The 57671-nt window shown below is 34.2% G+C and carries 48 protein-coding genes and 1 tRNA gene (2 of these 49 only partly in view); 29 read left to right on the forward strand and 20 right to left on the reverse strand.

Going from position 1 to position 57671, the window contains the following annotated elements:
• Both J7E44_RS20400 and J7E44_RS20405 read left to right on the forward strand, forming a co-directional pair.
• On the forward strand, positions 1–952 hold the 3' end of the coding sequence (locus tag J7E44_RS20400; protein WP_214833042.1) for an efflux RND transporter permease subunit. Its footprint begins 2225 nt before the window's first position; 952 of the gene's 3177 nt are visible here — the last part of the coding sequence; its start codon lies beyond the left edge, outside the window; its stop codon occupies positions 950–952.
• A 21-nt stretch (positions 953–973) separates the two neighbouring features.
• A complete protein-coding gene (locus tag J7E44_RS20405; RefSeq protein WP_214833043.1) occupies positions 974–2386 on the forward strand; it encodes an efflux transporter outer membrane subunit in 1413 nt (470 codons plus the stop codon).
• Positions 2387–2436: 50 nt separating this feature from the next.
• Here the strand turns inward: J7E44_RS20405 and miaA are convergent, their stop codons facing one another.
• Complete coding sequence (miaA, locus tag J7E44_RS20410; RefSeq protein ID WP_214833045.1) at positions 2437–3345, reverse strand: tRNA (adenosine(37)-N6)-dimethylallyltransferase MiaA; 909 nt, start codon at positions 3343–3345, stop codon at positions 2437–2439.
• 112 nt (positions 3346–3457) lie between these two features.
• Between miaA and J7E44_RS20415 the strand changes: the two genes are divergently transcribed.
• From J7E44_RS20415 to nadA, 3 genes are all read left to right on the forward strand, one after another.
• Complete coding sequence (locus J7E44_RS20415; protein ID WP_214833048.1) at positions 3458–4315, forward strand: YicC family protein; 858 nt, start codon at positions 3458–3460, stop codon at positions 4313–4315.
• 94 nt (positions 4316–4409) lie between these two features.
• Entirely contained in the window at positions 4410–4976 is a 567-nt protein-coding gene (gene gmk / locus J7E44_RS20420) for a guanylate kinase (RefSeq protein ID WP_214833050.1), read from the forward strand.
• A gap of 49 nt (positions 4977–5025) precedes the next feature.
• The gene (gene nadA, locus J7E44_RS20425) at positions 5026–6045 is read left to right on the forward strand and encodes a quinolinate synthase NadA (protein WP_214833052.1); all 1020 of its coding nucleotides are present in this window, start codon (positions 5026–5028) and stop codon (positions 6043–6045) included.
• Between the two features lie 40 nt (positions 6046–6085).
• Here nadA and J7E44_RS20430 read toward each other — a convergent pair whose 3' ends face one another.
• The 8 genes from J7E44_RS20430 to J7E44_RS24155 form a co-directional block, all read right to left on the reverse strand.
• Positions 6086–6265, reverse strand: coding sequence for a hypothetical protein (locus J7E44_RS20430; RefSeq protein WP_214833055.1), 180 nt, complete (start codon positions 6263–6265; stop codon positions 6086–6088).
• Between the two features lie 22 nt (positions 6266–6287).
• Positions 6288–6461 carry a hypothetical protein gene (locus J7E44_RS20435; RefSeq protein WP_214833057.1) on the reverse strand — a complete coding sequence of 58 codons (174 nt, stop codon included), beginning with the start codon at positions 6459–6461 and terminating at the stop codon, positions 6288–6290.
• Between the two features lie 34 nt (positions 6462–6495).
• The gene (locus J7E44_RS20440; RefSeq protein ID WP_214833059.1) at positions 6496–6681 is read right to left on the reverse strand and encodes a bacteriocin-like protein; all 186 of its coding nucleotides are present in this window, start codon (positions 6679–6681) and stop codon (positions 6496–6498) included.
• A gap of 97 nt (positions 6682–6778) precedes the next feature.
• Positions 6779–6964, reverse strand: coding sequence for a bacteriocin-like protein (locus J7E44_RS20445; protein ID WP_214833061.1), 186 nt, complete (start codon positions 6962–6964; stop codon positions 6779–6781).
• A gap of 64 nt (positions 6965–7028) precedes the next feature.
• On the reverse strand, positions 7029–7223 hold the full coding sequence (locus tag J7E44_RS20450) for a bacteriocin-like protein (RefSeq protein WP_214833062.1): 195 nt from the start codon (positions 7221–7223) through the stop codon (positions 7029–7031).
• 128 nt (positions 7224–7351) lie between these two features.
• Positions 7352–7546: a bacteriocin-like protein gene (locus J7E44_RS20455; protein WP_214833064.1), complete on the reverse strand. Its 195-nt coding sequence runs from the start codon at positions 7544–7546 to the stop codon at positions 7352–7354.
• Positions 7547–7587: 41 nt separating this feature from the next.
• Positions 7588–7755, reverse strand: coding sequence for a bacteriocin-like protein (locus J7E44_RS24435; RefSeq protein ID WP_261511065.1), 168 nt, complete (start codon positions 7753–7755; stop codon positions 7588–7590).
• 370 nt (positions 7756–8125) lie between these two features.
• Positions 8126–8254 carry a hypothetical protein gene (locus J7E44_RS24155; RefSeq protein ID WP_261511064.1) on the reverse strand — a complete coding sequence of 43 codons (129 nt, stop codon included), beginning with the start codon at positions 8252–8254 and terminating at the stop codon, positions 8126–8128.
• Positions 8255–8946: 692 nt separating this feature from the next.
• Between J7E44_RS24155 and thrA the strand changes: the two genes are divergently transcribed.
• From thrA to J7E44_RS20490, 7 genes are all read left to right on the forward strand, one after another.
• Positions 8947–11397 (forward strand): bifunctional aspartate kinase/homoserine dehydrogenase I, encoded by a 2451-nt coding sequence (thrA, locus tag J7E44_RS20460; protein WP_214833066.1) that lies wholly within the window; start codon positions 8947–8949, stop codon positions 11395–11397.
• Positions 11398–11407: 10 nt separating this feature from the next.
• Positions 11408–12337, forward strand: a complete 930-nt coding sequence (locus J7E44_RS20465) for a homoserine kinase (RefSeq protein WP_214833068.1) — start codon at positions 11408–11410, stop codon at positions 12335–12337.
• 15 nt (positions 12338–12352) lie between these two features.
• On the forward strand, positions 12353–13657 hold the full coding sequence (gene thrC / locus J7E44_RS20470; protein WP_214833070.1) for a threonine synthase: 1305 nt from the start codon (positions 12353–12355) through the stop codon (positions 13655–13657).
• 5 nt (positions 13658–13662) lie between these two features.
• Entirely contained in the window at positions 13663–14031 is a 369-nt protein-coding gene (gene folB, locus J7E44_RS20475) for a dihydroneopterin aldolase (protein ID WP_214833072.1), read from the forward strand.
• A gap of 25 nt (positions 14032–14056) precedes the next feature.
• Positions 14057–15427, forward strand: a complete 1371-nt coding sequence (locus J7E44_RS20480; RefSeq protein ID WP_251040633.1) for a DUF4403 family protein — start codon at positions 14057–14059, stop codon at positions 15425–15427.
• Between the two features lie 27 nt (positions 15428–15454).
• A complete protein-coding gene (locus J7E44_RS20485) occupies positions 15455–15970 on the forward strand; it encodes an RDD family protein (RefSeq protein ID WP_214833074.1) in 516 nt (171 codons plus the stop codon).
• A 50-nt stretch (positions 15971–16020) separates the two neighbouring features.
• A tRNA-Cys gene (locus J7E44_RS20490) sits at positions 16021–16091 on the forward strand.
• A gap of 760 nt (positions 16092–16851) precedes the next feature.
• Here J7E44_RS20490 and J7E44_RS20495 read toward each other — a convergent pair.
• Positions 16852–18291: a LuxR C-terminal-related transcriptional regulator gene (locus J7E44_RS20495; RefSeq protein ID WP_214833076.1), complete on the reverse strand. Its 1440-nt coding sequence runs from the start codon at positions 18289–18291 to the stop codon at positions 16852–16854.
• Between the two features lie 269 nt (positions 18292–18560).
• Between J7E44_RS20495 and J7E44_RS20500 the strand changes: the two genes are divergently transcribed.
• On the forward strand, positions 18561–21587 hold the full coding sequence (locus J7E44_RS20500; protein ID WP_214833078.1) for a reprolysin-like metallopeptidase: 3027 nt from the start codon (positions 18561–18563) through the stop codon (positions 21585–21587).
• An 89-nt stretch (positions 21588–21676) separates the two neighbouring features.
• Complete coding sequence (locus J7E44_RS20505) at positions 21677–22918, forward strand: PKD domain-containing protein (protein WP_214833080.1); 1242 nt, start codon at positions 21677–21679, stop codon at positions 22916–22918.
• A gap of 211 nt (positions 22919–23129) precedes the next feature.
• Here the strand turns inward: J7E44_RS20505 and J7E44_RS20510 are convergent, their stop codons facing one another.
• Complete coding sequence (locus J7E44_RS20510; protein WP_214833082.1) at positions 23130–26900, reverse strand: fibronectin type III domain-containing protein; 3771 nt, start codon at positions 26898–26900, stop codon at positions 23130–23132.
• A 1263-nt stretch (positions 26901–28163) separates the two neighbouring features.
• Here J7E44_RS20510 and J7E44_RS20515 point away from each other — a divergent pair.
• The 8 genes from J7E44_RS20515 (at position 28164) to J7E44_RS20550 (ending at position 37584) form a co-directional block, all read left to right on the forward strand.
• Positions 28164–28715: a YMGG-like glycine zipper-containing protein gene (locus J7E44_RS20515; protein WP_214833084.1), complete on the forward strand. Its 552-nt coding sequence runs from the start codon at positions 28164–28166 to the stop codon at positions 28713–28715.
• Positions 28716–28767: 52 nt separating this feature from the next.
• Complete coding sequence (locus J7E44_RS20520; RefSeq protein WP_214833086.1) at positions 28768–30399, forward strand: LIC_10190 family membrane protein; 1632 nt, start codon at positions 28768–28770, stop codon at positions 30397–30399.
• Positions 30400–30590: 191 nt separating this feature from the next.
• On the forward strand, positions 30591–31661 hold the full coding sequence (gene aroC, locus J7E44_RS20525; RefSeq protein ID WP_214833088.1) for a chorismate synthase: 1071 nt from the start codon (positions 30591–30593) through the stop codon (positions 31659–31661).
• Positions 31662–31679: 18 nt separating this feature from the next.
• Entirely contained in the window at positions 31680–32243 is a 564-nt protein-coding gene (locus J7E44_RS20530) for a thioredoxin family protein (protein ID WP_214833090.1), read from the forward strand.
• Positions 32240–32779 (forward strand): TlpA family protein disulfide reductase, encoded by a 540-nt coding sequence (locus J7E44_RS20535; RefSeq protein WP_214833092.1) that lies wholly within the window; start codon positions 32240–32242, stop codon positions 32777–32779. The genes J7E44_RS20530 and J7E44_RS20535 overlap by 4 nt, the downstream gene beginning before the upstream one ends.
• An 83-nt stretch (positions 32780–32862) precedes the next feature.
• Positions 32863–33210, forward strand: a complete 348-nt coding sequence (locus J7E44_RS20540; RefSeq protein ID WP_214833094.1) for a YkvA family protein — start codon at positions 32863–32865, stop codon at positions 33208–33210.
• Positions 33211–33334: 124 nt separating this feature from the next.
• Positions 33335–34702, forward strand: coding sequence for an orotidine-5'-phosphate decarboxylase (pyrF, locus tag J7E44_RS20545; RefSeq protein WP_214833096.1), 1368 nt, complete (start codon positions 33335–33337; stop codon positions 34700–34702).
• Between the two features lie 56 nt (positions 34703–34758).
• On the forward strand, positions 34759–37584 hold the full coding sequence (locus J7E44_RS20550) for an aminopeptidase (protein ID WP_251040634.1): 2826 nt from the start codon (positions 34759–34761) through the stop codon (positions 37582–37584).
• A 79-nt stretch (positions 37585–37663) separates the two neighbouring features.
• Here the strand turns inward: J7E44_RS20550 and J7E44_RS20555 are convergent, their stop codons facing one another.
• Both J7E44_RS20555 and J7E44_RS20560 read right to left on the reverse strand, forming a co-directional pair.
• Positions 37664–38434: a T9SS type A sorting domain-containing protein gene (locus tag J7E44_RS20555; protein ID WP_214833098.1), complete on the reverse strand. Its 771-nt coding sequence runs from the start codon at positions 38432–38434 to the stop codon at positions 37664–37666.
• A 204-nt stretch (positions 38435–38638) separates the two neighbouring features.
• Positions 38639–39481 (reverse strand): T9SS type A sorting domain-containing protein, encoded by an 843-nt coding sequence (locus J7E44_RS20560; protein ID WP_214833100.1) that lies wholly within the window; start codon positions 39479–39481, stop codon positions 38639–38641.
• 178 nt (positions 39482–39659) lie between these two features.
• Between J7E44_RS20560 and J7E44_RS20565 the strand changes: the two genes are divergently transcribed.
• Both J7E44_RS20565 and dusB read left to right on the forward strand, forming a co-directional pair.
• Positions 39660–42863: a DUF8818 domain-containing protein gene (locus J7E44_RS20565; RefSeq protein ID WP_214833102.1), complete on the forward strand. Its 3204-nt coding sequence runs from the start codon at positions 39660–39662 to the stop codon at positions 42861–42863.
• A gap of 98 nt (positions 42864–42961) precedes the next feature.
• A complete protein-coding gene (gene dusB / locus J7E44_RS20570) occupies positions 42962–43957 on the forward strand; it encodes a tRNA dihydrouridine synthase DusB (RefSeq protein ID WP_214833104.1) in 996 nt (331 codons plus the stop codon).
• Between the two features lie 56 nt (positions 43958–44013).
• Here the strand turns inward: dusB and deoC are convergent, their stop codons facing one another.
• The 5 genes from deoC to J7E44_RS20595 form a co-directional block, all read right to left on the reverse strand.
• Entirely contained in the window at positions 44014–44757 is a 744-nt protein-coding gene (gene deoC / locus J7E44_RS20575; RefSeq protein WP_214833106.1) for a deoxyribose-phosphate aldolase, read from the reverse strand.
• A gap of 6 nt (positions 44758–44763) precedes the next feature.
• On the reverse strand, positions 44764–45234 hold the full coding sequence (locus J7E44_RS20580; protein ID WP_214833108.1) for an Lrp/AsnC ligand binding domain-containing protein: 471 nt from the start codon (positions 45232–45234) through the stop codon (positions 44764–44766).
• Positions 45235–45266: 32 nt separating this feature from the next.
• Positions 45267–46202 (reverse strand): endonuclease/exonuclease/phosphatase family protein, encoded by a 936-nt coding sequence (locus tag J7E44_RS20585; protein WP_214833110.1) that lies wholly within the window; start codon positions 46200–46202, stop codon positions 45267–45269.
• A gap of 336 nt (positions 46203–46538) precedes the next feature.
• The gene (gene trmD / locus J7E44_RS20590) at positions 46539–47210 is read right to left on the reverse strand and encodes a tRNA (guanosine(37)-N1)-methyltransferase TrmD (protein ID WP_214833112.1); all 672 of its coding nucleotides are present in this window, start codon (positions 47208–47210) and stop codon (positions 46539–46541) included.
• Positions 47207–48466: an NAD(P)/FAD-dependent oxidoreductase gene (locus J7E44_RS20595; RefSeq protein ID WP_214833114.1), complete on the reverse strand. Its 1260-nt coding sequence runs from the start codon at positions 48464–48466 to the stop codon at positions 47207–47209. Before J7E44_RS20595 ends, trmD begins: the two co-directional genes overlap by 4 nt.
• A gap of 65 nt (positions 48467–48531) precedes the next feature.
• On the opposite strand from J7E44_RS20595, the gene J7E44_RS20600 reads away from it, so the two are divergent.
• The gene (locus J7E44_RS20600; protein ID WP_214833116.1) at positions 48532–49395 is read left to right on the forward strand and encodes a glycoside hydrolase family 25 protein; all 864 of its coding nucleotides are present in this window, start codon (positions 48532–48534) and stop codon (positions 49393–49395) included.
• Here J7E44_RS20600 and J7E44_RS20605 read toward each other — a convergent pair whose 3' ends face one another.
• Positions 49396–51042, reverse strand: coding sequence for an alpha/beta fold hydrolase (locus tag J7E44_RS20605; RefSeq protein ID WP_214833118.1), 1647 nt, complete (start codon positions 51040–51042; stop codon positions 49396–49398). It lies immediately after the preceding gene.
• 166 nt (positions 51043–51208) lie between these two features.
• Between J7E44_RS20605 and J7E44_RS20610 the strand changes: the two genes are divergently transcribed.
• The 3 genes from J7E44_RS20610 (at position 51209) to J7E44_RS20620 (ending at position 54904) form a co-directional block, all read left to right on the forward strand.
• A complete protein-coding gene (locus tag J7E44_RS20610; RefSeq protein ID WP_214833120.1) occupies positions 51209–52090 on the forward strand; it encodes a helix-turn-helix domain-containing protein in 882 nt (293 codons plus the stop codon).
• Between the two features lie 75 nt (positions 52091–52165).
• A complete protein-coding gene (locus J7E44_RS20615; protein ID WP_214833122.1) occupies positions 52166–52921 on the forward strand; it encodes a ferredoxin reductase domain-containing protein in 756 nt (251 codons plus the stop codon).
• A gap of 81 nt (positions 52922–53002) precedes the next feature.
• Positions 53003–54904 carry an ABC-F family ATP-binding cassette domain-containing protein gene (locus J7E44_RS20620; protein ID WP_214833124.1) on the forward strand — a complete coding sequence of 634 codons (1902 nt, stop codon included), beginning with the start codon at positions 53003–53005 and terminating at the stop codon, positions 54902–54904.
• A gap of 56 nt (positions 54905–54960) precedes the next feature.
• Here the strand turns inward: J7E44_RS20620 and J7E44_RS20625 are convergent, their stop codons facing one another.
• Positions 54961–56019 (reverse strand): Gfo/Idh/MocA family oxidoreductase, encoded by a 1059-nt coding sequence (locus J7E44_RS20625; protein ID WP_214833126.1) that lies wholly within the window; start codon positions 56017–56019, stop codon positions 54961–54963.
• Positions 56020–56204: 185 nt separating this feature from the next.
• On the opposite strand from J7E44_RS20625, the gene J7E44_RS20630 reads away from it, so the two are divergent.
• On the forward strand, positions 56205–57671 hold the 5' portion of the coding sequence (locus J7E44_RS20630; protein WP_214833127.1) for a TonB-dependent siderophore receptor. 765 nt of this gene lie beyond the right edge of the window; the window shows 1467 of its 2232 coding nt (coding positions 1–1467); its start codon is at positions 56205–56207; the stop codon falls past the right edge of the window.

Raw genomic sequence — 57671 nt, forward strand, 5'->3', positions numbered from 1 at the left:
ATCTGTTACTGATCTTATGCAGACGATGCAGATCTATTTTGGTAGTAGCTTCGTTTCAGATTTCAACAGATTTGGTAAATATTACAGAGTAATGGCTCAGGCTGATATTCCTTACCGTACAGACATCAATTCTCTTGAAGGAATTTATGTTAAAAACAAACAGGGAGAGATGGTTCCAACCAAAACGCTGGTGACTTTAAAAAGAACTTTCGGACCTGAAACAGTAACAAGAAATAACTTATTCAACGCCGTAACGATCAATGGAACTCCTAAACCTGGATACAGTACGGGAGATGCAATTAAGGCTGTTGAAGAGGTGGCAAAACAATCACTTCCACGCGGATATGGTTATGAATGGACTGGTATTACCCGTGAGGAAATTAAAACAGGTGGACAGACTGCTTTCATCTTTATGCTAAGTATTTTGTTCGTGTATTTCTTATTGGCAGCCCAGTATGAAAGTTACATTCTGCCTTTTGCTATTATTCTTACTGTTCCAACAGGGATATTTGGAGTATTTGCTTTCACAGGATTAGCTGGCATTGATAATAACATTTATGTACAGGTTGGATTGATCATGCTTGTCGGATTGCTGGCGAAAAATGCGATTTTGATTGTAGAGTTTGCCGTTCAAAGAAGAAAAGCAGGCAAAACATTGATAGAATCTGCTCTTCAGGCTTCAAGATTACGTTTGAGACCAATTTTGATGACCTCATTTGCTTTTATCATCGGTATGCTTCCTTTGGTTTGGACACAGGGAGCTTCAGCAAAAGGTAACCATTCTATCGGGATCAGTACTGTAGGTGGAATGTTGACAGGAGTTGTATTCGGGATCTTCATTATCCCTGTAATGTATGTGATTTTCCAATATCTGCATGAAAAAATGCCAAGCAGAAAAAAACGCAGACTTCAAAAACAAAATCATGAACAGGCTTTAACAACCGGTCACTAAAGTCTATTTAAAAGAAAAACAATGAAAATAATAAAGAATATTTTTCTAATTTTTATATTGGTTGTAACTGCGGTTTCGTGTAAGACAAAAGTCGCCTACACGGAACCGGACTTACAGCTTCCGGAAGAATTCCGCTTTACAGCTACAGCCGATACGGCTAGCGTTGCGAATTTGGAATGGAAAGAATTTTTCAAAGATCCCGCTTTGCAGGGATTGATTGAAAAAGGAATCGCTCATAACCTTGATCTGCAGATTGCTTTAAAACAAGTTGCTTCTTCACAGGAAAGATTACTTCAAGCGAAATATCTTCAATATCCGGACATCGGTTTTGGTGTTACAGGACAGATTTCAAGACCTTCGAAAAATAGTATGAATGGACAAAGCCTTAATCTATTTATAGGAAAAAATCATGTAGAAGATTATAATGCAGCATTCAATCTTTCATGGGAGGCAGATATCTGGGGTAAGATAAAAAATCAACAGGAAGTTTCAAGAATGCAGTATCTGCAAACTTATGAAGCAACCAAAGCTATTCAGACCCAGGTTGTTGCCGCTATTGCTCAAGGATATTACAATTTATTAATGCTGGATAAGCAATTAACAATTGCGCAGTCTAATTTGGAACTAAGCTCCAATACATTATCTATTACTGAAAAAATGTGGGAAAGTGGAGATACTACTTCATTAGGAGTTCAGCAGGCAACTGCACAAAAGCAGTCTACAGAACTTTTAATTTCCCAGTTACAGCAGAATATTGCTATTCAGGAAAATGCATTGAGTATTCTGGTTGGTGAGGCTCCGAATAAAGTAAGCAGAGGTATTGAAATGTCCGACACTTCTTTGTCTCAGGATCTGTCTACAGGACTTCCGGCAAAAATGGTAAGCCGTCGTCCTGATGTTCGTCAGCAGGAGTTGGTTTTACTAGAATCAAATTCACTAGTAGGAATTGCTCAGGCAAATATGTATCCTTCATTAAAAATTACAGCTAATGGAGGAGTAAACTCTTTTAAATTTGATAACTGGTTTCAGATCCCGGCATCTTTATTCGGATCTGTTTTAGGTGGAATTACTCAGCCTATCTTCCAAAAGAGACAGTTGAAGACCGATTTGGCAGTTGCTAAAATTCAAAGAGAGAAAAATGTATTGGCGTTTCGTCAATCTGTTTTAAATGCAATGGGAGAAGTTTCTGACGCATTGGTTTCTAATGAAAATTTAAAAGTTCAGGAGCAAAAAGCAACAGAACAGGTAACTACATTGAAAGATGGAATTAAGAGCGCTCAAATGTTATATAAAGGAGGCTTGGCAAACTACCTTGAAGTGATCACGGCGCAAGCCAACTCTCTTCAGGCAGAATTGAATCTGGCATCCGTAAAAAGACAGAGATTAAGCAGTATTGTTGATCTATACAGAGCTTTAGGTGGCGGTTGGAAGTAGTAGTAAATTTAATTTATATTGTTGAATGCGGCCTTAGCGGGTCGCATTTTTTATTGTTGTTGAGAAAGCCACTCAATTAAATCATCAAAATCTTGTGGTGTGTATCCTAATGGTAAATAATGAATGTCATCCGCTTTACGATACCAGGTCAATTGTCTTTTTGCATATCTGCGACTGTTCTTTTTGATTTCCCCAACAGCAAAGTCCAGATCCCAGATTCCTTCGAAATATTTAAACAATTCCGCATAGCCAACTGTATTCAAAGCTGTAAGTCCTTTAAATTCTTCAAGACCTCTTGCCTCTTCCAACAAACCTTTTTCCATCATAATATCCACTCTCCTGTTGATTCTATCATACAACTCTTCTCTTGGAGCTTCAATTCCAACCCTGATTACATTAAAATCTCTGGAATCCTGAGAAACCGCAATTAAGTCTGAATATTTTTTATTGGTTTGCCAAATGATATCGATTGCCCTCAAAAGTCTTCTATGATTATGAAAATCTACCACTGCATAGTATTCAGGATCTAGTTCTTTCAAGATATCCTGTAATTTCTCAACTCCTTCTGAATCCAGAATCTCTTGTAGTTTCTTTTGATTTTCAATATTAGCCTCAGGGAGATCGTTCAATCCTTCAATGACTGCTTTTTCATACATCATACTTCCACCCACAAGGATAACGGTATCATATTTTTTAAAAAGTTCGTTAAGTTTTTGTAAAGCATCTTCCTCATACTGCCCAATAGAATAATATTCTTTAACAGAAAGATTTCCAATAAAGTGGTGGGGTGCTTCAGCCAGTTCTTCTACAGACGGTGAAGCAGTGCCTATTTTCATCTCTTTAAAAAACTGACGCGAATCACAGGAAACAATTTCCGTATTGAAATGTTTGGCCAGATCAATTGCCAATCTTGTTTTTCCAATTCCTGTGGGTCCTACTATAGAAATCAAATTTTTCATCGGTAGGCTAATTATCTTTTTTAATGGTCATATGAAATCTAAATCTTGATCAGTGAATATGTTTTTCACAGTGCTAATTTAAATGTTTATCTTTGTAAGACAATAAAAAACTATGATTTTATCAATGACTGGCTTCGGTAGAGCTGAAGATGTTTTTGAAGGTAAAAAAATATGCGTAGATATTAAATCACTGAACAGCAAGAGCTTTGATTTAAATATTAAAATACCGTTACGCTATAAAGAAAAAGAATTCGAAATCAGAAAAATTCTTAACGACAGAATTATTCGTGGAAAAGTGGATTGCTACATTTCAGTGGAGAATCTTGAGGAAAGCAATGATGTAAAAATCAATAGAAACCTCATCGATTCATACATGAGTGAACTCCGTAATATAGCCTCTGACGGACCTGACTTTGAATATCTAAAAATGGCAGTAAGGCTTCCTGATGCTATTACATCAAGACCTGATGAACTTACAGATGGAGAATGGGAAAACCTGGCAAGAATCGTAAACAATTCTGTTGATAGATTCGAAGAATTCAGAAAAACTGAAGGCAAGACCCTGCATTTGGAACTGGAGAAAAATATTCAGAATATCGATAAATATTTATCTGAAGTTATTCCTTATGAAGAGGTAAGAATTAATAGTGTAAAAGAGCGTTATCAAAAATCTTTAAAAGAATTTGAAAATGTAGATGAAACCCGTTTCTATCAGGAAATGGCATATTTTACGGAAAAATTAGATATTTCTGAAGAGAAAGTCAGACTTTCCCAGCATTTGAAATACTATAAAGAAGTAATGGATAATGAAGATTTTAATGGAAAGAAATTAGGTTTTATTTCTCAGGAGATCGGAAGAGAAATCAATACATTAGGTTCAAAAGCCAATCATGCTGAAATTCAGAAATTAGTAGTAATGATGAAGGATGACCTGGAAAAAATTAAAGAACAAACGTTAAATGTATTATAGATAGTTACGTGGTCCGAGATGCAGGGTAATATCTGAATTTCAATCAGAAGATAAAACCCAAAATCCGGAATCCGAAACTTGAAACCCATCAACCATGGAAAAAGTTATCATATTTTCAGCGCCATCCGGGAGCGGAAAAACAACATTAGTAAAACATTCTTTAGATATATTTCCGGAACTTAAATTCTCGATCTCCTGTACTACGAGACAGCCGAGGGGAACTGAAGTACATGCTGTGGATTATCATTTTTTAACTCCGGATGAATTCAGACAAAAGATCACTGAGGGTGCTTTTGTAGAATATGAAGAAGTATATACCGATAAATATTACGGTACTTTAAAATCTGAGGTAGAGAAAATCTGGAATCAAGGCAAAGTAGTTATTTTTGATGTTGATGTGAAGGGAGGAATTTCTTTAAAAAAATATTTTGGTAAAAAAGCCTTATCTATCTTCATTGAACCCCCTTCTATTGAAGAATTGGAACGAAGATTGATTTCAAGAAATACAGATGATGCAGAAACCATTAAAACCCGTGTAGAAAAGGCAGAAGAAGAAATGACCTATGCCAGCGAATTTGATAAAATCGTGATCAATACGGATTTGGGTGAAGCAAAAATAGAAATAGAAAGTTTAATAAAAAATTTTATCAGTAGTCATTAAAAAGCAGTTAAAAATTTCTACTTTTAAAAACAAAAACATTGAGGTTGATATGAGTACCGAAACATTAGAAAGAGCTAAATCTGCTATTCCTGTTAGGGGATTTTTAGATATAAAAGATATAGCGATTCCTCAAGGAGAAGAATTAGTAAAAGCTATTCTTAAACTTAAAGAAGAAAAAAATGCGGTTATTTTAGCGCATTATTACCAACCTGGAGAAATTCAGGATATTGCTGATTTCCTTGGAGATTCTTTACAGTTGGCAAGACAGGCAAAAGATACGAACGCTGATATGATCGTTTTCTGTGGTGTTCACTTTATGGCAGAAGCGGCAAAAATCTTAAACCCTACCAAAAAAGTAGTTCTTCCAGATACAATGGCAGGATGTTCTTTAGCTGATGGCTGTAGCGGTGAAGGATTGAGAAAAATGCGAGAGCAGCATCCAAATGCTTTAATTGCAACATACATCAACTGTAATGCTGAAACTAAAGCTGAAAGTGATATTATTGTAACAAGTTCCAATGCTGAAACGGTAATTGAAGCTTTACCGAAAGACAGACCTATCATTTTTGCACCTGATAAAAACTTGGGAAGATACCTTTCTAAAAAAACAGGTCGTGATATGATCCTTTGGGATGGAAGTTGCATCGTTCATGAAGCTTTCTCAATGGAAAGAATTGCTCAGCAATTGGCAGACAATCCGGATGCAAAACTGATTGCACACCCTGAGAGTGAAGAAGCTGTTTTAAAGCTTGCTCATTTTATAGGTTCAACTTCTGCATTGTTAAACTATGTAGAAAAAGACGAGTGTCAGAAATTCATTATTGCAACTGAAGAAGGTATTCTTCATGAAATGAGAAAACGTGCTCCACATAAAGAATTGATTCCAGCTTTGGTTTTTGATGAAAGCTGTAACTGTTCTGAGTGTTTCTATATGAAACGTAATACAATGGAAAAATTGTATTTGTGTATGAAATATGAACTTCCAGAAATCCTTATCGATGAAGAACTTCGTTTGAGAGCTTTAAAGCCAATCGAAGCGATGCTGGATCTTTCAAAAAGTATAAAATAAATTCAAAGCACTGTTTTCACAGTGCTTTTTTTATGTATTGTTATTCGAAACAATAGGCTGCCACGTCTACACACGCTCTGCAACTTCCTGATAGATTAAAATAATCGTCACAGGAATTAGTATACTCCGGCCCTGGCCCATACGTATTATTTACAGGGCAGCCAGAACAGTTCGAGGCACCTTTAATGTTTTTCAGTTTTAATCTGGATAGTTTTTTCATAATAAATTAAGTTTATTTTAAACTAACAGTCGAAAGCTACATCAACACAATTTTTGCAATTCTCCGATAAAGCATGATACTGCTCACAAGTATTAGAATACTCTGGACCGTTACCATAATTATTATTCACCGGACATCCAACACAGTTCATTGCTCCTTTGATATTTTTCAATTTTGATCTTGATAGTTTTTTCATCGTATTAAATTTGTTCTATAGTTTAGCATAAAAATTAATCAGGAGCACATTCGAAACTCAATAAAACTTTAGGCTTACAACATGCAGGTAAGGCATCATAATCAGCACATGATCTTGGATAACCTGGTCCATATGGCCCTGGAGGACAAACATAGTTACAAGTTCCACCTCCATTGAATGATTTCAAATTTTCTCTGCTTAGCTTTTTAGAATTTTTCATAGTATTTATATTTATTTAGTTTCTGATGAGGTCCAATATTTTTATTTTTGAACAAGAAATGACAAAAAAGCACCGTCTCAACAGTGCTTTGATTTCTTTATTGAGGAAAGCAATCCATACTTACCTTTACATAGGTCTCACAGCATTTTGGCAATGCATTAAAGTCAGCACAGGATCTTGGAAAACCCGGTCCGTAAGGTCCTACAGGACAATTCTCATTACATGCCGTTCCTCCGTTGATCGATTTTAAATTTTCTCTGTCTAATTTTTTTAAATTTTTCATATTAGTTTGAATTTGAAACATGAATAAAAGATTAAATTAAAAAAATAAGCTTTAGAAATTCTGTCTAATTAACGGTCTGATCAAAACATTCTGAGCTTACCAATACCTTAGATTTGCAACATTGCGGCAATGCATGAAAAGCTTCACAAGATGATGGAAAACCCGGACCGTAAGGTCCCGGAGGACAATTTCCTATACAAACAGCTCCTCCATTAATTGATTTTAAATTTCCTCTGTTTAATTTCTTTAAATTTTTCATATAATTCAATTTTGTTTGAATTATAAATATAAATAAATATATTAGATTACAATGAAAATTAAGATAATTATTACAGATGTGAAAAGAGCACAATAAAGGCTGTTCAAATGAACAGCCTTTATTATATCCTAAGATATTACCGGTCCAACACACGCTGGACTGAGAAATGCTTCATTCTTACAACATTGTGATAATGATTGATATGCCGCACATGAATGAGCTGCACCTGATCCTGGTGGGCCATACGTATTTCCTGCCGGACAGCCTCCCGGACAGCCTGAACCATTAATTGTTTTTAACTGTGTTCTTGATAATTTTTTCATGATAAAGACATTTTGTTAAATAGTTTTTTTTATGTTAAAAATTATACCATAGGAGCATAACAGGTTCCTCCCGGAGTTCGCCAGCACCCCCATCCCCCTGGTCGGAAACATACAAGGGCTGCGCCACCACAGGTATCTATCTGAAACTGGGTAAATCCGCCATTTACTTTTTTTTGTTCTTCTCTTGAGAGTTTTTTAATATTTTTCATAATAAAATGATTTAATTGTTTTAAGGTTTAGAATATCATTCAATATTTGTTTCACTCGAAAGTGAGAATTAAAAATAAAAAAACAAAGTGAGACTTAATATCTGTATAGAATAATTAAGTAAGTGTGAAGATTTCCATGATTTTTGTATTTCTCTTCAGATCATTGGAAAAAAGAAAAATAAGAGTTATCAACGATCAATATTAGATACAAAAAAAACTATTCCAATTCTTGTCGAAATAGTTTTGTATTTGAACTCGATCATTTATCCTGAGTTTAAAGCGCTAAATTATAAAAATCAAAAAATACAACATGGATTTGGGGAACAATAATTAATGTCCGTAATTATATTTTCACATGAACTTTTTATTTTTACGTAAGCTCGGGGAAAAGATTAGTTCTTACCTGAGATAATTTCTGCAACATATCTTTTTTAAGCTTGGCTCCAGTCAGTGAAACAATGAAAAATAAGAGATGTAATTTCTTTAATCGTGCTTTCATTTTTACAAATGCTAAATTTTCATGTAAAAAAAGTTAAAAATTTTAATATATGTAAATTTTTAATATTAAGTTATACTTAACAAATTAATGTAATAGATTAAGTATCCTTTAATAAAAACCATACACTACAAATCAAATAAAAAATAAAAAAAACATTTGCAAATGGGATATTTGACAATGTTCATAAATAATGAAAAAGTCTATTATTGTTGTTATTGTAAAAAATAACAAGAAATTTGTTAATTATACATTAACTTCAATCATCTCCAAAAAAGCAAATACTGAATATTTGTAAACTTTTGAGTAATTATTTTGAAAATAATGTTTACTATTTTCTTTCAATTCTCAAGAGAAATAAATAAATTTTGAAATCAAATGAAACCGTGATTACCAACAAGATACAAGCCGTTTATTTTCATGTTGTTTTGAAATATTTTTCATTTAAGTCTCTGAAATATTTTTATTTCCCAAAATAACTTCTACATTTGTCTCTTCAAAGATGCAATTAGTACAAAACATATCTGTAACTACTTACTCGGAATTTTCTATTCCGACTGCATCCCTTATTATTACAATTACTTCTACAACTACAACCCCATAGCGGGGTAGATTTTCACATATTATTTCAGGTACCTGTACTCTTTTTTTAAAGGGTATCCTTCTCAATTTTTCATAACCTTAAAAAATAAATGATGAAAGTCTTAAAATTTGGTGGAACTTCTGTAGCTGATGCACAGGCCATTCTACAAGTCGAAAATATTATAAAAAAAGAATCTTCTGACCATAAAATTATTGTTGTCGTTTCAGCCTTACACGGAGTTACAGACCTATTGATTAAAGCAGCAGAACTTGCATCTATTGCTGATGAAAACTATCTGCAATATCTTAAAAATCTTGAAGAAAAACATTTAGCAATCGTAAAAGAAATCTTCCCTATTTCAGCGCAAAGTTCTTGGTTAAGTTTTGTAAAAAAGCATTTCAATGATATTGAAGATCTATGTAATGGTATTTTCATTTTGGGTGAATTTACGGCAAGAATTAAAGATAAAATAACATCTTATGGCGAGTTTCTGTCATCAAATATCATAACTGCAAGATTAGAATCTGCAGGATTTGATGCTGTATGGCTGAGTTCACCTGATCATATCAGAACCAATAACAACTATACTCACGCAAAAGTGGATTTTGATGTTACCGAAAAAAACCTGAAACATTATTTTAAACATAACCACAATCAGATCTTTGTAGCTCCCGGATTTATTGCGAGTGATGAAAATGGAAACAGAACAACATTAGGAAGAGGTGGATCAGATTATTCTGCTTCCATTATTGCTTCCGCAATTGATGCCGGGGAACTTCAGATCTGGACCGATGTAAGTGGAATGATGACCGCTGACCCGCGACTCGTTTCCCAAGCTAAAGTCATTCCTGAAATATCTTACCAGGAAGCCATGGAACTTTCCCATTTTGGAGCAAAAGTACTTTATCCACCAACGATTCAGCCGGTTATGGTAAAAAATATTGATCTTAGGATCAAAAACACTTTTGATGCAGAGGCACCCGGAACTTTGGTTACACAACATTCAAAATCTTCTGATAAGGAGCAAGAACAAATAGCAGTTGGTATTTCCAATATGAATCATATCGCCCTTCTTACTTTGGAAGGAAGCGGGATGGTAGGTGTTCCGGGTATCTCAGCTAAATTATTTCAGTGTTTAAGTCATGAAAAAATAAATGTCATCCTTATTACCCAAAGCTCATCGGAACATTCTATTACCATTGCTATTAATAAACAAGAAGTTTTCCACGCTGAAAATGCAATCAATTCAGCATTTGAAGATGATTTTAAGCTGAAAAGAATAGAACCTGTAAAAATTGAAGACAGGCTTTCTATTGTGGCATTAGTTGGAGAAAATATGAAAAGCAGAAGCGGTGTTAGTGCAAAAATGTTCAGTTGCTTGGGAAACAATGGGATTAATATCAGGGCAATTGCGCAAGGCTCTTCGGAAAAAAACATCAGTATTGTTATTTCTGAAATTGATACTAAAAAAGCAGTCAATATTCTGCACGAAGAATTTTTTGAGTCCGAAATAAAACAGGTCCATCTTTATATATGTGGAACAGGAAATGTAGGAACTAAGTTAATACAACAGGTTTATGCACAGAACAAATACCTGATAGAAAATCTGTCGATCAATCTTAGAATTGCAGGTTTATCAAATAGCCGGAAAATGGTCTTTTCAGACCATGGAATTCCAGAAACTGATTATCTACATTTTCTTGAGAATGGAGAGGCTGCTTCTGCCCATCAGTTTAGTCAGGAAATCAGAACCCGAAATTTACGAAACTCTGTTTTTGTTGACCTTACCGCTAATCCTGAGATTCCCGAAATTTATGAAGACCTTCTAAAGAAAAGTATCAACATTGTGGCTTGTAATAAAATTGCTGCGGCTTCAGATTTTGAAAATTACAAGAAACTCAAAAATCTTGCAAAAAATCACAATTGTAACTTTTTCTTTGAAACCAATGTAGGAGCTGGATTACCTATTATAGGAACAATAAATGATCTGGTTAGAAGTGGAGATATTATTACTTCAATACTGGCAGTGCTAAGTGGCACTTTAAATTTCGTTTTCAATCATTATGATGGTACTCAGCCATTTTCTGAAGTAGTCGCTCAGGCACAGAAAGAAGGTTTTACCGAACCTGATCCAAGACTGGACCTTGCAGGAACAGATGTCGCACGGAAAATTTTAATTCTGGCTCGTGAAGCTGGTTTCCCGTTGCAGTTTGATGAAATTGAAAACGTCAGTTTCCTTCCTGAGGAATGTATGAATGGCGATGTAGATTATTTTTATAAAATGCTCGTGAAATATGAAGATCATTTTAAAAACTTATTTGATCAGGCTAAAAAAGAAGGTAAAATCTTAAAATATGTAGCCGAATTGAACAATGGAAAAGCAAAAGTAGGATTACAGCATATCAGTCCCAACAGCGATTTGTATCATCTATACGGCAAAGACAATATTGTAATTTTCAAAACTCTAAGATACTCCGAACAGCCATTGGTGGTAAAAGGAGCTGGTGCAGGTGCTGAGGTTACTGCGAGTGGGGTTTTTGCAGATATCGTCCGTTCAGTTTAAAACATAAAATATGAAAAGTATAAAAATTAAAATTCCGGCAACAATTGCCAATCTGGTTTGTGGTTTTGACATTTTAGGAATGGCCATTAATGAGCCATACGACGAAATGGAATTAAGAATAACACAAATACCTGATATTATCATCCGGCATACCGATCATTTTGGTCTTCCGGAAGAAGCTTCAAAAAATGTAGCAGGTGTTGTATTAAAAAAAATATTGGAGCATCTGAATCTGAAAAATGGATTTGAAGTGATTATTCATAAAAACATAAAACCGGGCAGTGGTCTTGGTTCCAGTGCAGCAAGTGCCGCGGGAGCAGCTTTTGCAGCGAATGTTTTATTAGGAAATATTTTATCCAGAGACGAGGTCATTCATTTTGCCATGTTTGGAGAAGAATTAGCTTCCGGAGTCAGGCATGCAGATAATATTGCACCATGCATATATGGAGGTATAGCTTTGGTAAAATCTTCAAACCCCATTGATATTATACCTTTGAACACTCCTGATCTGTTTGTTGCTGCAGTTCATCCTCAGGTAGAGGTGAAAACGTCTGATGCCAGACAAATACTGAAGAAAAATATAATGATGAAAGATGCCGTAACGCAATGGGGAAATATTGCCGGGTTAATTGCCGGTATTGAGAAAAATGATCTATCGCTGATCGGAAGAAGTCTAAATGATGTTATTGTAGAACCTGTCCGAAGTATTTTGATTCCGGAATTTGATACCATTAAAAGAAAGAGTTTGGAGCTTGGCGCATTAGGTGGCGGCATTTCGGGATCCGGCCCTTCTATTTTTATGATTACGGAAAAGAAAGAAACGGCAGATGAAATCGTCCGGATGATGAAATCCGTCTATGACAAAATTGAAGTGGAAAGTTTTGGATATGTTTCTGATATTAATCCTACAGGAATTACCATTATAGAGCATAATCATTAATCAAAACTATAAAAGATGAATTATTATAATTTAAAAGATAAAGAAGAGCAGGTCAATTTTAAAACAGCTTCTACTAAAGGTCAGGGGAAAAATAAAGGACTATTCTTTCCTGAAACGATTCCTCAGTTTGATGAAGATTTCATACGGGATCTCAACCGGTTTTCAGATGAAGAAATTGCCTTTCGCTGTATGAAAGATTTTGTGGATGAAGAGATTCCTGAAATGGAATTACGAAAAATGATCTCGGAAACCATCTCATTTGAGATCCCACTTAAGAAGATCAATGATAAAATTTCTGTACTTGAATTGTTTCATGGTCCTACCCTTGCCTTTAAAGATATTGGCGCAAGGTTTATGAGCCTGTGTCTATCTTACTTTTTAAAAGATGATGATAAGAAAGTTACGGTTTTAGTAGCTACTTCCGGAGATACCGGAGGTGCTGTTGCCGGTGGCTTTTATAAGGTTCCCGGGATCGATGTCATTATTCTTTATCCTAAAGGAAGGGTAAGCATTGTTCAGGAAAAGCAATTAACGGCTTTGGGAGAAAATATCACAGCATTGGAAGTGGATGGCAGTTTTGATGATTGTCAGAATCTTGTAAAACAGGCTTTTTCAGATGAGGAAATTAATTCCAGGATTTTTCTAACTTCTGCGAATTCTATTAATATTGCAAGATGGCTACCTCAGCAGATCTATTATTTACTGGCTTTAAAAAAATGGCAAAAAGCTGAAAAAGGAGATCCTGTTATCTGTGTACCAAGCGGAAATTTTGGAAACATCTGCGCCGGAATTCTAGCTCATTTTAGAGGAATGAAAGTCGATCATTTTATTGCGGCCTGTAATGCTAATGATGTTGTTCCTTATTATTTAAAAACAAAAATTTTAGAACCTAAAGAAACAGTGGCTACCCTTTCCAATGCAATGGATGTTGGTAATCCAAGTAATTTTGTGCGTATTTTAGAATTGTTTCAGGATCAGTTTGAAAATCTAAAAAACAGTATTTCAGGATATTCTGTAAATGATGAAGATACTTTAGAGACGATAAGGAAAGTTTATGAACAGTATACCTATATTCTTGAACCTCATGGAGCTGTTGCCTATTCAGCCCTGGAAAATTATTTAGAAGAACATCCTGATAAAAAGGGATTCATTCTGGAAACGGCTCATCCTGTAAAATTTCCTGATTCTGTAGAGAAAGCAATTGGAGAAAAAATCAAAATTCCCGCGTCATTAAAGGAATTAATGAACAAGGATAAAAAAACAGTAGAAATTAATTCAGACTTTGAAGAATTAAAACGATTTTTGCTAAATAAAAATTGAATTTTATGAGCAAAATCTTTCTAGAGGATGTTAAAATATATGCGTACCATGGTGTTTTACCTGAAGAAAACACCATTGGCACGTACTACTTACTCAATTTAGAAATTCACACCGACCTTTGGAAAGCATCTGAATCTGATGATCTGAATGATACAATCAGCTATGCCGACATCAATGATATTATTCATGGTGAAATGAAAATTAAATCCAAACTTTTAGAACATGTTGCAGGAAGGATCATTTCAAAAATTTATGAAAGTTTTCCTGAAATTTCTTATATTAAATTAAAAATTACCAAAACGGCTCCACCAATGCAAGGAGAAATGACAGGTGCAAGCATTGAGCTTGAAAAAAGTTTCAACCCTAATAATTAATAACATTATTTTCACTTTCCAACCTATGAACTTGAAATTCACGACCCTATTATTTTCGCTGTTATTTGTTAGTATTTTTGGCCAGACCAATATTAATAATCAACTGGCAGATTATAATTTTCCAAAGATAAAATCCAGCATTACGATGCCGGTAACAATACCACTTTCTGAAATTGGCAATATGATCAATTCTTCAGTGAAGGAGCTGATCTATCAGGATGATTCGTACACGGATAACAATAATGACCAGTTTAAGGTGAAAGTCTGGAAAACACGTCCTATAAGACTTGTTGGCGGAACCAATCAAAACCTTTTAATCGAAGTTCCTTTGAAAATATGGGCAGAGAAAGGGATTGGTACCCTTGGAATTTATTCATATCAGAATACTACTTTTGAAACGGTAATGTATTTTAATACAACCTTAAATTTTAAAAATAACTGGACCATTATTACAAACACACAGCCGATGGGATTCAAATGGGTAACGAAGCCTGTTTTAGATTATGGAAAAGTGCAGATCCCCATTACTTCCCTGGTTGAAAAAAGCCTGAAAGAGCAGCAGCTAAAATTCTGCAAAACGATCGATCAGCAAATGGGAACTCAGCTTAATTTTCAGCAATATGCTGTAATGGCTTGGAATGTTTTCTCACAACCTTTTAATATCTCTGAAGAATATAATACGTGGCTAAAAGTAACGCCAGTGAATGTAAATATCACACCACTTAAATTCTATGGTAATCAGATCGATGCCAATATTGGTATAGATATTTATTCTGAAACGTTTACAGGAAGTAAACCGGCATCTTCATTACCCGTAAAAACGGCAGGTAATTTTAACTTTACGCCAACCCTTGGAGATCAGTTTTCATTGCAGACGACAGCAAATGTTCCTTTCACAGAAGCATCGAATATCGCCCGAAAAATGTTCCTGGGTAAGGAATATGATGTCCGGGATTCTAAAGTGAAAATTACAGATATCAGGGTATATGGTGTTGAAAACAGAATTATGATCGAAGCCCAGACTGAAGGATATATAAAAGGAACAGCACTTATTTCGGGAATTCCTGTGTATGATGATATCAAGAAAAAAATTGTGCTGTCGAACACTAAGTTCAAGCTGAAAACAATGAATATCCTGCAAAAAACAGCCAGTCTATTGTTTCAGGGGAAAATTGTAAAAATGATCGAGGAAGAATACGGAATTCCTACACAGGAACTGGTTGATACTTCTAAAAAAAGTATTGAAGAAGCTTTTAATAAAGAATATTATAAGGGTTTAAAAATGAATGGAAGAGTCTTCAATCTGAGACCAAGTCAAATCCTTTTAGGTACTTCTGGAATTACCGCTGTCATCGACACAAATGCCTCATTAAAACTAATCATCAATGGAATCTAAGTAAAACTAAAAACTAAACTATACACCATGAGAAAATATTTACAAATTGTTGACAGACATAGGGCTTCACAAGGCCTTAGACTGGCTAATTATATAATCGATTTTATTTTCAGCTATATATTGATCCTGATCCTGTTCGGATTACTGGGCGTTGCTTATGCATTGATCACAGGCAGTACTGTAGAAGAAATAGGATACAGGATGGAAAATATGAATCCGATGCTGGATCGGCTGATCACTTTATCTGCCTATCTTTTTGTTATGTTTTTAACCGAGCTAATTACTCAAGGTAGAAGCCTAGGTAAATTGATTACCGGAACTAAGGTAATTATGACAGATGGAACCTCACCTAATGTCGGTAATTACTTGCTAAGAAATATTATCCGAGGAATCCCTTTTGTAGATCCGCTATCATACTTAGCTGATAAAAGTGGACTTCATGACAAATGGAGCCAGACCTGTGTTATTATAAAGAAAGATTATGAAGCTGAGTTACAGTTGAAAAGCGATATAAACACCCTTGGAACAAAAGAAAATATCTAAAAAACTTTGTTTCATTCAGAAAAATTTTTATATTTGCACACCTCAAAAATGGTACTTTGGCCGAGCGGCTAGGCAGTGGTCTGCAACACCATCTACAGCGGTTCGAATCCGCTAGGTACCTCATCGCCTTTCTTTAAGAGACTGTAAATCAGTTGATTATTGAAAGGTGTTTTTATTTTGTCCTGTTACTACAGAAAAACAAAGTGTTTTTTTCTCTGTTATACCATATACTCACATACATTAACAATAATTTTTGTAGTAAAGTAACAAAAACACTTTAATTCAGCTCTTTATGATTGCGATCATAAATAAATTTAAAGATCTATCACTAGTTTTGAACTAGAAATCCAATCTAATAATAATTTTCATCGTTTACTATTGCAATGCTTCTCTTCTTTTGAGGAGCATTTATCTGAAAACACTTTTTAAAATAGCATTCATTTGCCCTTTGGAGTTCTTCTTTAATGAAGGACTCCTTTTTAAATAAAAAAATCCCCAACCGAAGTTGGGGATAAAAACTAATAACCATGAAAACTCAAATTAAACATGAGTTACATTTTACATTGAAATATTGTGCCAAAAAGGCTATCTATTTCCATTTTAGCATTATTTTAAGAAAAAAAAAATCAATAAGAATCAGTTAAAATATTTTCTTTTTAACAACAACTAACTATATTATAGAACATTACAAAACAATAGAGGAGACTTTATTATTTAACATATAATTTTAATTCCTGCAATATCATTCTGGGCAAACCAAAGGTTCCTGTATAAAAGAAATCCAACCTGTTTCAATAATATACAGAGCCATTACATACAAATCTTTATCCTTAGAGTTTGGGTATTTCTTGTTTAAAGACAACAGCACCACTCCATCATTTTTATAAATCACTAAACCACAGATATATATCTACATCACTGGGAATACTAAGTTTTTTCCGCAGGTTATATTTTTTGGTCTGAACGGTTCTGACAGAGGTGTGGGTATATTCTGCAATATCTTTTGTTGAAAAATTTAAATACAGGTAGGCACAAAACCTTATTTCTGAACTTTTAAGATTGCTTATTTTTAATAGCTTTTCCGTAAAATGAGGATTATAATCATTAAACCTTGTGAGGAATTCAGGGCTATTTTGTTTAGCCAAGAGGATTACTTCATTAAACAGACCATTATCATGCAAAACGGGTTGCTCTACTTGCTTATCGATTTTGTCTAAGCTTTTACTTTTATATTTTTTATAAAAAAAGAAAATAAAATACACCAATAGAATACATATTAAAAAACTGGCAATTAAAATATATTTTAATCTATCAGCCTGTTCTTGATGCTCCGTTTCGTCAATATTTTTTTTCTTGTCAATAATATCATTGAGATTTTTATTCTGTTTATCGTTGATATTTTCTTCAGCAAGAAGCCGCATCGAATAGTAATTAACACTATCGGTCACCTTCATGTCTCTATATAAAATTAACAAAGCTGTATTAACCGCTTTTACATAACCCTCACTCTTATAGAATTTGCCCGCGATATATTTGCTGGTCCACAAATATTGCTGAGCTTTTTTGTAGTCTTTAATGGCCTTATAATATCTGGCCGCATACAAAGAGGAATAATAGGTACTTTCCATGTTATTTATTTTCTTCGCATCACTGATAGCTTCTTCAATGTATACCTTTGCTGAATCCGTCTTACCTAAATCAAGATACATCCATGCAATAGAAGATGTTGGTTTATAACTATTACTGATCTTATCTTTACTTGGATTTGAAAGATACTTACTAGTATTGCTTCTAAATATTTTAGCCCGTTTGTATGCTTTTTTATAGGCATATAATGCTTTTTCTTTTTCACCAGTATCATTATAGAATTCACCATAATACCAATTCAGTAAATAATCAAAATAAGGATTTTCTCTTACTCTTGGAGGTATTTCATCTAATTTACCTAACGCATCCATTCTTTTCCCTATTTTCATGAATAAACCAAATTGCAGTGCACGCAAATAGAAGACAATTTCAGGATCAGTATCGGGAGTAATTAATTTTTCAACTTTATCTCCATAATTAAATGACTTCTCTATATCATTATTTTTATTATAAATATTAGCAATCTTTAGATTACCTAAAGCAACACAATCTTTATAATCTGCTCCCCCACATTGCTCTATAATATTTTTGATCTTTTTTATTTCCCCATCACCTGCTGTTGAAAAATCGATACCATAGATCATATCTTTATAGTGCTTTTCTCCTAAAACTTGAGAAAACGAAAATCCAGACAAGCAGAAAGCAAATACAAGCAATAATAATTTTTTAACCATAGTTTTTAAAGTAGTTTCTTTTTCAACTGCAAAACTAATGTACTTATTTTTTACCATTCCATATAAAAACATACGTATTACATACTACTATCTGTTTATCAATACATTAAAACTCATTTACAAATAAGATAATAAGTAGTTTTGGAAAAAATAAAAAAAACAAATCCCATCAAATTTTAACAATTAATAAGTATTGATTGTTGTAAGTCCGTTTTAGCTTACTTAGGGATTCATTTATAAAAACCCATAAATATTAAATGTATTATTTTATGAAAAAGAAAATTTTACTCATTTGTGTATTGGCTGCTGGTTTTACTGGTGCTTATGCACAGAGATGGGAACCTGCTTCAAAGGTTTCCCCAACGAGAAAAGAGGTAGATGTTAAATATGCTTACAGAGTAGATTTAGCGTCACTTAGGAACCTTTTAAAAGATGCCGTAGAAACGGGGAATGGTGCGAAACCTGTAGTTATTTCTTTACCAACCGTAGATGGTAAGATTGAAAAATTTGCGGTTTACAGTAATCCTGTTATGGAAAAGTCTATGGCAGACAGATACCAGTTGGGATCTTATGTTGGGATAGGAATTGATGATCCTTCAAAATATCTTAGATTCAGTACTTCTCCCACCGAGATGCAGTCTATGATCATTAAAGACGGGCAATATCAGTTTATAGAACCGGTAACTGCTGATAAGCAGACTTATGGTGTTTTCTATAAAACCAAAAGAACTGGTGGAGAACATGGCTTCAGCTGCTCTACGGATGAAAAAAATTTCGGTGCTATCAAAGCTTTAGAAAAAAACGGAAAAAAAAATCTTTCTAGTGTAGGAATTACGAGCAGACCATCAAGTACAAAATACAGAACCTATAGATTAGCATTATCTGTTACAGGAGAATATACTGCATTTTTTAATGGAGTTCCGGGAGCAGTAGCACAGATCAATACAACAATGACTCGTGTAAACGGAGTATTTGAAAAAGATTTTGGAGTTAAATTAATAGTTCAGGACTTACCGGGAATTATTTATGCAGATGCAGTAATGGACCCTTATTCTATTGCTGATGATATGGATAATTGGAATTTAGAGTTACAGAATACCTTGACTGCCAATGTTGGTAATGCTGCTTATGATATTGGGCATTTGTTTGGAGCTTCAGGAGGTGGAGGAAATGCTGGATGCGTTGGATGTATCTGTGTAGATCCTACAGCTGCAGATCCTGAAGGAAAAGGATCCGGATACACTTCACCTTCCAATGCAGTTCCCAGTGGCGATTCTTTTGACATCGATTATGTAGCTCATGAAATAGGGCATCAGATAGGAGGTAATCATACCTTTTCAAAAAGCACTGAGAATTCAGGAGTGAATGTAGAACCCGGTGGGGGAACAACCATTATGGGATATGCAGGAATTACACAAGATAATGTACAAATGAATTCTGATGCTTATTTCCATTATGCTTCTATTGATCAGATCCTAACCAACCTTGAGGGTAAACCCGCTTGTGGAATAGCTCAAGACATTATAATAAATAATGCTCCGGTAATAGCTCCTCTTATAGCATATAGCATTCCTAAAGGAACAGCTTATTATCTGGAGGCAAATGCTATCGACGCACAAAATGATCCTTTAAATTATACCTGGGAACAGTATGACAGTGTTGATAGCTTTGCTTCAATTTCTGGAGACAGTGGATGGGGATATAACACCCAGGGTGCTTTGTCCAGATCTTGGCCAGGAACGGCAAGTGGAAGAAGGTACTTCCCAAGCATGCCGACAGTGATGAGTGGAAGCTTAACAGGTAAAGCAGGTTGGGAAACGGTTTCATACATTCCAAGAACATTACATTATGCGGTAACAGTAAGAGATCAAAATAATCTAAGACCAATGTTATCTTCTTCTGAAACTACTGTGACTGTTGGAAATGACGGACCATTTAAATTCAATGGCCTTACCGCTTCTTCAGTATTGTATAATAATGCAACAAATACAATTCAGTGGGAAGTAGCCAATACAAACGCAGCTCCATATAATGTTACGAATGTCAAAATAGACTATACAACAAACAACGGAACGACATGGACGGACTTGGTCGCTTCTGCTCCTAATACAGGTAGTTATTCTGCGCAAATGCCAAGTAGCTTGACAGGTACTGTTAAATTCAGGATATCTGCAGTTGGAAACATCTTCTATGCAGTATCTCCTCAGGTTACTATAGGAACAGCTCCAACATCAACAACGAATGCTCCAACAGGAGTTGCAACTATTGATACGGAAGTTTTCAAAACAACAGCAAGAGTAGATTGGAACAGTGTGCCTGGTGCTACTTATTCAGTCAATTACAGAAAAGCAGGGACTACAAACTGGTCAAATGCAACAAGTCCTGTCAATTCAGTAGTTCTTAATAACCTTGAAGATGAAACGAATTACGAAGTACAGGTTGCTGCTGTAGTGAATTCTGTTCCGGGGACATTCTCCAGTAACTATGCTTTCAAAACGAAAGGACTGAAGACTGGAGTTGACTACTGCTTAATGACTACTGGAGGTAATAGTACGCTTAGCATCGCCTACAGCGCACTTCTTTCATTGTCACTTTCTAACTTGGTACATTCCGAAGGACAAACCGTATCTTCAATATCAAATACTTATAGAGATTACAGTGAGGATCCTACTAAACTGATCAACTTAATCAAAGGAACCCAATACACTTTGTCGTACTCAGATTATGCAAACAGAGCAGGTGGTCAATATAATGACTGGTTCCAGGTTTGGATCGATTATAACAGAAATGGTGTTTTTGAAGCTTCAGAAAAAGTTGGCGCTAAAAATGCTATTCCTGGAGCAAACAGAAGACACACAGGAACAGTAGTATTTACGGTACCTGCAACGGCATATTCCGGAGATAAAACTTTAAGAATGAGGGTGGCTAGTACTTTCTTTAATGGTGTAGATGATGCTTGTGGCAGTCCATCTGTTCCAACGGGTCCAAATGAGTTTATTTCAGCAGGTTCTTTCAGAGATTTCCCTGTGAAAATTACCGATGCTCTTGCTGTAAATGAAGTAAAAGGAACAAACTCTGAAATCGAAATTTATCCAAATCCGGCTGATACTTTTGTAGAGGTTAAAAACCTGAAAGGAAAAGCTGATTACAAGATTTACAGTGCTGAAGGAAGACTGGTACAAAGTGGTAAACTGGATGGTCAGAGAATTAATGTTGCTTCATTAATAAAAGGAATGTATATCATTTCTATTACGAGTGAGAACAAAACTTATAACACAAAACTAATCAAAAAATAATTTCGTACAATTAGTTTATTTTTTAATACCTGTGAGTGCTTTATTATTTGCAGGTATTATCTTTTTTTAATCAATAAAATAAGACCAGAATGAAAAAAACTATACATAATATCTTCATTATATTACTGCTGAATATTTCAACATCACTCTTTTCCCAAACAGATAATGTTCTTTTTATTGGTAATAGTATTACCTATTTTAATGATATGCCGGAACTCTTTAAAAGCATCTCCATTTCAAAAGGAAAAAACGTTGACGTTACTTCTCACACTGTTGGAGGAGCCGGATTCCTAAATCATGTGAACGATGCAGCACTATTTCAAAAAATAAGATCTAAAAACTATAAATATGTAGTTATGCAACCAGGAACAGGTGAGTCTGCAGGGGTAAGCAATCCCGTAATTTTAACCGCAGAACGTGGTAGAATAATACGGGATTCCATCAAAAAATACAGTCCATGTTCTAAAATTTTCCTGTATGAAATACCGTATGGAGTTCCAGCTCAAAATGATTATGCCACTTATTTCGCTTATCAAAAGATCATTAAGGATTCTATCACTAAGATGTCCAATCTTATGCAGGTGGAAATGATCCCAGCCGGAGAAGCAGCAAGAGCTCACTATACAGTAACACAAGATCTCGCATTACATGGTTCTTATAATGATATACATCCAGGATTGCAGGGAAGCTATCTCGTGGCATCAACAATATATGCCACAATCTTCCAAACCTCTGTTTTTCCATCTACTTTTTATGGAGGCCTTGCCCAGGATAAAGCAGAGTACTATCAACAAATTGCAGGTAATACATTTTTAAATAATCCTGCACAATGGAATACCAATATCTTTCATCTGAATGCTAATTTTTTAGTCACAGGTTCAGGTCAAAATATAGATCTCCAGAATCAATCAACCAATTACAGTAGTGTGAACTGGAATTTTGGTGATGGAACAGTTTCTACAGCCACGAACCCTACTCATCATTATTCATCCCCGGGAATTTATACAATTACACTTACCGTTAATAAAAATTTGTGTTCCGAAACCATATCAAAACAAGTTGATACTAATTTATTATCGGTCACCGAAAATAAAACCTCAAAATTCGAATTGTACCCAAATCCTGTCGAAAATACAGCATTTATAAAAACAACAAAACCTATTAAGGAAATTACGGTATATAGTATGGACGGAAGAAAAATCCGGACATTTCCTGATCTTAATATAATGAATGGAAAAATTGATTTCTCAATTCTTACCAAAGGAGTTTACATTCTAAGCATTCAATATAAAGATGGTGGCTCTGAAAGTATCAAATTAATTAAAAAATAAAATCATTCCATGGTTCGTCAATTTCCCAAACTCTCCAATTCCGGAGAGTTTTTATTTTGCTACTATAGTAAACATCTCATAAATCATACAATACTCTGGCACTTTTGTCATGATCATTTTTGATTCTATTTCACTGCTAATTTAAACTCAAAAAAAAAAAAAATAAGCTCTCATTTCTGAGAGCTTATTCTATTTAATAATTATATCAATATTATTCTTTGATAAATTTCTTTTGAGCACTGCCCTGAACATCTTCGATGTCTATTACATATACTCCATTTATCAATCTGCTTACATCAACTTTATTATTTAAAATAATTCCGCTGGTGATAAGCTGACCCGCCGCACTGTATATTTTATAATTAGCTCTTTTGCTAATATTTTTCACATTCAGTATAGAGCTAACCGGGTTAGGGAAAATAAGAATTTCCGTTTGATTAGTTGCATTAGCCACTGGATTTTTAGAAATTCTTACTGTGTAATCTTCAACTTCTCCATTATCAAAACCTGTACAGTTTACAGGAATACCATCTCTTTGCATTGCTACTCTCATGACAACATATTTATAATCTGTCATACTGATAAATGCATCGGTTGGTACACTGAATGTTCCTTTAATAGGCGTTGTTGTATTGGGTGAAGAAACAAGGATTCTTTCGTCTATATCAAAAGTTCCGTTTCTATTGAAGTCAATCCATACTGCAATCCCTTCATTATATGTATTTCCAAGCCATGATTTCTCAATAGAGATCTCATTTCCTGTAGAACCCTGAATCAATTCTATAAATGTAGCAGGAGTCGCAGTAAAATCTGAATATACTGTAGCATTGGAAGAATTCTCCATGGTAGGTTTACCATTTGGTTTCACGGTAACCTTTGAAATAAATTCAGATGCTGAACTTCCTGACTGCATTTGACAATAGATCACGGTAGGAGTAGTGAAATAGTAAGGAAGTGTATAGCTTCCAGGTGCGCTTCCACAAATATTAGCAACCTCCATTTCATACTTTGTTAATTCCAATAATCCTGTAATCGTGTATGTATTAGTTGGTGCAGATACATATGTCCAACTCGGAATACCTACTTTTCTATATCTTAAAGTATAAGTACTACCTGGGAAAGAGTCCCAGATCACAACAGCACTTGTAGGAGTTAAGTTAGTTATCGTTAATCCCGGAGGAGGTAGATCACACGTTCTCTCTGTAGTAAATACTGCTGGAGATGACCAGGCATTGTAAGTAGTTTCATTATCGCATTTATTAGCGATCTGAACTTCGTAAGTGGTATAAACACTTAAACCCGTTAGTGGATAGGTGTTAGTTGGTGCTAATGGCAGAATAATATCAGCACTCCATCCTGTGTTACCACTACCCACTATTCTGTATCTCATTTTATAAGATGAGCTAACAGCAAGTGGTCCCCATGTAATCAATGCTGAAGTTGTAGTAATATTACTTACTGTAACATTCGGAGGTGTAGGATCACATTTTGTTGTAAACTCATTATGTGAATAAGTACCAGGAATGCTGTTACAAACTGCAGCCACTTCTACCTCATACAAAGTTGCAGGTAATAAACCTTGCAAGTTATATGAATTGTTTGTTGCTGGCGTTGCAACTGCTGGCACAGCTACAGATGTCCAGGCACCACCTGAACCAACAGGTCTGTATCTTACAAGATACGAAGCTCCACCAGTATCTTGTGGCCATGTTACCGTTGCCGTATTATGAGTAATTCCACTTACTGCCACCACCGGTGTTGTAGTACTACAAATTAATAATTTTATGTTATCCACGGCTGCCGGAGGCTGATTACCTCCACTGCCATCATTTTTCCATTCGAACACCAAACGCATCGTTGTTCCTGCAAAGCTACTGATGTTTAAAGTCGAGTTAAGATACGACTGCCAGGTAGCTTGTTGGTTATAGTTGTTTCCTAACTGAATTCTTCCCGGACCTGCAGCGATAAGAGTTCCTGCTGTAGGCATGAAAGATGTTGGTACCAGCCAAACTCGTAAAAAATCAAAAGTACTTTCACCATCTGCTTTCCAATCAAAAGATAAAGTAGCAATGGAAGCTCCTGCTGGAACTAATATATCTCTATATGCCTGAACTATACTTGTTGAACCCGTTGCATAGGCATTCGTAGTTCCATTGGTATTTGAAATATAAATGGAATTGGCAGTGTTTCCTGTCGCAGCTCCATAAAACCATTTGTTTACCTGAGTTCCATTTACAAATCCAAAGTCATTATTTGTAGAGAAATTTTGATTATATGGAATTGTTGCTGGTATCTGTGTTGTGCTAAAACTTGGACCAGGGATCCAGAAACTACTGTCACTTGAGCTACAAACAGATTTCACCCACCAGTAATAAGTCGTATTTGGTGTTAAAGTAGTTAAGTTTACTGATGTTGTAGCACTCGTTCCTGTTGGTGGTGTACCTGCTACAGGAGGAGTATTCGTTGTTGTAAGATAATATGCATATCCGTTAGCTGGTGCTGGAGTCGGTGCTGTCCAGCTTAATGTAGCTGCTGTCGCCGTTACTCCATTTACCACCATCGCTGATGGAACAATACATGTAGGAATGGATAAGTTGATATTATCTACAGCTGCAGGAGGTTGAGTTCCCCCACTTCCGTCATTTGTCCATTCGAACACCAAACGCATTGTTGTGCCTGCAAAACTGCTTAAATTTAAATTCGTATTAAAATAAGTCTGCCAGCTTGTTTGCTGATTGTAATTAGCTCCTACCTGAATTCTTCCTGCGCCAGCAGTAATCTGAGTTCCTGCAACAGGCATAAAAGATGATGGCACCAACCATACTCTTAAGAAATCCCAAGTACTTTCTCCATCACCTTTCCAGTCGAATGAGAAAGTAGTAGCTGTAGTCCCAGCTGGAATAATAATATCTCTATAAGCATGAACATAACTATTTGAACCTGTATTATATCCATTGGTAACCCCGTTATCATTCGATATATAAATTGAATTTGCGGGATTTCCGGTAGCAGGACCATAAGCCCATTTATTAGGCTGAGTTCCACTGGTAAATCCTAAATCATTACCTGTAGAAAAGTTCTGGCTATATGGAAGTGTTGCCGGTATTTGTGTTGTTGTAAAATTTGCACCCGTAACCCATAAACTACTATCCGTTGGACTACATACAGATTTCACCCACCAGTAATAAGTCGTATTTGGTGCAAGCGTAGTTATATTCACAGATGTTGCAGTTGTAGTTCCTGTAGGCGTTGTCCCTGCAACAGGAGGAGTATTTGTTGTACTAATGTAATACGCGTATCCGTTAGCTGGTACTGGTGTTGGAGCCGTCCATGCTAATGTAGCTGAATTGGAAGTTACCACAGATACAGGCGATGCAGTAGGTACAAGACATGTAGGAATTGATAAATTGATATTATCAATTGCTACTGGAGGTTGTGTTCCTGCACTGGTGTCATTTCTCCATTCAAATACCAAACGCATTGTATTACCTGCAAAGCTGCTAACATTCAGAGTCGTATTAAGATATGATTGCCAGGTAGACTGTTGATTAAACTGACCCACCTGAATCCTACCAGCTCCAGCAGCAATTTGATTTCCGACTGTAGGAGTAAAAGTAGCAGGAACAAGCCAAACTCTTAAATAATCCCAAGTGCTTTCTCCAGCTGCCTTCCAGTCAAATGCAAATGTAGCAATGGTTGATCCTGCTGGAATAGCAATATCTCTATAAGCCTGAACTGTACTCTCATTACTGACGTCATAAGCATTCGCCGTACCACCATTATTTGAAATATAAATGGAATTGGCCGCATTACCTGTTGCTGAGCCGTATTCCCATTTATTTGGTTGACTTCCATTTAACAGTGTGAAATCATTTGCCGTAGAAAAATCCTGAACATACGGCAATGTTGCGGGTGCCTGTGCATACAGGCCCACATTGATCAAACACAGAAGAAGTATTAAAAAAATAGAAAATCTCTTCATAAGTTATCATTATTAATATTAATCCTACAAATCTAAATCGTTTTTTCATAAGATTTAGTATATAATCTAATATTTTTTGTGGGAATTTTATAAAAATAAAAGAACAGTTGATTAAAAAAAATGAGAATTCATCGGTGTATAACAGAATTCAGGAATTAAAATACAAGAAAGCATCAAATTATAACTCTAATTTAACTGCCAATATAATCTGGATTTCTATAGATATCAGAAAGCTCACATAGACTGATTAATCTAAAACATACTTAAAATGAGGACACCATTATCACCACAAACGGCCTCCAGAGAGGCCGCAAAAAACACAAATGATGAAAAAAAATCTATTTCTAGAATCGAAATAGAATATCTTAAAATTAGAATATCATCTTTTCCAATATTTCTTTGACTGTGGGAAATCAATACTATAGCACCAAAATCCCGACTTATAGCTTTTTTTTCTAAGGATCAGGTAAAATGTTATGATAATAAGCATTGATGAAAGAAATAAAATGCTTGATCCTAAAACAAATGAGTAATCATAAAGTTCCATAATTATAGTTTTTCAAAATCTAAAAATAGCATTTATTTCTAAAACTAGTGAATAAAAACTGTATAAAATCCTATAATAGAACTAATTTTATAAAATATTTTTACAAATTACCTATTCTTTCCATTTACAGGAATATATATCCGGCAGCCATAGAATTTTAATATTGATGGTACTTCTATCACTATATTATTACTGCATGAGCAGGATGCTACAAGTAAAATAATTCTATGAAATATAAACTTTGAAAAACATCTTTTTCATATTACTGTTATCTGCTAATCAAAAATAGAGATTTTATATGAATATAATTAAAACTAATAATTAAATGAAGGTTACATTATTAACAAAAAAATCCTCAGTAATACAACTGAGGATCGTTGATGAATAATATTTTAGAAGACTATAAACTTTTTAATCATTAAAAGCTGATTATACCGCCGCAATTTTCATGCCTGATATATTAAAAATTAACAACTTCTGCCAGAAATTAACTTTCTTATGATTTAATTATAAATAGTAAAAAACATATCTACCAAGAACAGAGGGTTATACCAGAGTTAATGACCTATTATCGGAAATTTTTAAAGCATTAAATCATATTTTTTGATTTCTTTTTGATTTTTTAACATTACTTAACTAAAACTTGGCTTCAAAATTGGAAATAACTATACAGCTAAAGTCGTTTTTGATTTGGCAACCTTGTAAAAATTTGATTTATGAAAAATATAGTATTAACAGGTCTCTTATCAGTATTTTTAATGACAGCCTGTAAAAAAGATGATCAGGTGGCTGAAAAGTCTCTGGAACAGCAGAAAATTGAATTTCAGGCAAAACAACTTGAAATAGAAAAACAAAAATTAGCTATCGAAAAAGAAAAGATAGCCTATGAATCTCAGAAAAAAGCGGACAGTATTGTGGAATCCAATAAAGCCAAGTCAGCTGCAAGAAATTCGGAGCCAAAAGTAATTACAAGAACCAGAACTGTATACAGAGATAGAGAATCAAATTCAAGTAATGGGTCTTATGCCAACAACGAAAGTAACTCTTCACAAGGAACCACTCAGGAAGCACCTAAGAAAAAAGGAATGAGTAAAGCTGCCAAAGGAACCATTATTGGTACAGTTGGTGGTGCAGCAGCAGGTGCTATTATTAGCAAGAACAACAGAGGATTGGGAGCTGTAATTGGAGGTGTTGTAGGTGGAGCTACTGGTTATGCGATCGGAAGATCAGGAGATAGAAAAGATGGTAGAGTACAACCACGAAATTAATAATTATTTATAAAAGAATAAAAGATTGCTTATTTTTAGGCAATCTTTTTTTATGATATTAACTCTGTTTTCTTCTATTATTATAATTTCGACCTTATTAGGTTTAGGAAGAATTGTGGAGTTAATTTCAGGAACATTATTTCAGGGAATATCAGGTAAAATCATATCCGGGATTTTCGCAATATCTATCATATGGACTATTCTTGCCTTTTTTATTCCGCTTAATATATATGTAGAGATATCCACCATTACAATTGGACTTTTTTTCTTTTTTAAAGACAGGCTCTACCTCGAGTTCTACCAATTCACTAAAAAAGATACACTGTTAATCATAGCCACATCGTTGATCATACTTTTTTCAGGCTCCTATTATCCTTATATATTAGATCATTTTGGATATTATGTTCCATCTATAAAATGGCTTTCTGAATATGGTCTGATTAAAGGCATATCAAATCTGGATCTGACTCTGGGACAAATGTCGGTTTGGCATATATTTCAGGCAGGATTTTCTAATTTCAGTGATCAATTTTTAAGAATTAATGTTATTATTCTAATCGTTTATGTGCTTTATATCGTTGAAAAAAAATCGTGGATCCAATTGGTATTTGTTCCCATCATGCTTTTGTTTTCCCAGTCTCCAAGTCCTGATCTTCCCGTGATCATTTTTTCATTGATTATATTAAATGAAGTACTTACAGGTAATAATAAGACTAGTCTTTTGTTTGCATTTTCTATTTTTGTTTTTACCATAAAGCCAACAATGATATGGCTTCCGATATTCAGTTTACTTTATTCGATTGTTATCGTAAAGTCAAATTTTAAAAATCTAATACTGGGATGTTTAGTTCTTATTTTATTTTTTATTAAAAACATCTGGACATTTGGTTATCCTGTTTTTCCGGTTCCTATTGGCGATCTTGGAGTATATTGGAAGCCTAATCCGCAATTTTTAAAAATATCTTCTCAATTCGCCGTTCAAAAAACGTATGATATGCAATACTCTTTTGAAGAAATTCAAAAGTTCTCAGCACTGGATTATGCTAAAAACTGGCTTTTCCTGAATGGAATTAAATCCAAGATCAATATTTTATTTATCCTAAGCCTCATTACGTTTATCTTATTTTCAATAAGAAAAAAGAATACTGTCGTTTATTTAATTGCTATTTCGCTCGTTATAAAAACTATACTTGTACTTTTATTTTCTGCTCAGTACCGATTTTTTATAGATGTATTTTTTGTTGTTTTCTTTATCCTGTTTTCACATTATTTCTCCCGACAAAAATCAATAATTACATTTTATATCGTTAGCATATCTGTTATTTCTTTTTTGTCATTCCCTTTATTTATCGGCATCCATATTCCAAGTTACAAAATGGCTCAATTCATGGGAAATTTTGAAAAGAAGCAAATTTACGAACCCTCAAGATATAAGTATACAGCTTTTAACTCTTTTAAGGTTGGAAATCTCAAATTCAATGTTTCTAAAAACTACCCTTATAATTTCGGCACTCCCCTTCCCGCTATTACTCCTTATCAAATTATTGATAATACGAAAGCTCATATCTTCCCACAGCTTATTAATAAAGACAAAATCAAGCAGGGTTTTATCTGGAAGAATATAAATACCCAGGAGAAAAAAGAAGTAAACCATATCATTAACAATACCACTCGACCTAATTAATAGGACGGCCGTTAATATTTATTTTCATTTGAAGTTTTTGAATTTAAAATTCTGGAAAAGCTGTAATTCACAATTAATTTCAACCATTCAAAAGAGAGTATGGAACTTATTATGAATATTATCATTACTTTCCATAAATAGAACAAATACAAAGGCATTATTATATTAAGAAAAAGCCGTAAATTTGTGCTATGTTCAATACTTTAGGTAATCTTCTCAGTCTTACAACATTTGGAGAAAGTCACGGTGTGGCTTATGGTGGAATAATTAATAACTTTCCGGCAGGATTAACAGTTGATTTTGATAAAATTCAATATGAACTGGATCGCCGTAAACCTGGGCAGTCAGCAATTGTTACTCAGCGAAAAGAAAGTGACACCGTAAAATTTCTTTCCGGAATATTTGAAGGAAAAACCACAGGTACTCCTATTGGTTTTACCATCGAAAATGAAAATCAAAAATCAAAAGATTATGATCATATTGCCAATGCATATCGTCCAAGTCATGCAGACTTTACGTATGATCAAAAATTTGGAATAAGGGATTATCGTGGTGGTGGAAAATCTTCGGCAAGAGAGACTATCAATTGGGTGGTAGCTGGGGCACTTGCAAAACAAATGTTATCTGATATAGAAATTAACGCATATGTGTCTTCTGTTGGCGATATTTTCTGTGAAAAACCTTACCAGGATTTAGATTTCTCAAAAACAGAAAGCAATGATGTACGTTGTCCGGATGCAGAGACTGCTGAAAAGATGATCTCCAGAATTAAAGAGATAAAAAAAGAAGGAAATACTATTGGAGGCACCATTACCTGCGTCATTAAAAATGTTCCTGTAGGAATTGGTGAGCCTATTTTCTCAAAACTTCAAGCTGAACTGGCTAAAGCTATGCTTAATATTAATGCCTGTAAGGGTTTTGAATATGGAAGCGGATTCTGCGGTGCTAAAATGACTGGTAAAGAACATAATGATGCTTTCAACCAGGACTTCACTACAAAATCTAATCTTTCAGGTGGGATCCAGGGTGGGATTTCAAATGGAATGGATATTTATTTTCGTGTGGCCTTCAAACCTGTAGCCACTATTTTAAGACCTCAGGACAGTGTCGACAGAGATGGAAACGCTGTGATTGTTGAAGGAAAAGGAAGACACGATCCATGTGTAGTTCCAAGAGCTGTCCCTGTTGTAGAAAGTTTGGCTGCATTTGTATTGGCTGATCTGTTTTTAATTAACAAGACAAGAAATTTAAATAATTTTTAAACACAAATAATATCAGTCATGAAAGATTATTGGGATAAAGGGATCAATTTTGAGGAATATGTACATATTGGAAGACAAAGACTTGAGAGCCCTGACAATCAGAACGACATAGATTATAAGCAATATTATGAACTGGGTCTTCAGAGAATGGATAGAACCTTAAAAAAGTATATTCCAGACGAGGAACAGCTCAATATATTACAATCTAAAAACTTTGATGGCAAAATTTTAATTATTTCTGAAGTATGGTGTGGAGATGCCAGTGCAACCGTTCCTGCTTTTGTGAAATTTTTTGAAGGTCATAACGAAGTTAGAATCTTCCTAAGAGACAGTGATAAAACTTTAATCAACCAGTTTCTTACCAACGGAACAGAATCGATTCCAAAAGTTATTATTTTAAATAATGATTTTACGGTAAAAAACTCTTGGGGCCCACGTCCAAAATATGGCAAAGAATTATTGTTAAAATATAAAGCTGATCCTGAAGGCTATCCCAAAGATCAGTTCTATAATGATCTGCAGATTTATTATGCTAAAAACAGAGGTAAAGATGCAGTTCAGGAAATTTTAGAATTATTATGAAAAAAAATATAATCTACCTTGTACTTATTGTTATTATTGGAATTATTGCTTTTATTCCGGGGGTAAGAAATTTTCTGAAAGATCAGTTTTTTCCTATTGCTGCCATTGAAAATGCAGTTACCATAAATAAAGATGATTACGATATTGACCTTCAGGGAATCAATGTTCCCAGTACAAATCTTAAGAACTTTAAAGATAAACCTGTTTTTTTAAATTTTTGGGGAACCTGGTGTCCTCCCTGCAGGAAAGAATGGCCAACGATTCAAAAATTGTATGATACAAGAAAAGGGAATGTAGATTTTGTGTTGATCGCGATGAAAGATGAAGAATCAGCGGTAAGAAAATTTCTTAAAGAAAATAATTATACTGTTCCCGTATACATTGCTCAGAGCCCAATTTCAGAAAAGTTATTACCAAAAGCATTCCCTACTACATTCTTATTAGATAAAACCGGGAGAATCCTTATAAAAGAAGATGCTTACAGAGATTGGAATACGGAATCAGTCCATCAGTTTATCGATAATATCATTAAATAAATCTTTTAACGAATTTTTATAATTATTTGGTATAGAATTTGCGAATTTTGTTACGTCAAGAATTTATTTAAACCAAACACAAAATGAAATATTCTAAATTAAATCTGGCTAAAGAGGCCATCAACCATAAAGGTTTTGTAAAAAAAATACCCGACATTTTCAGAATGGTCAAATATTGGAAAAGAGGAATCTACCCTATGAGGTCCATTGATATCATTCTACCTATGTTAGGAATTTTATATATTATTTCTCCGATTGATTTAATTCCAGAAGTAGCTGTTCCTGTTCTTGGGGTGTTGGATGATCTGGCGGTTTTATACCTGGTTATTCCTAAACTGATTAAAGAAGTAGATAAATTTTTGCTTTGGGAAGCTGAACAGAAATTAAATGCAGGAAGTACAAAAGTAATCAACGCTCAAATCGTAGAATAATTTATAAACAACAATTATTTAAGGCCATTCCGATATTCTTGGAATGGCTTTTTATTTATAATTTACCTATAAATTTTTAAGCCTTATTACAAATCCTTAAATTTGCACTATCTAATAAAAAATAATGGAAAGTAAAAAAGAATTCTTTTTGGAGTGCTACAAGCTAGGAATCATTAAATTTGGGAGATTCACTTTAAAAAGCGGTATTGAAAGTCCGTTTTATGTAGATCTAAGACCTTTAGCTTCAGATCCTAAAATTTTAAAAAATCTAGCTAATTATTTATTGGAAATGCTTCCTTTGGATAATTTTGATTTAATATGTGGAGTTCCTTATGCTGCTCTTCCGATGGCTACAGCAATGTCATTGGAAAGCTATATTCCTCTTATTATTAAAAGAAAAGAAGCGAAAGATTATGGCACCAAGAAAATGATTGAAGGGATTTACCAGAAAGGCCAGAACTGTCTTTTGGTAGAAGATGTAATTACTTCCGGAAAATCTTTGTTAGAAACCATCGCTGAAGTTGAGCAAGAAGATCTTAAAGTATCTGATATCGTAGTTGTTCTTGACAGAGAGCAAGGTGGAAAACAGCTTTTAGAAAGTAAAGGTTTCAGAGTTCACACTCTTTTTAATATTTCAGAAGTCTGTACTATTCTTCAGGAAAACGGAGAACTTTCCGATGAAGAGGTAAAAAGAATTCAGGATTTTCTTTTAGGCAATCACATTCAGTTCGAAGAAAAAGTAAGAAGCACTTATGAGCAAAAATTACAATCATCTCAACATTCTGTTTCTAAAAAATTATTAGAATTAGCTATTACAAAACAATCCAACCTTATCGCTTCTGCAGATGTAACGACAACAAGGGAATTGTTAGAGCTTGCTGAAAAAGTAGGTCCACACGTTATTGCATTAAAAACACATATCGATATCATTTCTGATTTTGAGTATGAAAAAACAATCACTCCATTAAAAGAATTAGCTGCAAAACATCAGTTTTTATTAATGGAAGACAGAAAATTCGCAGACATCGGAAACACTCAAGAATTACAATTTACAAGTGGTGTTTTCAAAATCACCGATTGGGCAGATTTTGTAACATCGCAGGTAATCGGAGGTTTTGAATCCTTAGACTGTTTCAAAAATGTAGGCGTTGTTGCTATTATAGGAATGTCTTCTAAAGGAACATTAACGACAAACAGCTACCGTGAGGAAGCTCTTAAAGTATCTTTGTCTCATCCTAATGTTATCGGAGGGGTTTCTCAGAACCAGATCCCTGAAGAACTACTGTTATTTACTCCAGGGGTAAATTTAGCAGATTCTGGGGATGGAAAAGGACAGCAATATAATACACCGGAACACGTCTTCAAAAATCTTCACACCGATTTTATTATTGTAGGAAGAGGGATCTACAAATCTGAAAATCCTGAATCAGCCGCTGTAACTTATAAAAATGAAGGTTGGAATGCCTATGTAAATTCCTTAAAAAAAGCTTAATAGTAAATTTACAAAATCTGTTTAAAATAAGTTATATTTGATCCTTTATCACCACATTGAGAAAGATTATTATTTGTCTTATTTTATTTTTAGGAATTGTACAGGCTTCTGCACAAAAAAAAGACAGCATATACATTGAAGCTAAATTATCTTCGGATAATAAAACACTGGAAATAAAGCAGGAACTGGTTTATTATAACAATTCTGAAAAAGATTTAAAAAGCATAAAGCTATTAAATTGGGTATCTGCTTACCAGAAAAGAGGAACCTCATTAGTTTACAGAAAACTGGAAGACCGAAATAATGATCTGCATTTCGCAAAGCCTGAACAGGTAGGTAAGCTATTAGAGATAAATATCAAAGATTCTGACGACCAAACTGTTTCAATCAGCAAGAGTACATCCGAAGAAAATCTTTTTGTCTCTCTGAATGAGCCATTACTATCTGGTAAAAGCATCAGGTTACAGTTGCAATATACCATGCAGCTTCCTGATAAAACATTCACAGGATATGGTACATCTGACAAAGATATAGCCTTAAAATATTTCTTTATTGTTCCGGATCATTTTGATCCGGACAATATTTCTGAAAGAAATTACCATGATATTGAAGAGTCTATCAGTTTTAACACCCATTGGATAGTTAAATTTGACCTCCCTACCAATTCTTTTATTGAGAGTAATTTACCGGAAATTCAGCACAATTACTTTAAAGGATATTTAGACTCAGATCCAGAGTTTGTGATCTCTCAAAATAAGTATCCTTCCATAAAAATAAATACCGGAGATATTGATACGGAAGTACAATTTGGGTATGCCCTGAAGCCCCAGGAAAAGGAAAATTTAGAATTTTATCTTCCATTGCATTTAAAATTCATCAAGGAAAAAATCGGTTATATACCTGGCAGATTATTTATTTCTGAGAAATTCAGAAGAGATGAAGATTTTTTTGGAAATAATGACATCAGCTTTTGGAAATTCAAGTTTCAATTGTTTAGTGATGCAGAAAAGGTAGATCTTGATTATTTGGGAATTATTGCCAAAAAAATTCTTGATGAAAGTATTATTACAGATAAACAGGATAACCACTGGTTTAAAAATGGATTGAAATCATATATAGAAATTCAATACCTTAAAAAATTCTATGGTGAAACAAAGCTTTTAGGCAAACTACCAGAAGCTACCATTTTTGGAATGAAGCCTTTGAAATTATTCCATGCTTCCAGTGTAAAGCTGATCGATCGTTATGGCCTCACCTATCAGTATATCATGTCTCAGAATCTCGATCAAAAAATCGGAGAGAAATTCGCCGTCTTAAGTAACTTCAATGTGATGGCTATAAGTAGTTTTGAAACTGGAACTTTATTCAACTATTCTGCAGATAAAATGGGATACGAGAATTTCAACAATTTACTAAAAAATTATATCGCTAAAAACACTGACAAGCAAATCGATCCCAAAGATTTCTTAAAAGAGCTTTCAGAAAAAGATAGTAGAACGAGCTATCTAACTGATTTTTTAAAACAAAAAAACAGGGTCAACTTTAAATTACAGAAATTCAAAAAACAGGACGACTCTTTGCATATTAAGATCAATAAAAACACCTTATCTCCTATTCCTGTTAAACTAGAAACCAGAACCACAGAGGACGAAAAGAAAGAATACTGGGTAGAAACAGATGGGGATGAAATGACAAAAACAGTTTCAATTCCGGCATTGGATATTTACAAGATCACACTGAATAATGATTATATTTTCCCAGAATCAAAATACCGGGATAATTTTCTTTACTCCAAAGGTTTATTTTCAAATGCAAAAAAAATTAAACTAAAACTTATAAAAGATATCCCGAATCCTGAGTTTAATGAAATTTATATCAGTCCCAGAATCCGTTTCAATAATACCTATGATAAATTCCTTTTAGGATTTAATATAAAAAATCAATCTTTTTTCGATCAAAAATTCCTCTATTCCTTTACTCCTACATACAGTACAGGTACAGGAAAACTAACAGGTTCAGGAGCAGTATCTTATTCTTTCCTTCCTGCAGAAAGTATTATTCGAAGCCTGACTTTTGGTGTTTCAGCATCTTATTTTCACTACGACTACGATCTTGCCTACAGAAAGGGTTCTATTTTTTCGAATATTAATTTTAGGAAAAACCCTAGAAGTACGGTAAGCAGAGGAGTAAGTGCATCTTACAACTATTTTGAAAGAGATCTAAGTCCTTTAAGGATCGCCAATAGAGATTATGATAAATATAACTTGTGGAGTGTAGGATATGGATACACAGATAGTCAAATGATCCATGAAAAGAGTTTCAGCATTAGTACTCAGGGAATGGAAGATTTTAATAAAATAACGGCAGAAGGATTTTATAGATGGGAATTTGCTCCAAGGCAAAAACTAAGTATCAGAGTATTTGCAGGATATTTTGCAAGGAACGAAACACGAAATAATACATTTAATTATGGAATTTCCAGGGTCTCAAATTATTCTTTTTCCTATAATCTCTTAGGGGAAAGTGCAAATAGCGGGCTTTTATCTCAACAGTTTATTTTAGCTGATGGTGGTTTTAAATCTTTTATCCCGGGAACTGTCAACCAATGGATCACTTCTGTTAATGTAGATACCAGTGTTTGGAAAATATTCCATATTTATGCAGATGGTGGGCTTTATAAAAATAAAAACAATCCTACACAGTTTATCTGGGACAGCGGCATCAAGATAAAGATCGTTCCTGATTTTCTTGAAGTCTACTTCCCTATCCAATCCTCTTTAGGTTTTGAACCGGCATTTAAAGATTATGGAAGACGAATCAGATATACTTTAATTCTTAATCTGGGTTCTATTATTAATGCCGCAAGAAGAGGTTGGTATTAATTTACATTTAAAATTTATTCGATGATAAAATAAAAACAGCCATTATAAAGTGGCTGTTTTTTAATCTAAAAAAGTAAAATTAATCTATTAAGATTTTCTGAGAAACCGGTTCATTGTTAACCATACCTGTAACGATATAATTTCCTTTCTGTAATTCAGCAACATTTAAAGTTTCATTTTCTCTTACAGAAGCAGTTTTTACAACCTGTCCGAACATGTTATATACTTTTACATTTTTAACCTGAGCTCCGAAAGTAATTCCATCATCTTTAACCAAAGTATTTTTAACAAGTCTGTACTTAGATGCTGTAACTTCTCCGATAGCTAATGTTCCTGTTGTTAGCGAAAAATCATCAAAACTTACGCTCGAGTTATTATATGCACGAAGGTGTAACTGTAATCTTGTAGCATTAGCAGGCACAGTAAATATAATTGTCTTTTGTTGCCATGCTGCACTTTTAGGCAAATACTGATTATTAGTTCTTAATGGATCATTGTCTGCATTTGACACTAAATTAATCGGATTATCTGCAGCATCTAAAAAGTTACTCCAGATTCTTCCTCCATTACCTGTCCCACCTATCTTAAACCAAAAGCTTAAGGTGTACTGTTGTCCTGCAGTAACGTTCACATTTTGATAAAATCCAGTTGTTGCAGTTGCTGCATAATTCGCTCCAAAAGAACCAGTGTGAGCATCTGCTATAATACCAGGTGCAGTATAGGATGTGTTCCAACCAGCAGCCCATGGTGCTAAGGTTCCAGTTTCAAAACCTGGATTTTGTACTAAATTTTGCGCTGTAGCAAAAACCAATGATGCAGTAACGCTTAAAATTGTAAAGACTTTTTTCATAATTATTGTTTTTTAACAATTAGTATGGCAAAATTACTTGTATTTTAAAACGATAAAACGGTAAATAGATTAAGTTTCCATTAATAATCCTGTACTAAAAAATTCACATTCAATCGATTATAACATCATAAATCTTGCTATATAATTCATGAAAAAACAGCCACTATAAAAGTGACTGTTTTAAATATCTATGAAAAGTAAAAATTAGTCTATTAGGACTTTTTGAGAGATCGGTTGCCCATTCACAATACCTGTAACGAAATAGTTTCCTTTTTGTAATTCTGAAACATTTAAAGTTGCATTTTCTTTTATGGAAGCTGTTTTCACAATCTGACCATATATATTATATACTTTCACATCTTTAACTGGAGTTCCGAAAGTAATTCCACCATCCTTAATGAATGTGTTTTTAATAAAATTATATTTCAAATTGTTAATATTAGAAACGGCTAAAGTATTTCCTGTTCCTGATATTGTTACATTATCCACTCTTATTGCTCCTGCTGTTGCATAATTCGAAGATGATCTAATCGGTGTGTATACATTGTTATTAGAAGGATTGAATACAGATACAATTCTAACCGCAAAATCGATATTATTGTTGGCTGTAGGAGGAATAGCATTGCTCATACTCGTCCAATTAGAACCTGAAGTTGAACCAACCTCCGTTGCAATACCTACGTTATCCCAATCTGTACCATTGATGGTGTATTGCATTTGGAAATACTTAGAACTCGTATTAGAGCCCACTATGCTAAGTGACACAGAAATTCCAGTGTATCCTACTGTACTGGCAGCAAATTTAAATCCTGCTGTACCAGACCCGGAACCCTGAGCCGGAAAGCCTGAAACACTCCATGACTTACCCGAACCAGGATTCCCGGAAGGAAACGATGGTATGCCACTTGCCACTACTATGGTGGCAGCTCCAGAACCTGTTGTCGCAGCATTTGTACTTCCATCAAAATTCCATTGGGTAATTACGGTTTGTGAATACACACTTGTAGTAGTTGCCAAAGCAACAAATAGAGAATAGATTTTTTTCATCTTTGTGTTCTTAATAATTTTCATATCAAACTTAAGGGTATTTTTTGACGAAAAACAATAATTAGAGCAATTTTCTGTTAATAAAGCTAAACCATCCACCTTTAACATTTTTTAAGTATTTTTACCAATTATTTTGGAAAATTTGCGGAATTTTATTCTAGTATTCTTGTTTCTAATTATGGGCACATTGACAACAAATGCTCAAATTTTCTCATGGAAAAATCCCAATCTTCCAGAAGACACCATAAAAAAGGATAGTATTTTAGCTGCAAAGCTTGAACAGGATATTTTTGCCAAAGACACATTGGACTTTGTACGAACAAGAAACAGGATCATTGTAGATGAAGCGGTTCTTGCTAAAAATGATAAAAAGAGATTTCTAGGGGAATTAAATTCAAAAGGTTCTATTATTCGTGGGATTACTTTTGGTAATAATCAGGGGCAGTCGGTACAGAGTTCAATGGATCTTCAGATCTCAGGAAGGCTTTCTAAAGATGTAACCATATTAGCCAGTATCTCAGATCACAATCTTCCCATTCAGGCAGATGGATATACGCAGACCCTGGAGGAATTTGATAAAATCTATATGCAGCTTAATATAAAGGATAAATCAATTCTTAGAGCTGGTCATTTGGATTTGGTTGAAGCTAAAAACTATTTTTCAAAATATCAAAGGCGAAGCATGGGACTTCAGTTCCAAACCGAATTTGGACAAGATAACAAAACGTTTGTTGATGTTTCTATGGGAGTTGCACGAAGTGAGTTTCACAGAGTCCGTTTTCAGGGAGTTGAAGGTAACCAGGGGCCTTATCGTTTAACAGGTAAAAATGGAGAGCAATTTATTACTCTGATCTCCGGATCTGAACAGGTATTTATTGATGGTATTTTAATGAAACGTGGAGAGAACCAGGATTATACTATTAATTATAATACAGGAGAAGTTACTTTTACCAGTTTCAGACCTATTTTCCAACAGAATTTCATCACCATTTCTTATAACTATACCAACAGAAACTATTCCAGATATCTATTCACCGGTAAGGTTGAACATAGAAGAGAAAAGATGAAAGTAGGTTTAAGCTGGTTCATGGAAAATGATAATAAAAATGCTCCACTGGCATTAAATTTATCTAAAGAGGATGAACAGATTTTGGCCAATGCCGGGAATGATCCTAATTTGATGTACGCCCCGTCTGGAGTAATTACCGAATATGATGTTAATAAAATCCTATATCGTTTAGTTCAAAATTCCGGAGGAAGTAGTCATTATGAATTTTCCACGGCCCCCACTGAAACACTTTATCAGGTCTCTTTCACTTATTTCGGACCTAATCTTGGGGATTATAAATTATCCCAAACGACTAATAATGGTCGGGTTTTTGAATATGTGGGTCCTAATTCCGGAGATTACAGAGCTGTAAGAAAACTTCCTTCACCACAAAAATCGCAGGTGTTTTCAGCAAATTCTGAATTCTTATTGAAAGACGGTAAAATTGGCGCAGATATCGCCTTAAGCAACTACGACCTTAACTTGTTTTCCTCTAAAGACTCTGATCAGAATATAGGATATGCAGGTCGTATTTATGGTAATAAAACGTTCACAAAAGACAACTGGAAAGGAACACCGAGTTTCGAATATCAGCATATTGATAAACAATTTCATATCCTTGACAGAATTAATGATGTAGAATTTTCCAGAGATTTCAACCTAACTCAAGAATTCAGCCAGCGAACTCAGAATAGATTTATTTTTAGTTTCCTGAACAAATGGAATAATAAATCAACATTAAACTATCGTCTTAATTATTTAGATGAGCAGGATACTTATAAAGGCTTTAAAAATGATTTAGATTTCGGCTGGATCAAAGGGAAATTTTTCACCAAAGGAACTTTATCGTATCTGAATACGAATGCCATCCAACAGGATACAAAGTTTATCCGAGGGAGTGCTTCTACAGAATATACAGGTAAAAAAGGAAGTTGGGCTTTTGGAGGAAGCATGGAGCATAATGAAAAGAAATACAATGACACCCAATTAATGGATGTTACGAGTTTCAGCTGGAAAGAACTATTTGTTCAAAAGAAGATCGGTGACAGTACAAGAACGAAGTTGTTGGCTAAAGTATACATGAGAGATAATGACTCGGTTCGTGATAACAGGCTTCAAAATATGAACAATATTTTGGGGATCATGGCAGAAAGTCAGCTTATAAAAACAGAAAAGACTACTTTAAATGTTTTAATCCATTATAGAAAATTCTTCTATCAGAATCAGCAGGATATGGAGGTAAGCAGAAATAATGATTTTGTAGTTGGAAACATTCTTTACAACCAACAGCTCTTCAGAAATGGTATGCGCTTACAGGCTTTCTATGAGCTTGGAAATGGACAGGAGGCTCAAAGGGAATTCCAATATATTAAAGTGACAGACGGCCAGGGAATCTACAAATGGACCGATTATAATGGCGATGGTATTCAACAGCTTGATGAGTTCGAAATTGCAGAATATTCCGACTTAGCCAAATATATCAGGGTATATACCAACTCTGTACGATATATTCCTTCCAATAAGAATAAGATACAGTTGGCTTTATTTGTCAATCCGGCCATCGTTTTTAATTCCGAAAATGCATTTTTAAAACGTTGGAATTTCAATATCTCACTAAATTCTCAAAACTCTTTCTATAAAAAAGACAAGGTCCTTGTTATAAATCCATTCGAAAAAAACAGCGATCAGATCTTAAAAAATCAAAATATCTTAGCCTCAGTACAGTTTAATCCTACTGAAAAATCAGGTTGGAATGGAAATTACAGATATATATCAAATGACAACCTCATCAATGCCAATTTCAGCAATGAAGAGCGGGAGCAGACTTCCCATTTCTTAAATTTAGGGTATTGGTTCAACAAAGAATTCAGAGTAGATTGGGAGAATTCTGTTCACGATATTAAAAATTCATCACAGTTATTTACAACGAGAGATTACAGATTAAATAATTTCGAAACCAAACCCAAAGCCACTTACAAATTTACAGACGCCATACAAGCTGAGCTTTCTTCTGCTTTCCGCCAAAAACAGAGAGTAGATGGTGAAGAATCGTTAAAAGCTTTTGATGTTACCGGAACTATACAATGGGATCGTAAAAAAACATCCATTAGAGGAAACTTCTCATTTATCAATAATAATTTCACCGGAAATAACTTCAGTATAGTAGGAAATCAAATGCTTGACGGGTTAAAACCTGGAAAAAACCAGGTGTGGAGTGTCTTTATTCAGCAAGCGATCAACTCGTTCTTACAGTTAAACCTAAACTATGAAGGTAGGAATTCAGGTGACCGAACCATACATATCGGAAGTATGCAGGTGAAAGCAAGCTTCTAATCAATAATTAAACAGTAATAATCTGTCATTTCTCTACTGATAATTTCCATAGATAATATCTGTCTCTATGAAAGTTTAGAATTTCGTAAATTTGCACCATGATAAAAATAGGCAATATAGAACTGCCGGAATTTCCGCTTTTACTGGCACCAATGGAAGATGTAAGTGACCCTCCATTCAGACGTTTGTGCAAAATGCATGGTGCAGATATGATGTACTCAGAATTCATTTCTTCTGAGGGCTTAATTCGTGATGCTATGAAAAGCAGAAAAAAGCTGGACATCTTCGATTATGAAAGACCTGTTGGAATTCAGATTTTTGGAGGTGATGAAGAAGCTATGGCGATGTCTGCAAGGATTGTGGAAACCGTAAACCCAGATTTAGTTGATATTAATTTTGGTTGCCCAGTAAAGAAAGTAGTCTGCAAAGGTGCTGGAGCTGGAGTGCTGAAAGACATTGACCTTATGGTACGTCTTACAAAAGCTGTTGTTAGTTCGACTCATCTACCTGTAACAGTAAAGACACGTTTAGGATGGGACAGTACATCTATCAATATTGATGAAGTGGCGGAACGTTTGCAGGAAACAGGGATTAAAGCCTTAACTATACATGCAAGAACCAGAGGTCAGATGTACAAAGGGGAAGCTGACTGGGAACATATTTCAAGAATTAAACAAAATCCCAATATAGAAATTCCGATTTTTGGAAATGGAGATATCGATTCTCCTGAAAAAGCATTAGAATATAAACAGAAATATGCCTGTGACGGAATTATGATAGGCCGTGCAGCCATTGGATACCCTTGGATCTTTAATGAAATAAAACACTTCTTTAAAACGGGCGAACATCTTCCGGAACCTACTATTTCAGACAGACTATTGGCCGTACGCCAACATGCAGAATGGAGTGCAGAATGGAAAGGTGAAAAACTGGGTTTAATAGAGATGAGACAACATTACAGTAATTATTTCCGTGGTGTCCCTCATTTTAAAGAATTCAGAAAAAAGTTTCTTGAGGTTTTTACATTAGCAGAAATGGATACCCTGATAAAAGAAACACAACATTTCTACGAAGAGTATCAGGAACAAGTATAAAAATAAAAAGCCATCAAAATATTGATGGCTTTTTTATGATTAATTAAATTTAATAATTAATAACCTTCTGAAGCAGATTCATTTCTAATTAAAGATAATGCCGAGGAAGTTCCAATTCTCTTTACCCCCATACTGATCATTTTCTCAGCATCTTCAGGAGTCCTTACACCACCTGCAGCTTTCACGGAAAGTTTTCCGGCATTATCCAGCATAATTTTAATGCCTTCAAATGTTGCTCCATTAGGTTTCCCATCAGTGGTTACATAAAATCCTGTTGAAGATTTCACAAAAATAGAATGTAAATCCTTTTCAAGAAAATTCTCCTCTGCCCATTCGGAAATATTTTTAGTAAGATCGGCAATTTGAGAATCATTTAAAGCTGCAATTTCAATGATCCATTTTACAGCCTTATGATTTTGTACACATAATGAGGTACATCTTACAAATTCATCTTTTACTAATTGAAGATTTCCTTCAAGGTAAGCCTTATAATTAATTACAAAATCCAATTCATCAGCTCCGTCTTCAATTGCCTTAGAAGCTTCTGTAATTTTGTCTTCAATAGAATAAGTTCCTTCATGAAAACCTATTACAGTACCTACTACAACATTTGAATTCCTTTCCTGAATATATTTTTTGATCTCTGATACATAATCCGGACGGATCATAACCGCAAAAATACCATTATCAATGGCTTCCTGTGTAAGATCTTTATCTTTCTGTAAAGTTTCATTTTCTGAAATCCCCGACTGTTGAGGAGTTTTCAAATATGTTGAGTCCAAATATCTGGCAATATCCATAGTTAATTATACTTTCAATTGTCTGCTTATACCTTGTTCCAAAGATATGAAAGTTTCTGTTCTTGTTACTCCTTTTAATTTTTGAAGTTTATTAAGAATCTGCATCAAATGATCATTGTCTTTGCAAAGAACCTTAAGGAAAATTGTATAGTTTCCTGTGGTATAATGAGCTTCTACCACTTCGTTTACCTCTTTTAAAGATTTTACAACATCTGGATAATGACTTGGCTGATCCAAAAAGATACCGATATAAGAAATTACTTTATACCCGATTTTTTTAGGATTCAGAAAAGAAATTGAATTTTCAATAACCCCAGCATGTTCCAGTTTTTTAATTCTTTGGTGTACTGCAGTTGTTGAAATCCCTACATGTTTCGAGATGTGAGCCAAAGAAGTTTTAGCATTATCCATTAGCATGTAGATAATTTCTTTGTCAATTGAATCTAAATGATAGCTTGCATTTGTTGAATTTTTCATCTTGTAATTTTTTTTTATTTATGTTTTTTTTATTATTTAAATTTCACAAAAACCGGAAAATGATCACTGTAACCTCCTAAATATCTTGTACCAGCATATGTTCTGAAAGGCCTGCCTGCAAATTGCTTATTTCGGCTGCTAATCTTTTCAGACTTAAATATTCCGGCACTTTCAAATGACACACCTTCATTATTCTGATCATTAAAAAATGACTTTGACAATATAATCTGGTCAAACAATAGACCAGATTTATAATGAAAAGTAGAATAATTTCCAGTAAAAAACAGTTCACTAAAGGGGTTTTCTAACATTTTTTCATGATTATTATCATAAAGAATGTTAGTGAGGTTTTCATCATCTGGGTTTTCATTAAAATCTCCACACAAAATTATATGCTCACTACTACTGCTCACTATATTCAAAATTCTGTTACGAATTTCTTCCATTATAAAGTCTCTTTTTGGTTTATTAACGTCTTTCTCTCTCTTAGAGGGAAGGTGAGCGATAAAGACATTAATAATCTCTCCTTTATATTTTAATTTTGAATAAAGTACATCTCTAGTTGTGTCGTAATATTCAGTGTTTTTATTTGTAATTTCAAAAAAGAATGTAATAGCTTCTGAATCTATCACTTCTACTTTGCTTTTATCATATAACATGGCAACATCAACCTTTCTTTCATCCATAGAATTGTAATGTACAATTCCATATTGAGAATTAAAAGGATCCATCTCCACAAGCTCTTCTAAAACTTTCCTTCCGGAAACTTCAGATAAACCAATTATAAATGGCAATACACCATTTTCTTCTTTTATCAATTGAAAAACATGCGCAATTTTGAAAAGCTTATTGGAGTACTTTCTTTCATCCCAGTTCCTCAAACCTGATTTTGTCGGATCATATTTATGAACAGGTTTTACATCCGGCAAAAATAAATTTTCTACATTGTAAAAAGTGAAAAGCTCCATTAACGCATATTTCTATTTTTAAATAATCTTGATTTTGAGGTTGTTAATTTTTGGTAGGTCAAATTACAAAATATTGTTTTTGATTTTGTACTAAAAAAAAATTTTAAGGACATTTTAATAAATACAATCTGTGAAAACCCTTAACAAATTCGATCTTAAATCGTAAGAAACAAAATCAAAATAGCAAAATAATAATAATTTATTAAAAACGACTATAAATCCATAATAGTTTTTACTTTATTATTTTGCTTTCTATTACAATTATTATTCCATTTTATACAAATTTTGCAAAAAAAGAAAAAAACAATTTAGTAAACAAAGAAATCTCTCAACAAATTACATTAGATCAGGTCGTTTCTCTTTAGTTATTCTTACAGCTTCATCATGACGCCATTCTTCGATTTGTTTAAAATTTCCACTCAGTAAAATTTTAGGAACCTCCAGGCCTTTATAATTTTCAGGTCTCGTATAAATCGGTGGCGAAAGAAGATCATCCTGGAAGCTATCTGTAAGAGCGCTTTGCTCGTCATTTAAAACACCTGGAATTAATCTTATGATGGAATCTGCTAAAACACATGCCGCGAGCTCTCCACCTGTAAGAACATAATCTCCAATCGAAATTTCCTTAGTAACATGCAGATCTCTCACTCTTTGATCAATCCCCTTATAATGTCCACATATAAAAATTAAATTACCTTTTATGGAAAGAGAATTAGCTATTTTCTGATTCAATGTAACTCCATCGGGTGTAAGGTAAATAACCTCATCATACAACCTTTGGGATTTAAGGTTAGAAATACATTTATCCAAGGGTTCAACCATCATCACCATTCCTGCTCCACCACCATAGGGCTCATCATCTATCTGTCTGTGCTTATTTATTGCCCACTCTCTCAAGTGGTGAAAATGTACTTCTGCTAATCCTTTATCCATTGCCCTTTTCAAAATAGAAGTTTTGAATGGACTTTCCATCAGTTCCGGAAGTACGCTTATAATATCAATTCTCATTGTAATGTTCCATTTTTCTTAGTAGGCGAAATAATTAATCGTAATGATGAGTCTTTATTGAAATAGCTCCACATCCAATTGAAAAATACGGCAAGCTTATTTCTAACACTTAAAATCAGCATCAAATGTAAAAACATCCAGAAATACCATGCTAAAAAGCCCTGAAACTTTATAAATGGCAAATCTACAACTGCTCTGTGCTTTCCAATAGTTGCTAAAGATCCTTTATCATGATATTCAAATTCTGTCCACTCATTATTATTCTTTAAAAGATTCTTACCTAAATTTTTCGCCTGATTGATTGCTACATTTGCCACCTGAGGGTGGCCTTGTGGATATTTTGGAGTTTCCATATAGGCAATATCTCCAATGGCAAAAATATTATCGTAACCTTTTATTTTATTATATCGATCTACTATATATCTGTTTCTAATTAATTTTTCTTCAGGAAATCCTTCTACTGTATTTCCGGTTACTCCAGCTGCCCAGATCACGTTATTGGACGGAATTTCTTTGCCGCTTTTCATGATCACTTTATCACCATCATAATCTGTAACTATTTCTCCACTTAAGAACGTTACACCAAGGTCTTTAAGATATTTTTCAGACTTCTCCTGCGCTTCGCTACTCATTACAGCAAGGGGCTTCTCTGTAGAACTCACTAAAATAATTTTAAGATTATCAAAACTCATGTAAGGATAATCTCTAGGAAGGATATCTTTTTTCATTTCTGCAAAAGCTCCTGCCAGCTCTACTCCGGTTGGACCGCTACCTACAATTACAATATTCCAGTTTCCATCATCACTTCGGCTCTTTTCCAGAATGAGTTTCTCAAAGGTCATCAAAACATGATTTCTGATTCCTATTGCTTCCTGGGTATTTTTCATTCCGAAAGCTCTGCCTTCAAGATCCTTATTTCCAAAAAAATTCGTCTTACAACCGGTGGCAATAATTAACTTATCATAACGAAATTCAGCCTCATCTGTGATCACCTTATTTTGTGAAGGATCGATCTCTTTTACCTCTGTTAAACGAAATTGAGTATTTCTGGATTGTTGAAAAATTTTCCTGAACGGAAAAGAAATATTGGAAGGTTCTATCCTCCCACACGCTACTTGATAGAATAAAGGCTGAAACATATGATGGTTTACCCTATCCAGAACAATTACTTTTTTATTTTTATTGTTCAACGTTTTCGCAAGCTGCAATCCCGCAAAACCTCCTCCGATAATGATGATTTTTTCGCGTGTTTCCATAATATACAAATTTACTGATTTTATTTAGCATTTTACTTGTTAAAAAGTTAGTTTTGCAAAACTTTATGACGAGAAAAAAGTATACCAAAAAAACTGCCAAAAACGTTCATAAGAAAAGACGGAAGAATTATTTTTTTCGTCGCAAGGTGGTATTGGCTATCCTGATCATAGCTCTTATTGGGACAGGGTTTTATCTAAAGCAATCCATCAGCTATTATTACGCCTTATACTTTAATAAATTCACTCATAAAAAGCTTCACAACAGCGAAAAAGAAACTTTAAGAATTCAAAAAATCCTTTCTGATAATCTCGATAAAACCTATGGTTTTGATGTCTCTCATTATCAAAACAGAGAAGACATTAAATGGGACAGCTTAAGCATTGGAAACAAAACGATTCCTTTAGAATTTGTTGTTATGAGAGCGACAATGGGAAATAAAAATGCGGATAAACATTTTGATGAATTCTGGACGCAAGCTAAAAAGCATGAGCTTATTCGGGGAGCTTATCATTTCTACAGAGCCGACGAAGACCCAATTATTCAGGCCAATAATTTTTTAGCCAATGTAAAATTGGAAAGTGGAGATCTGCCTCCAATTTTAGACATTGAAAAAATCCCCAAACGTAAAACTAATAAAAAGCTGATCGAGGATTTAAAAGTCTGGTGTAAAATCATTGAAGAAACCTACGGTAAAAAACCCATTATCTATACGTATTATCATTACTATAAAGATTTTCTAAAAGGTGAGTTTGATGGCTACCCACTTTGGTTAGCTAATTATAATGAGGTCCCTATCCCTTCTCCTGATGATGAATGGGATTTCTGGCAATTCACAGAAAGCGGGATTGTTCATGGCATCAATACCAAAGTAGATCTGGATATATACAATGGCAGCTCCTGGTCTTTGAAAAGACTGACTTTAGATTAGTTATTTCCCTAAGAATTCTAAAAGATCCGCATTAAGTTGATCCGCATTTTCGAATGGGATAAAGTGAGTCGCCTTTGCATAAATCTTAAGCTTAGCATTGGGAATTTGTTTAGCAATAAATTCTGTATGCACTTTTTTTATCACATCATTTTCTCCTGCTATCACCAATACCGGACTTTGAATTTTTTGTAAAGAACCTTTACTGATATTGGGTTCTTTAATCATGATTTTCAAAATTCTGGTCTGATTAAATTTTTCAGGTTTATTTTCAAGCTCTAAAACCTGAAGCTCCGTTTTCATATGATTCAAAAGACGCTCATCTACTCCATCAGGTTGAACATTAGCCCCTATTGTTACCAGCTTACTTACATTTTCCGGATATTTTAAAACAAATTCAAGTCCTGTATTTCCACCATCACTCCAACCTACAATATTGATCTTTTTAAACCCTAATTCATCGGTCAATACTTTAAGATCATCTGCAAAAATGGAATAGGTTAAATTATTTTTAGAAGTATCTGTACTTCTCCCCTGTCCCCTTGTGTCTAAAGCAATCACTTTATATTTTTTGGATAATACGGGAATTTGTTGATAGAAATCTTTAATACTTCCGCTATTTCCATGGAGCAATACTATGGGTTCTCCTTCCCCATAAACTTCATAATATAAATCGGCATTCTTCACTTTCAGAAATTTCCCCACAGAGGTGTTTTTCCCATATATAGAGTTTTCAGATGCTTTTTGGTACTGACTGAGGTCAGGAATCAGATCTTCAAGACTTTCATCCTGATTTTCGGATTCATCCTTTATGTTATTTCCACTCTTATCTACTTTAACATCAATATTAATGGCAGGTGCGGCTAATGTTACTTTTTGCCAGTCTCCATAAAATTCTCTTAAAAATCCAGTTCTGAAAAGGGCTGCACTGATATTTATTTTACCATTGAATTTCTTCAAAAACTGAATCCCAATAAAGAATTTCCCCTGGACCCAAATATTATAGTCATTTACATTTAATGTAAATGCCCCTGATTTTATCATGTCTTCAGTAAGCTCAACTGTAATCTCTTCATTTAATATATTCTTATCAGGAAAGCCATTTTTCTCACTGTAAATAGTATAACGCATCAATACAGGCTGATCAGAAACATAACTTGCTATATTCAGATTAATATTTTTGATCTTCGATCTTTTATTTGCATTAAACTCCAATGCCGTTTCTCCAAGAAAGTTCTTTTGATTAAATTCCGGATTTACTGAATACATAATACTTTTCGTTTTTGTATTCACCCCCCAATTTTTATCGACTAATTTTTTAGGCGTTAGTTTCACCTCTTGAATATTCTTAACTTTTTCCTTTAAAAGTATTTTTTGAGAATTATACTTTACAAAGCTTTGAATCGTTTCGGTATAACTTTCATATCCAGCTACTTCAATCCTGATATTCCCACCCATATTAGCCTTAGAAAGATCAATTGAGAAATTTCCCTTTTCATCAGAGATAACCCCTATATTTTCTTTTTCCACACCTATTTTCACATAAGGAATTGGAAGATTCTCTTCTTTAGAAAATATGGTTCCGGAAATCAACTGGGCATTAAGATAGAATGCAAAAAACAAAAGGAATAAAGAATTGATTTTTTTCATGATAAAAGTTTGACACAAAAATCTACTTTTATCTGATTAAAAAATCACAACACGTTATTAAAATTTATCACTTTTTAGTTAAATTATTCCAAACAACTTCTCACCTAAAAACTAAATTTTTGAAGGTCTAAGGATATTATTACCTTTACCATATTGATTCCAGTAGATGAAACAGACGATTCCTACCTTTAGCTTAAATTCTATTTCCAAACATGGTTTCATTGTGGAAAAAATTACAGATCGCATTAGCAGCCCCGATGACAACCTTATGGATAAAGGAATTCACAGAGACAGTCATTATATCTTTATGTTCCTGCAAACCGGATATGCAAAAATGATGGTAGACTTTAAAGTTATAGAGGCTGAAAATACTAACATCTACTGTCTCTTGCCAGGGCAGGTACATCAGGGTCTTCTGATGGACAAAGTTTGCGGATGGTTTGTTGCAGTAAATGTAGATCTGGTTCCTGATTTTATCCGTTCTGTTTTTGAAGAATCTATAATGGATTTCAACCCTTTACCATTGAACAGTATATGCGCTGGAAAGTTTCATGATTTTGCTCAATTACTTTACAATTCGTACACAGAAGAAATGCTGTCTACCAAGGAAGGCTTTTTTATTACTAAGTCTTTACTTAATGCTTACACAGGAATGTTTGCCTCTTTTTTTTTAAATGAAAATAAGCCTGAAAGATTAAAAGAAAGTCGTGCCTGGCAACTTACCCGACAATTTAGAATTTTGGTACGAAAAGAATTTATCACCCTAAAAAGTCCATCTTTATATGCAGAACTTTTAAACATTTCACCAGGTTATCTAAATGAAGCCGTAAGCAAGACAACAGGAAAATCAACGTTATATTGGATTCAGCAGGAAATCTTAGTAGAAGCAAAGCGCTTACTATTTTTCACCAATTGCACCGTTAAAGAAATTGCCTATCAGTTGGGATACAATGATCACACCTACTTTTCCCGTTTATTTTCTAAATTGGAAGGAATTACACCATTGTCTTTTAGAGGAAAGAGCAGAAAACAAATTCCCTCACCATGAATAGTCCAATCAATTCCATGAAATGACTATTGGTATTTTTTCAGTTTGCAGCTTCCTTTGCAATAAAATATTATTATGTCAAGTTTACCAAAATGGATCAATGATGCCGTCGAGAATCTATTGCCGTCCAAATTTAAAGATTGTACCATTACAGAAACAAACTATATCACAAATTATCTTAAACAGATAACTTTCGTGACTGATCTTTCCGATATATATTTTGAGCCTGCCTATGCTGTAGGATTTAGAATTAATGACCGGGATTTTCGTAATTATTCACCCTTTCATTTTAACAAAGAAAAAGGAAGCTTTGATGTTCTTTTCCATATTCATGATACAGATGCTGTAGGTTGTAATTTCATCAATCGTTTGTCTGTAGGTGAATCTCTTAAAATGATCATCCCCAGAGGAAAAAGATTTTTCGATCCCGACGCAAAGATCCACTTCTCAATAGGTGACGAAACTTCTTTAGGAAGTTCAATTTCAATTCAGGAAACCGCTGAAGAATCTAATGCTTCATTTGTATGCCTCCATGAGGTGGAAGACCCTTTCGTTCTGGAAAATCTTGGTCTTTACGGTTATTACACTTCCAAAAATAATTGGATGTCTATTTTAAATCAAATCAATGAATTTTTAAGAGAGGAAAAGAAAGCTGTAGAAAATGACGAAGTTACATTTTACCTTACCGGTAATGGTAAAACAATGTCTTTTTTACGAAGATACCTCAAAGAAAAAGGAGTGCGTTCTGCAAATATCAGATCACAAGCGTATTGGATAGAAGGAAAAAAGGGTTGTAAATATCACTGTACTGCAGCATTAAATAGACGTTAAGGATCAAAAATATCGTTAAAAATATTTTATCCTGTAAAACCTTCAATATTTCGTATTTTCGCGCTACGAAATCTTTATAGAATGAATTACGTTGCGGCTGAGAACCTTACTAAATCGTATGGGGTAAAAGTTTTATTTAAAAATATTTCTTTCAATATCAATGAAGGGGACAAAATAGCTATTGTTGCTAAAAACGGAAGTGGAAAGTCCACTCTGTTGAAAATATTGATGGGAAAGGAAATTACTGACAGTGGGAATGTAATCATCAATAAAGATATACAGGTTGTTTTATTTGATCAGGAGATTGACTATGATCCCAATCTTACGATCGATGAATTTATGATGACTCTTGATTCTGCACCTATTGCAGCTCTTAAAAATTATCATAAATCCCTACATTCAACAGATCTTGATTTTATTGAAAAGGCATTGGCTGATATGGAAGTTCATAAAGCCTGGGATCTTGAGAATGAAATGAAACAGATCCTTTCGCAGCTTAAAATTACAGATCTGGAAGCTAAGATGGGAACACTTTCGGGTGGACAGATCAAACGTGTTGCTTTGGCAAAATTACTAACAGAAACCAGAGCGGAGCATCGTCATACTCTTTTAATAATGGATGAGCCAACCAACCATCTGGATGTGGAAATGGTAGAATGGCTTGAAAATTATTTAAATAAAGCTAAAATTACTCTACTACTGGTCACCCACGACCGTTACTTTTTGGATGGTGTATGTAATATTATCTGGGAAATGGAAGACAATAATCTTTATTTCCATAATGGTTCTTATGCTACTTATCTTGAGAATAAAATGATAAGAGAAGACAATCTCAATTCTACCATTGATAAGGCAAATAACCTTTACAGAAAGGAATTGGAATGGATGCGAAGACAGCCTAAAGCGAGAACCACAAAATCAAAAAGTAGAATTGACGCTTTTTATGAAACTGAAAAAGTGGCTAAAACAGACACTTCAAAACAGGGTCTTGAACTTGATTTTGAAATGAAACGTCTTGGTAATAAAATCCTGGAACTTAAAAATATTGACAAGAGTTTTGGTGATAAATTATTATTAAAAGATTTCAGCTATTCATTCCAACGTGGAGAGAAAGTAGGAATTGTAGGTAAGAATGGTGCGGGAAAATCTACTCTTTTAAATATTATTCAAGGATTTGAAAAGGCCGATAGCGGAGAAATTGAAACAGGAGAAACCATTTCTTTCGGTTATTTTTCACAAAAGGGGCTAACTTATAAAGAGGATGAAAGGGTCATTGATTTTATTAAAGAAATTGCAGAATTCTATCCGTTAGCGAATGGAAAAAGCCTTTCAGCATCTCAGTTTTTAAGACTCTTTTTATTCGATGATCAAACACAATACTCTCCTATTTCAAAACTTTCCGGAGGTGAAAAAAGAAGACTGCATTTGATGTATATTCTTTATCAGAATCCAAACTTCCTGATTTTTGATGAGCCTACCAATGATCTCGATCTTCCTACATTAACGGTTCTTGAGAACTTTTTACAGCAGTTTCAAGGCTCATTAATTATTGTTTCTCACGATAGATATTTTATGGATCGAATTGTTGATCATATTTTAGCTTTTGAGGGTGAAGGAAAAATAAAAGATTTTATTGGAACTTTCTCAGAATACAGAGAAGCAAAAAGCCGTGAGGATGCTTTAGAAAAAAATGCACCTCAAAAAACGGAAGTTAAAGAAACAGCACCAGTTCCTGTTATAGCTCCACCAACAAATTCCAAAAAGCGAAAACTTTCTTTTAAAGAACAAAGAGAGCTGGAAACTATTGAAAAGGAAATGCCTCAATTGGAAGAACAGCGTGAGAAGATCCTTGAGCAACTTAACAATGAGAAAGATTATGAAAAGATTTCAAAACTTTCTGCGGAATTGGAAACCATCTCAGGAAAGCTGGAAGACCATGAAATGAAATGGCTGGAGTTTCAGGAAATCCTGGGTGAAGCTTAAGATGATCAATTAAAATATAAAAAAATTCGGCTTCACATTAAGTGAAGCCGAATTTTTTATGTCAGGTTAAGAACTTTTTCTTCGTTCGAGCTTTTTATAGAAGCATCAATAAGTTTCATATTCTGAATGACTTGTTTTCCCGGGGAAGGCAAGTCATATCCAAAAACAATATGTTCATAAATCTCCTGGTAATAGTTCATATAGTTTCCAGGTTCACTGGTTGTTAGAATTCTTTCTGTTTCAGAGTGGTCACTGATATAATTTAAAATCCCATCAAAATCTTTCAAAGGAAGCATCCAGCTTTCACCATACGTTGGTAAAGTTCCTGCTACCAGTTCTGCCTCCTGATTGTCTGTCCTTTCCTGTAAAAAGCTCCCTTTACTACCATGAACCATATAAGCATAATGTGCCTCTTTGCTAAAAACAGATGATTTTAATCTGATCCTCATGTTATTTTTATAATATAATAGGATCTCAAAATAATCATTCGCATATTCTGCCCCTTTCATTGAAAAAACATCGGCGAAAAGCTTTTCTGGAAATCCAAAAAGCTGAACCGCCTGATCCACTAAATGAGCCCCTAAATCGTGAAGCGATCCTGAACCTGTTTCTTGTGGGTTTTCCTTATGCTGCTTTCCACTCGGTTCAGTGCGAAATCTATCGAATCGTATTTCAACCTCTTTGATGTCTCCAAGATTTTTGCTATTAATAATTTTTTTTACCTGAAGAAAATCACGATCGAATCTTCTGTTTTGGTAGACGCTCAAAAACAAACCTTTTTCTTCAGCCAGTTTCACCAATTGCTCAGCTTCTGAAACATCTACTGTAAAGGGTTTTTCTACAATAACATTCTTACCCGCTTCAAGAGCCATTTTTACATATTCAAAATGTGTCTGAACAGGAGTGTTAACTACTACTACTTCCACATCTGAGTTATTCAACATCTCTTCTACTGAACGATAAATCGTAGCATCAGGATATTTTTCTTTTGATTCTTCTTTACTTCTTTCTACTACAGCAGACATGAAAAAACCAGGATGTTCTTTCAAAAAAGGTGCATGGAAAACCTTTCCGCTCATTCCAAAGGCACAAAGACCCACTTTTACCAATTGCATACTTTATTTTTTAACAAAGATATTGAGAAAAATTTTCTCTGTGACTACTATAATTGATATAGTAATAATTCATCATTTATTAAAACATGATAAATATCACTGCAATCATTTTTATTGATTCTAAATAATGATATGCTAAATACTTACTTTTGCGCGTTATTTAAACCCACTCTAAATAAAACAAAATGAAAAGACAAATTACTACTTTAGGTTTTATGATAATATCCCTTTCGCTAAGTGCACAAATGGGACATAAATCTGAAACCGACACTATCAGAATTCAAACTATTGAAGACGTAAATCTCCATAAAACAGGTAATCCAAATAAAGCTAAATCATTATCTACAAAGTCAAACCTTACGGTAATGGAGAACCCGCAGCCCATTGCCATAGTTACTCATGAAGTAATTGAACAACAGCAGGCCAAGCAATTAAGTGATGTCTTACAAAACATAAATGGAGTATACCTTACTTCTGCAAGAGGAGGCTCTCAAGATAGTTTTGGTGCTCGTGGTTTTACTTTTGGGAATGATAATATTTTCAAAAATGGAGCAAGAGTTAACAGTGGAGTATTTCCTGAAGTAAGTGGTTTAGAAAGAGTGGAAGTATTAAAAGGAGCAAATGCTATGCTTTATGGAAACACAGCAGCAGGAGGAATCATTAATATGATTACCAAGAAACCAAAGTTCAATTTTGGAGGAAGTGTTGGTTTAAATGCAGGAAGCTGGAATTCATATAAACCTACAGTGGATATTTATGGTCCATTATCAAAAAATATAGCTTTCAGAATAAATGGGGCATATGAATATGCAGAAAGCTTCAGGGATGTTGTTCAGTCAACAAAATATTATTTCAATCCTTCATTCTTATTTAACTTAGGAGCAAATTCTCAGTTAATTGTTGAAGCTGATTATCTTAAAAACGACTTAACTCCGGATTTTGGAATTGGATCAATTACCAAACAGGATGGGCTTACCTATGAATTGAATAGTTTACTTCCTCGAAATGCTTTCTTAGGAACAGACTGGCAATATCAAAACGTGCAACAGGCTTCCACAAATATAACTTTTAATCATCAGTTTACTGAAAAATGGTCTTTAAATGCAATTGCCTCTTATCAAAGCTATACTAAAGATTATTATTCAACTGAAAGGGTTCAATGGACCTATGATGCGGACAATCGTTTGAAATGGGATCGTCCATTAAACAAAACTTTTAATGAACAAAACTACACTTCATTACAAGTTAATGTGAATGGTGAATTTAATACAGGAAAAATTAATCATAAGATATTAGTTGGTGCCGATGGAGATTATGGTGTAATAAATAATTACACTTACACCAATCCTACAAAATATGGAACCAATGGAAATACTTTAAATGGTATTATTTATATGGATGATCCAAGTACTTGGGCAAGCGGGTCAATACCTGATGCTTCATTAAAGGATAGAACAAAAATCCCAACTCAAAGATTTGGCATCTACTTACAGGATTATATTAGCTTAACAAAGCAGTTTAAGGTTATAGCAGGATTAAGATGGTCATATTTAGAAACAGTATCTAATTCTTTTAGGGATTTTGTCAAGAATACTGAATCCGATAAAATTAACACAGCTACAGCAGATAACGCATTCTCTCCGAAGGTAGGG

The organism is Chryseobacterium sp. ISL-6 (assembly GCF_018613715.1).
GTDB classification, from domain to species: Bacteria; Bacteroidota; Bacteroidia; order Flavobacteriales; family Weeksellaceae; genus Chryseobacterium; species Chryseobacterium paludis.

What these genes read in the sequence shown, in the direction of transcription:
- J7E44_RS20405 (WP_214833043.1), top strand. Translation starts at nt 974, where the DNA reads ATGAAAATAATAAAGAATATTTTTCTAATTTTTATATTGGTTGTAACT.
- miaA (WP_214833045.1), bottom strand. Translation starts at nt 3,345, where the DNA reads ATGAAAAATTTGATTTCTATAGTAGGACCCACAGGAATTGGAAAAACA.
- J7E44_RS20415 (WP_214833048.1), top strand. Translation starts at nt 3,458, where the DNA reads ATGATTTTATCAATGACTGGCTTCGGTAGAGCTGAAGATGTTTTTGAA.
- gmk (WP_214833050.1), top strand. Translation starts at nt 4,410, where the DNA reads ATGGAAAAAGTTATCATATTTTCAGCGCCATCCGGGAGCGGAAAAACA.
- nadA (WP_214833052.1), top strand. Translation starts at nt 5,026, where the DNA reads ATGAGTACCGAAACATTAGAAAGAGCTAAATCTGCTATTCCTGTTAGG.
- J7E44_RS20430 (WP_214833055.1), bottom strand. Translation starts at nt 6,265, where the DNA reads ATGAAAAAACTATCCAGATTAAAACTGAAAAACATTAAAGGTGCCTCG.
- J7E44_RS20435 (WP_214833057.1), bottom strand. Translation starts at nt 6,461, where the DNA reads ATGAAAAAACTATCAAGATCAAAATTGAAAAATATCAAAGGAGCAATG.
- J7E44_RS20440 (WP_214833059.1), bottom strand. Translation starts at nt 6,681, where the DNA reads ATGAAAAATTCTAAAAAGCTAAGCAGAGAAAATTTGAAATCATTCAAT.
- J7E44_RS20445 (WP_214833061.1), bottom strand. Translation starts at nt 6,964, where the DNA reads ATGAAAAATTTAAAAAAATTAGACAGAGAAAATTTAAAATCGATCAAC.
- J7E44_RS20450 (WP_214833062.1), bottom strand. Translation starts at nt 7,223, where the DNA reads ATGAAAAATTTAAAGAAATTAAACAGAGGAAATTTAAAATCAATTAAT.
- J7E44_RS20455 (WP_214833064.1), bottom strand. Translation starts at nt 7,546, where the DNA reads ATGAAAAAATTATCAAGAACACAGTTAAAAACAATTAATGGTTCAGGC.
- J7E44_RS24435 (WP_261511065.1), bottom strand. Translation starts at nt 7,755, where the DNA reads ATGAAAAATATTAAAAAACTCTCAAGAGAAGAACAAAAAAAAGTAAAT.
- J7E44_RS24155 (WP_261511064.1), bottom strand. Translation starts at nt 8,254, where the DNA reads ATGAAAGCACGATTAAAGAAATTACATCTCTTATTTTTCATTGTTTCA.
- thrA (WP_214833066.1), top strand. Translation starts at nt 8,947, where the DNA reads ATGAAAGTCTTAAAATTTGGTGGAACTTCTGTAGCTGATGCACAGGCC.
- J7E44_RS20465 (WP_214833068.1), top strand. Translation starts at nt 11,408, where the DNA reads ATGAAAAGTATAAAAATTAAAATTCCGGCAACAATTGCCAATCTGGTT.
- thrC (WP_214833070.1), top strand. Translation starts at nt 12,353, where the DNA reads ATGAATTATTATAATTTAAAAGATAAAGAAGAGCAGGTCAATTTTAAA.
- folB (WP_214833072.1), top strand. Translation starts at nt 13,663, where the DNA reads ATGAGCAAAATCTTTCTAGAGGATGTTAAAATATATGCGTACCATGGT.
- J7E44_RS20480 (WP_251040633.1), top strand. Translation starts at nt 14,057, where the DNA reads ATGAACTTGAAATTCACGACCCTATTATTTTCGCTGTTATTTGTTAGT.
- J7E44_RS20485 (WP_214833074.1), top strand. Translation starts at nt 15,455, where the DNA reads ATGAGAAAATATTTACAAATTGTTGACAGACATAGGGCTTCACAAGGC.
- J7E44_RS20495 (WP_214833076.1), bottom strand. Translation starts at nt 18,291, where the DNA reads ATGGTTAAAAAATTATTATTGCTTGTATTTGCTTTCTGCTTGTCTGGA.
- J7E44_RS20500 (WP_214833078.1), top strand. Translation starts at nt 18,561, where the DNA reads ATGAAAAAGAAAATTTTACTCATTTGTGTATTGGCTGCTGGTTTTACT.
- J7E44_RS20505 (WP_214833080.1), top strand. Translation starts at nt 21,677, where the DNA reads ATGAAAAAAACTATACATAATATCTTCATTATATTACTGCTGAATATT.
- J7E44_RS20510 (WP_214833082.1), bottom strand. Translation starts at nt 26,900, where the DNA reads ATGAAGAGATTTTCTATTTTTTTAATACTTCTTCTGTGTTTGATCAAT.
- J7E44_RS20515 (WP_214833084.1), top strand. Translation starts at nt 28,164, where the DNA reads ATGAAAAATATAGTATTAACAGGTCTCTTATCAGTATTTTTAATGACA.
- J7E44_RS20520 (WP_214833086.1), top strand. Translation starts at nt 28,768, where the DNA reads ATGATATTAACTCTGTTTTCTTCTATTATTATAATTTCGACCTTATTA.
- aroC (WP_214833088.1), top strand. Translation starts at nt 30,591, where the DNA reads ATGTTCAATACTTTAGGTAATCTTCTCAGTCTTACAACATTTGGAGAA.
- J7E44_RS20530 (WP_214833090.1), top strand. Translation starts at nt 31,680, where the DNA reads ATGAAAGATTATTGGGATAAAGGGATCAATTTTGAGGAATATGTACAT.
- J7E44_RS20535 (WP_214833092.1), top strand. Translation starts at nt 32,240, where the DNA reads ATGAAAAAAAATATAATCTACCTTGTACTTATTGTTATTATTGGAATT.
- J7E44_RS20540 (WP_214833094.1), top strand. Translation starts at nt 32,863, where the DNA reads ATGAAATATTCTAAATTAAATCTGGCTAAAGAGGCCATCAACCATAAA.
- pyrF (WP_214833096.1), top strand. Translation starts at nt 33,335, where the DNA reads ATGGAAAGTAAAAAAGAATTCTTTTTGGAGTGCTACAAGCTAGGAATC.
- J7E44_RS20555 (WP_214833098.1), bottom strand. Translation starts at nt 38,434, where the DNA reads ATGAAAAAAGTCTTTACAATTTTAAGCGTTACTGCATCATTGGTTTTT.
- J7E44_RS20560 (WP_214833100.1), bottom strand. Translation starts at nt 39,481, where the DNA reads ATGAAAAAAATCTATTCTCTATTTGTTGCTTTGGCAACTACTACAAGT.
- J7E44_RS20565 (WP_214833102.1), top strand. Translation starts at nt 39,660, where the DNA reads ATGGGCACATTGACAACAAATGCTCAAATTTTCTCATGGAAAAATCCC.
- dusB (WP_214833104.1), top strand. Translation starts at nt 42,962, where the DNA reads ATGATAAAAATAGGCAATATAGAACTGCCGGAATTTCCGCTTTTACTG.
- deoC (WP_214833106.1), bottom strand. Translation starts at nt 44,757, where the DNA reads ATGGATATTGCCAGATATTTGGACTCAACATATTTGAAAACTCCTCAA.
- J7E44_RS20580 (WP_214833108.1), bottom strand. Translation starts at nt 45,234, where the DNA reads ATGAAAAATTCAACAAATGCAAGCTATCATTTAGATTCAATTGACAAA.
- J7E44_RS20585 (WP_214833110.1), bottom strand. Translation starts at nt 46,202, where the DNA reads ATGGAGCTTTTCACTTTTTACAATGTAGAAAATTTATTTTTGCCGGAT.
- trmD (WP_214833112.1), bottom strand. Translation starts at nt 47,210, where the DNA reads ATGAGAATTGATATTATAAGCGTACTTCCGGAACTGATGGAAAGTCCA.
- J7E44_RS20595 (WP_214833114.1), bottom strand. Translation starts at nt 48,466, where the DNA reads ATGGAAACACGCGAAAAAATCATCATTATCGGAGGAGGTTTTGCGGGA.
- J7E44_RS20600 (WP_214833116.1), top strand. Translation starts at nt 48,532, where the DNA reads ATGACGAGAAAAAAGTATACCAAAAAAACTGCCAAAAACGTTCATAAG.
- J7E44_RS20605 (WP_214833118.1), bottom strand. Translation starts at nt 51,042, where the DNA reads ATGAAAAAAATCAATTCTTTATTCCTTTTGTTTTTTGCATTCTATCTT.
- J7E44_RS20610 (WP_214833120.1), top strand. Translation starts at nt 51,209, where the DNA reads ATGAAACAGACGATTCCTACCTTTAGCTTAAATTCTATTTCCAAACAT.
- J7E44_RS20615 (WP_214833122.1), top strand. Translation starts at nt 52,166, where the DNA reads ATGTCAAGTTTACCAAAATGGATCAATGATGCCGTCGAGAATCTATTG.
- J7E44_RS20620 (WP_214833124.1), top strand. Translation starts at nt 53,003, where the DNA reads ATGAATTACGTTGCGGCTGAGAACCTTACTAAATCGTATGGGGTAAAA.
- J7E44_RS20625 (WP_214833126.1), bottom strand. Translation starts at nt 56,019, where the DNA reads ATGCAATTGGTAAAAGTGGGTCTTTGTGCCTTTGGAATGAGCGGAAAG.